Here is a 55,535-nt window from a genome sequence, read left to right on the forward strand (position 1 = left end):
CGAGCCCGTCGTCAGGGCCGCGGCCCGCCGCCCGGCCAAGCGCCGGCGCATGTGGCCGCTCCTGGCCTCCCTCGGAGGCATCGTCCTCGTGGGCGGCGGCCTAGGCTGGTACTTCGGGAGCCAGTGGCTCGACGACCAGTACTTCGTGGGGGTGCGGGGTGACGAGATCGTGGTCTACCGCGGGGTGAACACCACCCTCGGCCCCGTCGAGCTCTTCGACCCCGTCCGCGGCACCGAGGTGGCGGTCTCGACCCTCAGCGCGTTCCAGCAGGGCCAGGTGCGCGACGGCATCCCGGTCGCGAACGTCGACGCGGGCCTGAAGAAGGCGGCCGAGCTGAAGGCCTCCGCCGAGCAGCCCGGCGACACCGGGGACACCGGCGACACCGGCGACAAGGCCCCCGGCGACGGCGCGACCAGCACCGACCCGCCCGCCGCCACCCCCAGCCCGCCGGCGAAGGGCACCGCCACCCCGAAACCCACAAGGTCACAATAGAGACATGAGCACCCCTAGCGTCGAACCCGTCCCCCTGCCGGCCAAACGGCGGTTGGCGCAGCTGGCGATGCTCGCCTTCGCGGTCGTGATCACATTGGGCGCATACGCCAACGTGGGCCTGGCGATCGACGGGAAGATCCCCTCCGGCATGCTCACCTACGGCCTCAGCCTGGGCGGCTTCATGCTGGCCGCCTACCTGGTGCTGGCGAAGTTCGCGCCCTGGGCCGACCCGCTGATCCTGCCGCTGGTGACGCTGATCAACGGCCTCGGGCTGGTGATGATCTACCGGCTGGAGGAGGTCGACGCGTTCGGCGCCTCGGCCAACCAGCAGCTGCTGTACACCGCGATCGGGGTCGTGCTGTTCGCCGTGACGCTGGTCGTGCTCCGCGACCACCGGGCGCTGCAGCGGCTCACCTACACCGCCGGGGCCGTCGGCCTGGTCCTGCTGGTCTCACCGCTGCTGCCGCTCATCGGCGAGGACATCAACGGCGCCCGCATCTGGATCAAGGTGCCGGGCGGCCAGCTCCAGCCGGCCGAGTTCGCCAAGCTCGCGCTGCTCGTCTTCTTCGCCGGCTACCTGGTGGCCAAGCGCGACGTGCTGGCGCTGGCCGGGCGGCGGCTGCTCTTCATCGACCTGCCCCGCGCCCGCGACCTCGGCCCGATCCTCATCACCTGGGGGCTCAGCCTCGGCGTGCTGATCCTGCAGAAGGACCTCGGCTCCTCCCTGCTGATCTTCGGCACGTTCATCGCGATGCTCTACATCGCCACCCAGCGCACCTCCTGGGTGCTGATCGGCGTCCTGCTCTTCGTCGGCGGCGCGGTCCTCGCCGGGCTGATCTTCGACCACGTGCAGGCCCGGTGGGAGGTCTACCTCAACCCCGCGGACCCCGAGCTCTTCGTGAAGACCGGCGGCAGCGAGCAGCTCATGCAGGGGCTGTTCGCCATGAGCGAGGGCGGCGTCCTCGGCACCGGGTTCGGCCAGGGCCACCCCGAGCGGATCCCGCTGGCCATCTCCGACTTCATCTTCCCGGCCATCGGCGAGGAACTGGGCCTGACCGGGCTGATGGCCCTGCTGATGGTCTACGCGCTGCTGGTCGAGCGCGGCCTGCGGACCTCGATCGCGGCCCGCGACCCGTTCACCAAGCTGCTGGCGGGCGGCCTGTCGTTCCTGCTGGCCTGGCAGGTCTTCATCATCGTCGGCGGCGTCACCAACCTGATCCCGCTCACCGGCCTGGTCACGCCGTTCATGTCGCAGGGCGGCTCGGCGCTGCTGGCCAACTGGATCCTCATCGCGCTGCTGGTGCGGATGTCGGACGCGGCGCGCAGGCCGGCGCCCCAGGCCATCCAGGACGAAGGAATGACGCAGGTGTTCCAGCGATGAACAGTCCCCTCAAGCGCGTCGCCCTGGCCTGCATGCTGATGTTCGGCCTGCTCATGCTCAACGTGAACTACCTGCAGGGCGTACGGGCGGAGGAGCTGCGGTCGGACTCCCGCAACGTCCGCAACTTCTACGACCGCTACGAGGTCCAGCGCGGCCGGATCACCGCGGGCAGCAAGGTGCTCGCCGAGTCGGTCGAGACCGACGACAACACCTTCAAGTACTCCCGCCGCTACCCCGAGGGCAAGGTCTACGCGCCCGTCACCGGGTTCTTCGCGCCGGAGAGCGAGCGCGACATCGAGCGGGCCAAGAACGACCTGCTCGACGGCTCCAGCGCCGACCTGCTCATCCGGCGCAGCCTCGACCTGTTCAGCGGAACCCAGACCAAGGGCGCCAACGTCGACCTGACGATCAACCCGAAGGCGCAGGAGGCGGCCTACAAGGCGCTGAGCGCCAGCGGCAAGAAGGGCGCGCTGGTCGCGATCGACCCGAAGACCGGGGCGATCCTGGCCATGGTCTCCGTCCCCACCTACGACCCGAACCCGCTCTCCAAGGCGGACAAGGCGGGGGTGAACGCGGCCTACGCGAAGCTGGCCGAGGACGAGGACCAGCCGCTGCTGAACCGGGCGATCGAGCGGACCTACCCGCCGGGCTCGACCTTCAAGGTCGTCACCATGGCGGCCTACCTGGAGAACGACGACACCCTGGGCCCGCAGAGCCCGATCGACGCCCCGCCCCGGCTCGACCTGCCGAACACCACCGCCGACCTGCCCAACCACGGCAACTCCGCCTGCGGCAACGGGCGCGTGACGCTCTCCTACGCGCTGGAGAAGTCCTGCAACACGCCGTTCGGCAAGATCGGCATGGACCTCGGCTACGACGCGATGAAGGAGCAGGCGGCAAAGTTCGGCATCGGGGGGGAGCAGTTGGAGATCCCGATGCCGGTCTCGGCGAGCAGCATCGGCGAGCAGGAGGACCAGGCCGCGCTCGCCCAGGCCTCGATCGGCCAGCGCAACAACCAGATGACGCCGCTGCAGATGGCCATGGTCGCGGCGGGCGTGGCCAACGACGGCGTGGTCATGAAGCCGTACCTCGTCAACAAGGTGGCCGACGCCGAGGGCGGCGAGGTCGAGACCGCCGACCCCGAGGAGCTCTCCACCGCGATGAGCGAGGAGACCGCGGCCAAGCTCAGGGAGATGATGGTCAACGTCGTCAACCTCGGCACGGCGAGCGCGGCGCAGATCCCGGGCGTCACCGTCGCCGGCAAGACCGGCACCGCCGAGACCTCCGGCAACCGCGCCCCGCACGCCTGGTTCGTCTCCTTCGCCCCCGCCGGTCCCGACGAGGAGCCCAAGGTCGCCGTCGCGCTCATCGTCGAGTCGGGCAGCGCCGGCGACGACGCCTCCGGCGGCCAGACCGCGGCCCCCATCGCCAGGAGCGTGATGGAAGCGGTGCTCGGTAGATGACGTCGTTCCTCGGGGACCGCTACCGCCTGCTGGAGCGCATCGCGGCGGGCGGCATGGGCGAGGTCTGGCGGGCCAGGGACGAGCTGCTCGGCCGCGAGGTCGCCGTGAAGCTGCTCCGCCGACACCTCGCGGACGACCCCGCCTTCCGCGGGCGGTTCCGCACCGAGGCGCGGATCGCCGCCGGGCTGGCCGACCCCGGGATCGCCCAGGTCTTCGACTACGGCGAGGCCGACGACGTCGCCTACCTCGTCATGGAGCTGGTGCCCGGAGAGTCCCTGGCGGCCGTCCTGGCCCGCAACGGCGCGCTGAGCCCCGAGGTCGTCCTCGACGTGGTGCACCAGACCGCCAGGGGGCTGCACGCCGCGCACGCCTCCGGGATCATCCACCGCGACGTCAAGCCCGGCAACCTGCTGGTCACCGGGGCCGGCACGATCAAGATCACCGATTTCGGCATCGCCAGGGCGCTGGAGTCCGCGCACGTCACCCGGACCGGGACCATCCTCGGCACCGCCCAGTACGTCAGCCCCGAGCAGGCGTCCGGCACCGCGCTCACCCCCGCCACCGACCTCTACTCGCTGGGCGTCGTGGCCTACGAGTGCCTGGCCGGCCGGCCGCCGTTCACCGCCGACAACCAGGTGGCGATCGCGCTGATGCACCTCAACGACCCGCCGCCGCCGCTGCCCGCGAGCGTCCCGGGTCCGGTGCGCGACCTGGTCGCGGCGTGCCTGGCCAAGGACCCCGCGCGGCGTCCGGCGAGCGCCCGGGAGCTGTCGGACCGGGCCTACGTGCTGCGCGAGTCGCTCGCCACCGCGGAGGCCGCGGGCCTGGTCCTGCTCACCGATCCCACCGGGTACCGGGGCCTTCCCGCGGCGGGGGCCGCACACGGCGCGGAAGGGACCACGCAGGGGGGCGAAGGGGTCGTACGGGGTGCAGAGGACGCCGTACGCCGCGAAGGGGTCGTACGGGGTGCAGAGGACGCCGTACGCCGCGAAGGGGTCGTACGGGGTGCAGAGGACGCCGTACGCCGCGAAGGGGTCGTACGGGGCGCAGGGGACGCCGTACGCCACGAAGGGGTCGTACGGGGCACAGGGGATGCACGGGGGGGTGCAGGGGACCCCGTCCGCGGCGAAGGGGCCGCACACGGCGCGGCGGGCACCGTACGGAAGACGGCCGGCGCCACGCGGGCCGCGCCGCGCCGCACCGGGCTGCGGCGGGCGAGCGCGGTCACCGCGGCGGCCGCGGGCTGCGCCGCCGCCGTCGGGCTGGGCGCGCTGGCGTTCCAGGAACTGGCCGGCCCGCAGGACAGGCAGGAGTCGGTGGAGCCGTTCACCCCCGAACCGCGGGCCTCCACCCCGTCGGCCGCCACCCCCGAACGGAGCAGACCTGCGACGATCCGGCCGGCCGTCCCCCCGACCAAGTCGCCCCGACCTTCGCCGTCGCCGTCGGCTACGGTAAGTACGTCGGCCACGCCCACCGTGCGGCCGACGGCGTCACCGACCCCGAGCCCCACACCGACCACTCCGACCCCGACTCCCCCACCCCCGACGACGACACCGAACCCCACGCCGACCGTCACGGCCGAGCCCGACGAGACGGTCCCACCGAATGGGGAGACGTGATGCGGGAAGGGGCCGATGATGGACACCGGTGGCCTGAGAGCTCACCGGCACCCAAGATGAACGGTAAGGGACAGTGCAGGAAATGACTCAGCCTCGACGCCTAGGCGACCGCTACGAGCTTGACGGCGTCGTCGGGCGTGGCGGCATGGCCGAGGTCTATCGCGCCCGAGACATCCGGCTGGACCGGATCGTCGCGATCAAGACCCTCCGCGCGGATCTGGCCAGGGACCACACGTTCCAGGCGCGGTTCCGCCGCGAGGCGCAGTCCGCCGCGTCACTGAACCACCCGTCCATCGTGGCGGTCTACGACACCGGCGAGGACGCCTCCGAGGGCGCCCCCGTGCCGTACATCGTGATGGAGTACGTCGACGGCAGCACGCTCCGCGACATCCTTCGGGCCGACCGGCGGCTGCTGCCCGAGCGCGCGGCCGAGCTGGTCGACGGGATCCTGCGGGCGCTGGACTACAGCCACCGCGGCGGCATCGTGCACCGGGACATCAAGCCGGCGAACATCATGATCACCCGCAACGGCGACGTCAAGGTCATGGACTTCGGCATCGCCCGCGCGATGGCCGACTCCGCGGCGACCATGACGCAGACCGCCCAGGTGATCGGCACCGCGCAGTACCTCTCGCCGGAGCAGGCCCGGGGCGAGCGGGTCGACGCCCGCAGCGACATCTACTCCACCGGCTGCGTGCTGTACGAGCTGCTGACCGGGCAGCCGCCGTTCACCGGCGACTCGCCGGTGGCGATCGCCTACCAGCACGTCCGCGAGGACCCGATCCCGCCGTCGCAGATCGACCCGGAGATCCCCGCGTGGGCCGACGCCATCGTGCTCAAGGCGATGGCCAAGGACCCGGCGCACCGCTACCAGAGCGCCGGGGAGATGCGGGCCGACATCCAGCGGGCCCTGCAGGGCATGCCGATGGACGCCCAGACGATGGCGCTGGCCAACAACTACGGCGCGGCCACCCGGACCATGCAGCAGCCCGGTCCGGGCGGACCCGCCACCCAGCGCACCACCGCCGTCCCGGCCTACGAGTACGGCACCGAGGACGGCGGCGCCGGGCGGGGCGAGCGCGGGCGCCGGCGCGCCCAGGGCGGCAACACCGCGCTCAAGACCGCCGCGTGGATCGTGATCCCGCTCCTGGTGATCGGCGCCTTCATCGGCGTGGGCTACCAGTTCCTCAGCGCCCCGGGCACGCCCACGGGCGAGGGCCAGGTGACGATCCCCGCGCTGGCCTCGCAGACGGAGGAGGCGGCGGCCAAGCAGCTCGGCGACCTCGGGCTGAAGGTCAAGAAGACCGAGGTGTTCAGCGAGGAGCAGCCGAAGGGCGCGGTCATCGAGACCAAGCCGGCGGCCGGCGCCAAGGTGGACAAGGGCACCGAGGTGGAGGTCGTCGTCTCCAAGGGCGTGGAGCGGGTCACGGTGCCCGACGTGGTCGGCAAGACCGTGGAGGAGGCCACCGCCGCGCTCAAGGACAAGGGCTTCGAGGTGGACGTGCTGACCAAGGCGTCCTCCCGCCCGCAGGGCGTCGTCCTGGAGAGCGACCCGGCGGCGGGCAAGAAGGCCGCCAAGGGCGGGACCGTCCGCATCTACGTCCCCAAGGAGGCCGTCGAGGTCCCGAGCGTCGTCGACCTCAACGTGTCCGACGCGACCTCGGCCCTCAAGGAGGCGAACTTCAAGGTGAAGGTCGTCGAGCAGCCGAGCGACCGGCCCGAGGGCACCGTCCTCAGCCAGACCCCCGGCGCGGGGGCGAAGGTCCAGCCGGGCACCACGATCACGCTGGTCGTCTCCAGCGGGCAGCCGCCGGTGCCGACGGAGGAGCCGAGCCTGCCGACCGACGACCCGAGTCTCCCGACCGACCAGCCGACCGACGAGCAGCCGGACGTGCCGAGCGACGAGCCGACCGACGACCCGTTCTTCGACAGCCCCGACGGCGAGAACGGCTGACCGGCCGCAGGACAGGAGAAGAGCCCTTCCGCCACTCGGGGGCGATGGCGGAAGGGCTCACCGATTAGTCGCACGCGGCCCGCGCGGCGTTACACGAGCCGCCCGAGCCAGTTCCCGAGCAGCCGGTGCCCGTGCTCGGAGATCACCGATTCCGGGTGGAACTGCACGCCCTCGACCGGCGCCGTGCGGTGTCGGAGCCCCATGATCACGCCGTCGTCCGCGGTCGCGCTGACCTCCAGGACCTCCGGCACCGTACCGGCCAGTACGGCCAGCGAGTGGTAGCGCGTCATGGTGACCGGGGAGGGCAGCCCGGCGAAGACCCCGCGTCCGTCGTGGGAGATCGCGCTCGTCCGGCCGTGCATCAGCTCCGGGGCCCGTGTGACGGTGGCGCCGTGGGCGACCGCGATGGCCTGGTGGCCCAGGCAGACGCCGAGCAGCGGCAGGCCGCGGACCTCGCAGTGGCGGACCAGCGGGAGGCTCACCCCGGCGTCCTCGGGAGCGCCGGGGCCGGGGCTGATCAGGACTCCGTCGAATCCCGCCGTGTCCTCGACCGCCACGTGGTCGCGCGGGCGCACGTCGCAGACGGCGCCGAGCTCGCGGAGGTACTGGACGATGGTGTGCACGAAGCTGTCGTGGTTGTCCACGACGAGGACGCGGGTCATCGTGCCACGACCGGTCGGCCGGGGAGGATCTGCGCTTCGAACCGGGAGGACACGACATATCAGACTATGTCCACCCAGCGACCGGTCCGTCCGAGGCGGGAAAGCCTGCGCCCACGGGATCGCCATGTCCCATCTGCGCCGACTATCCTTGCTCACCAGCGACTACGCTAGCCGACAGAGCCTGCGCACGATCCGGATCGCGCAGGGGTGACGCAGGAGAGCCCAGTGCCCAAGCCCAAGACTCGCAAGAAGGCGGTCTACACCCCGCCGAAGACGACCCAGCAGGTCAAGATGAGCCCGCGCTGGCTGGCGCCGGTCATGGTGGCCTGCTGGATCATCGGCATCCTGTGGATCTCCATCTACTACGTGGCGCCCGACGCGCCGCTGCTCGGGACGCTCGCCAACTGGAACCTGCTCATCGGGTTCGGTTTCATCATCTTCGGTGTGATCCTCTCGACCCGCTGGCGTTAGGACTTTCCACAGGGCTGTCCACACCCTGGGGACGCGCCGGGGTGTGGATCTCAGCCGGTGAGGCCGTAGAAGGCGTCGAAGGCGTACGGCGGCAGCAGCGCGACCACGGCGACCAGGAGCAGCACGACCGCCGCGCAGCCGGCGAGCTGGACCGCGGTGCGGTTCCGGGCCGGGGCGTGGACGAGGACCGCGGCGACCACGACGCCGGTGACCAGGCCGCCGAGATGACCCTGCCAGCTGATCCCGGGGATCGTGAACGTGATCACCACGTTGATGCCGATCAGCCAGAGCACCCCGCGGACGTCGTAGCCGAGTTTGCGGGAGACCACGAAGAGCGCGCCGAACATGCCGTAGATCGCTCCCGACGCGCCCACCGCGGCGATGCCGAAGAGGTAGACCGCGACCGAGCCGCCGAGCGCGGAGAGCAGGTAGAGCGCCAGGAAGCGCAGCGAGCCGAGGCGGCGCTCCAGCTCGGGGCCGATGGCGTAGAGCGCCCACATGTTGAACAGGATGTGGGTGAGCGCGAAGCCTCCCCCGTCGAGCGGGGAGTGCAGGAAGGCGCCGGTGATCAGGCGCCACCACTCGCCTCTGTAGGCGACGTCCCCCGACGACATGGCCAGGGCGCTGAGAACCTGGTCGGAGACGTTCTCCGCGATGTAGGCCAGCACGTTGAGGACCAGCAGTCCCCAGGTGACGTAGGGCGTGGCGACCGCCCCTCCGCCGAACACCGCCTGCGCCTGCCGCACGCCCCTGTTGCCCTCGGCCACGCACTCGGGGCACTGGAAGCCGACCGCCGCGTCGCGCATGCAGTCGGGGCAGATGGGCCGCTCGCAGCGCTGGCAGCGCACGTAGGTCTCGCGATCCGGATGGCGGTGGCAGGTGGGAACGGCCTGGGCCCCGGACTCGCCGGGGGGCTGGGTGGTCATGACGCGTCGGCGACCCTTTCGACCGTGCTCGGATCCTCACCCAACCCTATGCAGATTTCCGGGCGCCCGTGCGCGGCGGCCGTCACCGCGGCCGCCGCACGGACGGTTCAGCCCTGGACGCGGTCGATCGTGACGCTCTCCAGCACGACCGGGTCGACGGGACGGTCGCCGGGGCCCGTGGGCGTCTTGGCGATGGCGTCGACGACGTCCTGGCCCTCGACGACCTCGCCGAAGATGGTGTGCCGGCCGTTCAGGTGCGGCGTGGGCACCACGGTGATGAAGAACTGCGAGCCGTTGGTGCCGCGGCCCATCTGGATGCCGGCGTTGGCCATGGCGAGCAGGTAGGGGCGGTTGAAGTAGAGGTCCGGGTGGATCTCGTCGTCGAACGTGTAGCCGGGACCGCCGATGCCCTGGCCCAGGGGGTCGCCGCCCTGGATCATGAAGCCGTCGATGACCCGGTGGAAGACGGTGCCGTCGTAGAGCCGGTCGGTGGTCTTCTGGCCGGTCTCGGGGTGCGTCCACTCGCGGGTGCCCTCGGCCAGCTCCACGAAGTTGCGCACGGTCTTGGGCGCGTGGTCCGGGAAGAGCTGCACCTTCACGGTGCCGCGGTTCGTGTTCAGGGTAGCGATCAACTTCTCAGCCACGGTCGGGCTGCCCCCTTCAGGTAATCACGCAGGGCCTGCCTCAGGCGCTGCATTCGTGCCGTTCTGCTAACTATGGCCGTCACCGGCCCGTCAACATCCTCCCACGGCCGGTCATGATTGAGCCGCTTTCGAGCGGGAAGGGGTCGCTGCGGGGCCCCAACGACAGGGGAGGAGTTGCCGTGCCTCTTGCAACACTGTTTGGAAAGCGCACCACCAGCATGGTTCCGGAGACCCGGATGCGACTGGCCAAGCACCAGGCCATGGTGGCCAGAGACCAGGCCATGCTGCAGATCGCCCGAGCCGCCGAACGGGTCGGCCCGATGGCCGCACAGGCCCGTGAGGCCGCCCTCAGCGCCGCGGACGAGAAGATCAGCGAGGCCCGCAGGTGGGCCGCGCCGCAGTTGGACGCCGCCGCGCACACCGTCGAGCAGCAGCTGGCACCCAGGCTGAGCTCGATGTTGTCCCAGGCGGCGACGAAGCTGGATCCCTCACCCCCGGCCTCGGTCAGGTCCCGCAACTGGCCGATGCTCCTGCTGCTCACCGGCCTCGCGGCCGGAGCGGCGGGTTTCGCGATGTACCGCAAGAGCTCCGACCAGTGGACCGCCACGATGAAGGACAGCGCGAGCGACGCGTCCCACTGGGTGAGCGACAAGGCGAAGACCGCGGCCGACAAGGTCTCCGGCGTGGCCGGAGGCGTGAAGTCGAAGGCCGAGGAGTTCAGCCACAAGGCGGAGCCCACGACCGGTGTGACCGGCCAGGGCACCGACGCCGAACGGAGCGAGGTCACCAGGAACATGACCTGACCCGTGATCGCCGCGTACGGCCCGCACCCCGGGGTGCGGGCCGTACGCGTGCCGGGGCCCGCCGGACGGCCGCACGCACGGGACCGCCGGACGGCCGCACGCACGGGACCGCCCGGCGGCCGGGGGCCGTCAGCGCCGCCGCTCGGCGACGCAGATCACGGCTCGCTTGCCGGGCAGCTTCCGCACGCGGGCGGCGTCCTCGGGGCCGGAGGAGTGGAAGGACCCGGATGAACCGTGGCGCGGGACCGGAACGGCCCGGCCCTTGACGACCTCGCACGGCCCCGCACCGGGAAACGCCTTCACGCAGCGCAGTTTCCCGCGGGACCTCTCGCCGGGCACCCGGACCTCGTCCCGCCCCTCCCGGTGGACGACATCGCCCCGCTCCGGCACCCGGGCCTCGGACAGGCCGCCGTCCGGGAGGGCGGGCACCGCGGGCACCGCGGACACCACGTCCTCGTCCCGCACCCGTCCGCGGCCCTCGGCGCGGAGTCGCTCCGCCTCCGCCTCGGTGAGCGCCCGGGTGACGAATCCCTTCCCGCCCTTGCAGGCGATGGTGACGGTGCCGTCCGGCGGGGTCGCCGGGACGGCGAACGAGGAGGTCCCGGAGGAATCGAAGGATTCGGCGGGGGGCGGGGTCACGGCGGCGTTGGCCGCGCCGGTCAGGGTGACCATCAGGGTTCCGGCGGTCACCGCGGCGGCGGCGAGAAAGCGGATGCGCATGTTCGGTTCTCCTCGTCGGGTAGAAGTCCGGTGGGTGCACCGGCCGATGCCCGGCCGGCGTCCGGTGGGGTGCCGGGCGGAGCCCGGCCGGACGTCCGGCCGGACCCCGGCCTCGGCGCCCGGCCCGGACGCCGAGGCCGGAGGTCCGGCCGGAACGTGCGGTCACACCGTCCCCCCCGGAACCTGAAGCCGCCCTGAACGCCGCCGAAGCCGGCTTCAGGTTCTTCCGCCCCGCCCCGCCTTCTTCAGCGGGGCTTTAGGTCGCGTACGGCACGCTGGCGCCATGCGCGTGCTGCTGGTGGAGGACGAGAAGCGCCTGGCCGGCCTGCTGAAGGGCGGGCTGGCCGGCGAGGGGTTCGCAGTGGACGTCGCCCACGACGGGCGGGAGGGGTTGTGGATGGCCGGGGAGAATCCCTACGACGTGATCGTGCTCGACGTCATGCTGCCCCGGATGAACGGCTACACCGTCTGCTCGCGGCTCCGCGACGCGGAGAACTGGACGCCGATCCTGATGCTCACCGCCAAGGACGGCGAGCACGACGAGGCCGAGGCGCTGGACACCGGCGCCGACGACTTCCTGTCCAAGCCGTTCTCCTACGTCGTCCTGCTGGCCCGGCTGCGCGCCCTGGTCCGCCGGGGCGGCCGGGCCCGGCCTGCCTCGATCCGGGTCGGCGACCTGGTCGTCGACCCGGCGGGGCTGCGCTGCCACCGGAGCGGGGTGGAGATCCCCCTCACCCCGAAGGAGTTCGCGGTCCTGCACGGCCTGGCCCGCAGGCAGGGCGAGGTGGTCTCCAAGGGCGAACTGCTCGCCCAGGCGTGGGACTTCGCCTACGACGGGGACCCGAACATCGTCGAGGTCTACGTCAGCGCGCTCCGCCGGAAGATCGACGCCCCGTTCGGCCGGTCGTCCCTGGTGACCGTGCGCGGCGCCGGATACCGGCTGGAGGCCTGAGATGCCGCACCTGTCGGTCCGGGTCCGGGCGACCCTCGCGGCCACCGCGATCGTGGCGGTCGCGCTGGCCGCCGCCTCCGCCCTGCTCGTCGGCGTGCTCAGCGAGAGCCTGATGGCGAGCGCCTCCGACGAGGCCGTCCGGCGCGCCGGAGTCGTCGCCGAATGGATCTCCGGTGAGGCGGGGGCCGCGGCGGAACCCGGCACGAGGGGCGACCCGGACGTGCAGATCCTCACGGAGACCGCGTCCTCCCGGGTCGCGGTTCCCCCGGCCGGGACCTCCCGGGTCGCGGTTCCCCCGGCCGGGACCTCCCGGGTCGCGGTTCCTCCAGCCGGGACCTCCCGGGTCGCGGTTCCTCCAGCCGGGGCGGAATTCTCCGTGCACGCCGTACCCGCCCCGCCCGCGGAGCGGTGGGCGCCGGAGGGCGCCTTCGTCGTGGCCACGACGCCGGTCGGCACCGACGGAGGAACACTGGTCGTGCGGGCCCGCGCCTCCCTGGAACCCGCCCAGGCGGCCCTGCAGATCCTCAGGGGCTTCCTGCTGCCCGGGATTCCCGCGCTGCTCCTGCTGGTCGCCGCCCTCACCTGGCTCGCGGTGGGCCGGGCGCTCGCGCCGGTCTCGGCGATCCGGGCGGAGATGGCCGACATCACCGCCAGCGACCTGCACCGGAGGGTCCCTGTACCGAGATCCCGCGACGAGATCGCCCGGCTGGCCGAGACCACCAATCGCACGCTCGACCGCCTGGAGCTGGCCGTCGGCCGCCACCGGCGCTTCGTCGCCGACGCCGCCCACGAACTGCGCAGCCCGTTGGCCGTTCTGCGGGCCCGCCTGGAACTCGCACCGCCCCAGCCGCCGGCCGCCGAGGCGCTGGCGGACGTGGAGCGGATCCAGGCGCTCATCTCCGACCTGCTGCTGCTGGCCCGCCTGGACGCCGAGGAGCCCGTCCACCGCGACGAGGTTGACCTGGGCCAGGTCGCCGCGGAGGAGGGGACCCGCGCCCGGACGCGGCCGGAGGTGCGGGTGATCCTGGAGGTCGCCGCCGACGTGCTGGTCCGCGGCTCGGCCGAGCAACTGCGCCGCCTGGTGGCCAACCTCGTGGACAACGCCGTGCGGCACGCCGAGTCGGCGGTCACCGTCCGCCTGGCGGCGGAGGGGGACGAGGCCGTGCTGGAGGTGCGCGACGACGGGCCGGGCATCCCCGCCGAGCACCACGAGGCCGTCTTCGATCGCTTCACCCGGCTGGACGAGGCCAGGGACCGGGACGCAGGAGGCGCGGGGCTCGGGCTGGCGATCGCCCGGGACGTCGCGGTACGGCACGGCGGCGGCCTGGCCGTCGCGTCCGGCCCGCCGGGAGCCTGCCTGCGCGCCCGCCTCCCCCTCGCGTCCCCGGCCGCAACCGCGCCGTCACCCGGCTGAGCGGCGCGTATCCGGCGCTACCGGCCGAGCGGCGCGCATCCGACGCTACCGGCTGAGCGGCGCGCGTCCGACGCTACCGGTGACGGAGCCGGACGGCGATCTCCACCATGGTGTCCTCGGGGAACGGCGCCCGGGCGGGGTCGCCGCCGGTCGTGAGGAGCTCGACGGCGGTGACGAGGTCGGCGTGCTGGCGCCGTACGAAGTCGCGGTCGACGACGGCGCCGTGGCCCGGGACGACCGCCCCGCCCGGCAGGTCCAGCAGGCGAGCGAGCGTGTCCGGCCACTCCCGCGGGAACGCGTCCCCGAACTGCGGCGGCGCGCCCTCCTCCACCAGGTCCCCGGCGAAGACCACCCCGGTGTCGGGGACCTCGGCCACGATGTCATTGTCGGTGTGGCCCCGGCCGAGGTACCGCAGGTGGACCGGCCGGCCGCCGAGGTCGAGGGTGACGGAGCCGGTGAACGTGCGGCCCGGCGGGACGATCTCGACCTCGGCGAGCTCCTCCGGGCCCTCGTGCAGCCACTCCCGCCGCTGCGCCTCGCCGGTGGCCTCGGCCGCCTCCGCGCAGCGGACGTGGCCCCAGATGTCGGCGGGCAGGAAGACGGCGTTGCCGAAGAAGTGGTCGAAGTGCGCGTGGGTGTTGACCACGGTCCAGGGCAGCGGAGTGATCTCCCGGACGGCGGCGGCCAGCTCCCGGCCCTGGCGGTGGGACATGCGCGTGTCGACGACCAGGCAGCCCTCGCCGCCGACGACGAGCCCGGCGTTCAGGTCGAACGACGCGTGCCGCCGGACGTAGACGCGGTCACCGATCTCCCGCCACTGCTCGGTCATGTCCCCGAGCCTGCCAGAACCGGGGACGGCCTCGGGACACCCGGCGCGGTCCCGGGCCGGGACCGGATCACCGGGCCGCGGCCAGGGTCAGGGCCACCGGGCCGGCCGCGATCTTCAGTCCCCGCTTCGGGCCGCCGGGCTCGGCGGGAGCGACCGTGACGGTCAGTCTGACCCTCGCCCTCGGAGCCAGTCCGGTGATCGTGCAGCGCACCGCCGTACCGCTGAACCGGCAGCCCTTGCCGGCTTTGACGATCTTCTGGCCGCCGAACGTGCGGCCCGCGAGCGTGAGCGCCCTGACCGGCGCGGCGCCGGTGTTGGTGACCGTCACCGTGTAGGCGTTCCCACGCGCCGCACCCGTCAGCCGGATCTTCGACGGTGCCCGGGTGAGCGCCCTGAGCTGGGACGGCGTGCCGTTGAAGGAGTTCTGGCCGCCGGGCAGGGAATCGCTCTTGTCCGCCGACTGCCAGAAGGCGTGGCGCTTCCAGCCCGCCGGGAGCTCCCCCGGCTCGCCGCCCCACCGGGCCAGCCAGAGCGGGTTGCGGCCGAAGGCGAGGGAGTCGCCGGTGCAGGTGCGCCACCAGCTCGTGGTGGTGTAGATGATCGCGTCCTTGCCGGTCCGCCGCCGGTAGCGCCGGGTGAAGTCGCCGACCCACGTGACCGCCTGCTCCGGGGTGAGCCCGTAGCAGGTGTCGAGGCCGTTCTTCTTGCCGTACGGATTGTCCTCCAGGTCCAGGACGCCCGGCAGCGTCCGGCCGTCGGGGGTCCAGCGGCCGCCGTTCTTCACGAAGAAGTCGGCCTGCTCCGCGCCGCCGGACTCGTGCGGCTGGGCGAAGTGGTAGGCCCCGCGCAGCAGGCCCGCTTCGGCGGCTCCGCCGTACTGCGCGGTGAACCGGGGGCTGACGTAGTCCACGCCCTCGGAGGCGTGCACGAACGCGAAGGCCGCGCCGTTGCCCGCGGCGGCCACCCAGTCGACGTCCCCCGTCCAGTTGCTGACGTCGGTCCCGACGACTCCCGGCGCCCACTGCGCTGCGGGGCCGGAGGAGCGCGCGGGAGCGGAGGCACCCGAAAGGGCGGACCCGGTCGTGAAGGCCGATCCGGCTGTGAAGGCCGATCCGGCTGTGAAGGCCGATCCGGAGGGCAGGGCGGATGCCTGACCGGTTTCCAGGGCCAGCACCCCTGCCGCGACGGCGGCGATCACGGCGGTCCGATGTTTCACGTGAATCCATCCCTTCACCGGCGAAGGAACGATCATGGCGGGTGCCGTCCGCCGTCCGCAAGCACGACGGAGGGTCCGGCCCCGCCCGACGACGGCCCTTCCACCGTCATCACCATGACCGGATCGGAGGCATGATGCTCATGGGGGACGCGATCCCGCGGAGTCGCGCGTCCGCGCCGGAGACCTGAACGGTTCCCGGGTCCGCCCCCGGGCGTCGCGGACCGGACAGGGCCGCGGCCCGCCGTCGCACCCGCCCGAGGAAGACCCGGCAGCGACCCGAGGAGGAGCCGAGCAGGTGTCCGACATCACCATGCGGCCGTACGGCGGCGCCGAGGACCTGCGCAGGATGCAGGAGCTCGTCCGGGCGGGCTGGGGGCCGGGCAGCCGGTGCCATGTGGGGGAGCTCGCCTGGGACCGGTTCCAGCACCTGGGCCGGGAGGCGGAGTGGCCCACGATGTTGTGGGAGCGCGAGGGCCGCACGATCGCCTGGGCCTGGGTCCGCCTCCCCGGCGGCCTGCAGTTCGCGGCGCCCGACGACCTCGCCGACGAGGTGCTCGACTGGTTCCACGAGGTCACCGCGGGCGACCGGCTGGCCACCACGATCCTCGACACCGAGACGGGCCTGGCGGAGGTCCTGACGCGCCGCGGCTACCGCCGGGCCCGGGACGCGCCCTTCCTCCTGCGCATGTCACACGACCTGGAAGGACTTCCCGAGGTGGAGACGCCGCCCGGGTTCACCGTGCGCTCCCTGCGCGGGGACGAGGAGGTCCCCGGCCGGGTGGCCGCGCACCGATCGGCCTTCCACCCGTCCCGGGTCACCGAGGAGAGCTACCGCCGGGTCATGCGGGCCTGGCCGTACCGGCGCGAGCTGGACTGCGTCGTGGAGGCGCCGGACGGACGGCTGGTCTCCTACTGCCTGGCCTGGCTGGACCCGGACAACCGCGTCGGGCAGTTCGAGCCGGTCGGCACCTCCCGGGAGCTCCAGCGGCTCGGACTGGCCCGGGCCGCGTGCCTGTACGCGATGCACCGCCTGCGGGCCGAGGGGGCCGAGGAGGCGATGGTCTACGCCCGGGGGGACGAGGCGTACCCCGCCCCGGCGCGGCTGTACGGCTCGCTGGGATTCCGCGCCGGGGCCCGGACCGAGACCTATACGCGCTCCCGCTGACCGCCGTCCCCGGACGTCTCCCGACGTCCCCGGGCACCGGGCACCGGACACCGGGCACCGGGCACCGGGTACCGCCGGCGCTCCCCGGGACGCGGGGCGGTCGTCCCCGGGACGCGGGGCGGCCGTCAGGTCACGGCGGCGACGACCGCGAGCAGCAGCAGGGAGCCGCCGATCTCGACGAAGCCGAGCTGCTTGGCGGTGGCGGTGCGCCGGGGCAGGACGACGGCCCTGACCAGGTACCAGGTGAACGGGACGGCGTAGAGCGGGGCGACCCAGACCGCCGCCCCGAGCGCGGCCAGGTGGAACACGGCCGAGGCCGTCAGGAGCGCCCGGTTGCCGCGTTCGCGGATGCAGGTCTTGACGAAGAACACGGTCCCGGCGAAGTACAGCAGCATGATCAGGAAGGTCCCGGCGGTCCGTTGGAGCGGCACCCCGTTGACCGCGGCGACCACCGGGACGATGAGCGTCCCGGCGAGCGCCGAGACGAGCCCGTTGGCCAGGGCCCGGTCGTTGCGGTGCGCGGCGAAGAAGGCGTTGGCCGCCAGCACCAGCGCGAAGACCGGCGCGAACGCGAGCAACCGGGGGCGGGCCGCGAGCACCGTCATCCCGGCGGCCAGCGTCACCGCGCCGTACACGGCGAGCTGGGGGCGGATCCGGCCGGGACGGCGGGTCTTGACCGCGAGCAGCGCGAAGTACGACAGCACGTAGCCGGCCGTCCACGCGACGAGCAGCGGTAGGACGGGCCAGGAGAAGCCGGTGGTGATCAGCCCGGCCAGGTAGGGGACGAGCAGCATCGCCCAGGCGCCGTGCTGGGGAGGCACCCAATGCCTCCGGCGGCGGGCGGCGGGCGCCGGGCGACCCGCGCCGGTCCTGCCCGGCCCGCCGGGTCCGCCGGGTCCGCCGGGTCCGCCGGGCCCGCCGGGTCCGCCGGGTCCGCCGGGTGCACCGGGTCCGCCGGGTCCGCCGGGCGCGCCGGGTCCGCCGGGTGCGTCACCGGTGAGCGGCCGGACGGCGATCATCGCCGCGCTCCTCCCCGATCTCGGCGGTGATCCTGTCGAGGAGGCCGCCGAGCACCTCTTCGGCCTGCTCCAGGTCGAAGTCCTCGCCGAGCCGCTTGCGCACCCCGTCGTCGCTGAGCAGGTGGTGGACCGCAGGGGTGACCCCGTGCCGGGCCAGGCAACTGCGCGCGCACTGCAGGACGCAGCCGTCGACGGCGATGACCGGACGTCCGCTGACGGCCTTGCGGACCAGGCTCGGCACGTCACCGCCGACCCCGGCGATGCAGGACATCTCCGCGACGCCGCGGCGGTCGAGCTGGATCGCCAGCCAGTTGGTCATCTGGGCCGCGCTGGAGCAGCCGGAGCAGGAGTAGACGAGGGGGAGGTCACGACGGCGGGCCAATGGAGGAACCCCTTCCCGGAGGAGCGGCGCCCTCGGCGGCGGGGTCACCGGAGCAGGCCCGGTGACGGCGCGGCCTCGGATCCGAACCAATAGAAACAATAGATCTTCGTTTCTATTCGAGGGAAACTGTAGCATCGGGCCATGGCCACCGAGCGGCTGACCGACCCCGCCTCTCCGACCCCCGCCCAGCGCGGTCGTCGCGCAGCCGTCCTGCAGGTCCTGCGCGCTTCGGACGAGCCGCTGGGCGCCGCCGAGGTCGCCGAACGCGTCGGAGCGCACCTCAACACCGCCCGCTTCCACCTCGACGCGCTCGTCGCGGACGGACGGGCGGCCCGGGACACGGTGCCGCGCACCGAACGCGGCCGGCCGAAGGTCGTCTACACCTCCGTCGACGGCGCCCGGAGCGGTGACTCCCGCAGCTTCCGGCTGCTCGCCGAGATCCTCACCGGCATCGTGGCCGCGTCCGTCCCGGACCCGGCCGCCGCCGCGCTGGAGGCCGGCCGCGCCTGGGGCGTCCGGCTGACCGACTCGCCCGCGCCCGGCGAGCGGATCGACGCCGACGAGGCGCAGCGCCGGATCATCGCCGGCCTCGACCGGATGGGCTTCGTCCCCGACGCCGACGAGGAGGGGGACACCCGCCAGCTCCGCCTGCACCACTGCCCGTTCCGCGAGGCGGCCCAGGAGCGGAGCGAGATCGTCTGCACGATCCACCTCGGGCTCATGCGGGGGGCCGTCGCCCGGCTGGACGCCCCGCTCGTGGTGGAGGATCTCACCCCGTTCGTCCGGCCGCACCTGTGCGTCGCCACCCTGCACCGCACCCGCGGATGAGGACCGCCCACCGCACCTGTGCGTCGCCACCCTGCACCGCACCCGCGGATGAGGACCGCCCGCCGCGCTCGCGTCGCCCTGGGCTACGGTGAGCAGCCGTGGACGTCTACGGTTCGATCGCCTCATTCGCCGTCGTCGTGGGAGTGCTCACCCTCACCCCCGGCCTGGACACGGCGCTGATCCTGCGCACCTCACTGCTGGCCGGCCGGAGGCCCGCCTGGGCCGTGGTCCTCGGCATCCAGGCCGGGACGCTCACGTGGGGCCTCCTCACCGCCGCCGGTCTGTCCGCCCTCCTCTCCGCCTCCCGGCTCGCCTACGAGGTGCTGCGCTGGGCGGGCGTCGCCTACCTGGTGTGGATGGGCTGCCGGATGCTCTGGCAGAGCCGCAGGGGCGGCGGGGACGGGACCGCGGCGCCCGAACCGTCCGGCGGCGACGGGACATGGGCGGCGTTCCGCCGCGGTCTGCTGACCAACCTGCTCAACCCGAAGATGGGCGTCTTCTACGTCGCGATGCTCCCCCAGTTCATCCCCGACGACGCGCCGCACGTCGCGATGGGCGTCCTGCTGGCGGGCGTGCACGTCTGCGAGGGACTGCTCTGGAGCGCGCTGCTCATCGGATTCACCGGTCTGGTGCGCGGCTGGCTGGGCAGGCCGTCGGTCAAGCGCGGCCTGGACCGGCTGACGGGCCTCGTCGTGATCGGGTTCGGGCTGCGGCTGGCGACGCAGCCCTCCTCCTGAGCCCCGGGCGCGCCGGCCTCCCCCGAAGACGCGGTGGTCAGAACAGGGTCAGCGGTTCGACCGGCATGGGCGCGGGCAGCGGTTCCACCCCGGGCAGCAGGGCCCGCACCTCGTCGTGGAAGCGGCGGGCGAGCGTCGGTGCGTCGGCGTTGTCGGGAGTGTGCACGAACACGGTCGGCGAACGGCCCTCGCGCAGCCACCCGGCGACCGTGGCGACCCACTCCTGCCAGCCCTCGACCGTACGGGCCGTGTCGTCCCGGCCGAGGTAGCGGACGATCGGGCGGTCGGTGAGGGCGGACGCCCGGCGCGGCACCCGCGGTTTCTTCAGCCACGCGTCCCGCTCGGCGTCACTGGTCGGAGGACTCCGGAAGAAGGCCGCGGTGTCGAACGGGATCCACTCGGCCCCGGCCCCGGCCCCGGCTCCGGAGAGGACCTCTTCGAGGAGCCGCGCGGACCGCTCGTCGTCGAAGAACGCGCGGTGGCGGACCTCGACGGCGTACCTGTACGCGCGGGGGAGCCCGCGGAGGAAACCCGCCAAGGCGCCGAGGTCGGCCGGGCCGAACGACCCCGGCAACTGGATCCAGAGGGCGTGCGCCCGCGGCCCGAGCGGTTCGATCGCCTCCAGGAAGGCCCGGAGCTCCCCGTCGGCGCCGGTGAGGCGGCGCTCGTGCGTGATCGGCTTGGGCAGTTTGAGCACGAAGCGGAAATCGGGGCCGACCTGCCGCGCCCACGACTCCACCGTGCTCCGCGCCGGCGTCGCGTAGAACGTGGTGTTGCCCTCCACCGCGTTGCACCAGGTCGCGTAGGCCCTCAGGCGCTCCTCCGGGGGGAGCGGGTGGGGCAGCAGCCGCCCCTGCCACGCCTTGTGCGTCCACATCGCGCATCCCACATGAAGCCGCATGGCTCCGACGCTATCCAAGGCCGGCGCCGGCGAGCAGCCGTTCGCAGGCGTCGAGCAGCCGCTGCCGCTGCGGCCGCGCCCGCTCGGCGAAGCCCCGCTGCTCGGCGGCGTACTCGGCCCGCCCCTCGGGCGTCTCGATCCGGATCGCCGGGTAGCCGAGCGTGCTCAGGTCGTACGGGCCGGCCCGCATGTCCACCTCGCGGATGTCGCGGGCCAGCGCGAAGCAGTCGGCGACCAGTTCGCCGCTCACCAGCGGCGACAGCTTGTACGCCCACTTGTACAGGTCCATGTTGGCGTGCAGGCAGCCCGGCTGCTCCAGCTCCCGCTGCCGCTCGCGCGTCGGCTGCAGCGCGTTCAGCGGGCGCGCCTCGGGGGTGAAGAAGCGGAACGCGTCGAAATGGCCGCACCGCACGCCCCGCTGCTCCACGACCTCCGCGATCTCCTCGTCGCCGAGCCGGAGCGGCCAGGAGCCGTGCCGTACCTCGGCGGCCTTGTAGACCATCGCCCACTCGTGCAGGCCGAAGCAGCCGAGATAGGCCGGCCGCGACGCGGTGGCGGCCAGCAGCCGCGCGATCCACTCGACGGAGGCCCCGCGCCGCTCCATCAGCGCCGCGGTGTCGAGCACGGCCCCCTCGGGGGTGTCGAGATAGAAGCGGCCGAAGTCGCGCGCCCCCTTCAGCACCACCCCGGCGCCCGGATGCCACCGCCGCAGCCAGGCCGGCCGGTGGTCGTAGTAGACGAACAGGAAGTCCTCGACGGGATGGCTCTCCCCCCGGGCCTTGCGCGCGAGGTACGGCGCCGTCCACTCCTCGACCCGCCGCCGGTGCTCCTCCGCCCGGGCCCGCCACACCTCCGGCTCCAAAACCTCCACCGCCGAATGGTACGCGCGGACCGGTGGCGCCCGGTCATCGGCCGGGCGGCGTCATCAGCGACGCCCGGCCGTCGGTCGGCCGTCGATCGGCCGTCGGTCGGCCGTCGATCGGGCGGCGTCAACGGAACGGCTACGGTTGCGGGTGTGAACACCTCTGCGTCGCCTGAGCGGATCTCCTTCGCCGAAGCCGACGCGCGCCTGGACGGCTCCCTGTCCGTCTGCTTCCAGGGCGACTACGACACGGTCCTGTTCTTCGACGGCGACGTGGTGCTCAGCGGGGACTTTCCGCGGTCCCTCGCCGAACCCGGCGGTCAGGGGACCGACATCGTCGCGATCACCGGAGACCTCACGGTGAGCGGTCGCATCGCCCTGTACGACACCATCCCCGGCCTCTATGTGGAGGGCACCACCCGGGCGGAGACGCTGGAGGGCGGTGACGCCGAGATCTACATCCAAGACGGCGTCTTCACGCATCTGGTCTACGGGTACTACAACCACGGCATCCTGGAAGCAGGACGGGTCGAGACGCCCTGGGTGATCAACTCTGATCACGATCTGCGGATCACCGCCCCGGGCGCCCGGCGGGTGGACAACCACGGGTCGTCCTCCGATGCGGAGTTCACCAGGGACGACATCCCCGAGCGGTTCGTTCCGGAGGTGGTCGACCCCGACCGCGGCTCGATCCTCGTCGAGAGGTTCCTCGACCGGCTCCGCGCCGGACTGCCCGTCCGCTCCTGGTCGTGAGCCCTCCGGCCCTGACGCGGGTGGTCCCGCCCGTCATCCGTCCCCTCCCCGCCGCCGCGTACGGGGCGGTCCTCCGATCGGCATGATCCCCCCTTCCCAGGACTTCCGGGACATTCGGATCGGGCGCTGCATCCCGGCGGATGTGGACTTCCACCCCGATGGCGGCTGCTTCGCCATCGCGGGGGAGGACGGGACGGTGCGCTTGTGGGACACCGCCACCGGTCACGCCGTCGGCCAGGTTCCGGCCGACTCGGCCGAACAGGCCTGGGCGGTGGCCTTTCACCCCCGGGGCCATCTGATCGCCACCGGCTGGTCGGACGGCACCATCCGGATGTTCCGCGCCGACACCCTCCGGCCCGCCGGTGAACCGCCGACCGGCCACGCCGGAGGCGTCACCGCGCTGGCCTTCCACCCCGGCGGCCATCTGCTGGCCGGCGCGGGCCAGGACGGGACGGTACGGCTGTGGCGCACCGGTACCCTCCAGCCCGCCGGTGAACCGCTGGACGGCGCCGGCGGTCCCGTCTACGCGGTGGCCTTCTCCCCCGACGGACGGCTGCTGGCCGGCGCCGCGGGCCGTACCGTGCGGCTGTGGGACGGCGGGACCGGACGGTTCGCCGGCGATCTGCCGGGCGACCACAGCGGGTCCGTCCACGCGGTGGCCTTCCACCCCGGCGGGCGCCTGCTGGCCGCCGCCGGCTACGACCGGAACCAGGTGAGGCTGTGGGACGTCATGACCGGCTGTCCCGTCGGCGAGCCGGTGCGCGGTCATCGCGGGGACCACGTCTGGGCGGTGGCCTTCCACCCCGGCGGCCGGTTCTTCGCGACCACCGGTGACGACCTCACCGTGCGGCTGTGGGACACCGCGACCGTGCAGCCCGCGGGGGAACCGCTGAACGTCCGCACCGGGCATGTCTCCTCGCTGGCCTTCCACCCCCGGGGGCACCTGCTGGCCGCCCCCGAGGCGGGAGGCACGGTACGGCTGTGGCGTACGCCCTCCCGCACCGCGCTGCGCGGCGCGGATCCTTGACGAAGGGCGCCGGTGCTCGTCCCGCTCGGCGCCGAGACCGCAGGCGCCCCGCAGAGGAGCACCCGGACGGCCTTCCCGGAAGCCGTGAGGTCGCCGGTTCCGGCCGTCTCCCGGCGGGGAGGCGGCCGGGCACAGGCTGCGCGGGCCGCAATGCCACGGAGCGGGCCGGGAACCGAATTCCCTCTGCTCAGAGCGGATCCGCCCCGAGCAGATCACGTCGACGCCGGCGCCGATCGCCTCACATGATGAACGCATGAGCGGAGAATCGAATCTTCCCTTGTTCGACGCGCGGGTGAGGCGCGAACTCTACGACCAGCGCGTCCTCGTTCTCGACGGCCCTCTCGACGATGACAACGGCACGCTGCTGGCCACTCAGCTGATAGCACTCGCCACGCAGGACGCGTCCACGGACATCGCACTGTGGATTCACTCGCCGGGCGGGTCGGTTCCCTCGATGCTCGCGATTCGCGACATCATTCGACTGATTCCCTGCGACGTGTCGACCCTCGTGCTGGGCATCGCCTACAGCGCCGGCCAATTCCTGCTGTCGTCGGGCACCCGGGGCAAGCGCCGCGCCCTGCCGCACTCACGCGTCCTGATGCACCAGGGCTCGGCGGGGATCGGTGGCACCGCGGTCGACATCGAACTGCAGGCCGGCGACCTCCGGCACACTCGTGACACGGTGCTCGGCCTCATCGCCGCGGACACGGGGCAGCCCGTCGAGCGCATATTCGAGGACTCCCTGCACGATCGCTGGTACACGGCGCGAGAGGCACTGGACTACGGCTTCATCGACACGATCGTGCAGAACTTCGACGAGATCGCACCACGCAATCGCCCACGGCTCGGATTCGACGTCACCGAAGGGGTCGGCCAGTGACCACGTATACGATTCCGAACGTCATCACCCAGAATTCGCGCGGCGAGCGGATCATGGACGTCTACTCGCATCTTCTCACCGAGCGGATCATCTATCTGGGCACCGCGATCGACGCGGGCGTCGCGAACGCGCTCATCGCACAGCTGATCTTTCTGGAGTCCGACAACCCCGAAGCCGAAATACAGTTCTACATCAACTGCGAAGGCGGGGACCCGAGCGCGATGCTCGCGATATACGACACCATGCGCCATATCCGCCCGCGGATTTCGACGACCTGCGTCGGGCAGGCCGTCGCGGTGGGCGCCGTCCTTCTCGCCGCGGGCGCCGAGGGAAGACGCGCCGCCCTCCCGCACGCCCGGGTGATCCTGCACCAACCCGCTGCTCAGGGACGCGGAACGATCCCCGACCTCATCTTGCAGGCCGACGAGGTCGTCCGGGTCCGCGCGGACATCGAGCGCATACTGTCACGGCACACCGGCCAGACGATCGAGACCCTGCGCGCCGACACCGACCACGATCGCGTGTTCACCGCGACCGCGGCCGTGGAGTACGGACTCATCGATCAGATCGTCGAGGAGCGTTCGTAGGCCCGCGAACGACCCCGGCACGCCACGTTACGCGGCCAGGGCGTACGCCGCCGAGCAGGTGGCGCCCTTCGACGTGCCGCTCTGAGCGGACCGCAGGCTCTCGGCGACGGCGAGGGTCAGATCGATCAGGGTCACGTCCAGCGCGCCGGCGACCGCGGCGATCATTTCGCTCGACGGCTCCTTGACGCCCCGCTCCATCTCGGAGAGGTACTGCGGCGAGACTCCGGCGCGACGTGCCGTCTCGCTCAGCTTCTCACCCCGCTCGTGACGGAGGCCTCTGAGACACTCACCGAGCGCGTGCCGCCACAGCGGCTCGCGAACCGGAGACGGCTTGGAGTCGGTCCGATCGAACACTGGGTGCAGCGGCGGAACAGAAGCGGCCATGCCCCACCTTAGATAGACGGCGCGCTCGATTCCGGCCCGATCCGCGCAGAGCGGAATCGTCCCCGCCTCTTCCCCCGCCCCCTGACGAAGCGGGCAGACTGCCGGCCGGGCCCGTTCTCGCGATGGCCTGCAGGCGGTACGGGATCCCGTACGATCACTCGATCGGACGGGATCCCGCGTTTTCACCGCCCGATGCAGCCGTTCGGTGAGAGGGCGTCGAGCGTCACCCGGCCACGCCCCCGGCCACGCCCCCGGCTCGCCGGAGAACCGCGCGGCGTCCCTGCCCTCGAGGCGGCCCGGCGGCAGGCGCCGCCCGCACAGGACGAGGAGCAGATCCTGGGCGAGGCCGCGGACCGGCGTCCCCTCCCCGTGGCTCCAGTCGAGGTCGGTCGCCCGCAACGCGACTCCCGACAGGTCGGCTCCGAAGAAGGCGATGTTCTTCGGCCGCATTCCGGCCAGGACCATGGCGACCCGTTCGACCGGGACCCGGCGGTCCAGCCCCAGGCCCACCGTGATGTCCAGTCCGTGGATGACGTCGTGCGAGAGCGCCCCGTGAACACCTCCGCCGGGAGGCGTCCACGGGTGCGCGGCGTTGTCCCGCAGTGACGTGAGCAGTCTTCCGGGCGGCAGTTCGGCGGCGTCGCGGCGCGCGCACCGGTCGGCCATGCGGTTGATGTCCCCGCGCGCCTTCACCAGTTCCGCCAGCGTCCGCCAGAGCGGGGTCCGGAAGGGCATCGTCGTGTGGGCGACGACCTCGCGCACGCTCCAGCCCTCGCACAACGTGGGCGCGTCCCACTGCTCGGGCCGCAGGGCGGCGAGCAGGTCTGCCTGCTCACCGCGTTCCGCCGCCACGGCAGCCCGGAGGTGGTCTTCATTCATTTCCGTCCCCTTTCCGGCGCGCGAGCCTGGTGCGCGCTCCGAAGGGGATACGGAGACGGTACCGGAAAGTCATCGGCCGCCGCCCGGCGTGTCGGTGACGGTGCCTATGGTCGAGGGGTGATGGAGACGTCGACCGGTGGGGATTCGCGGCTGGAGCCGTTCCGGACCGAGCTGACCGGCTACTGCTACCGGATGCTGGGTTCCGGCTTCGAGGCGGAGGACGCGGTGCAGGAGACGCTGCTGCGCGCCTGGCGGTCGCTCGACCGCTACGACGAGCGGCGGGCGGCGCTGCGGACCTGGCTCTACCGCATCGCCACCAACGTCTGCCTCGACATGCTGCGCAGCGCGCAGCGCCGGGCTCCGGCCATGGACCTCAGCCAGGCGGCGGACGCCGGAGCGGGCATCGGTGCGCCGCTGCCGGAGCGGGTCTGGATCCAGCCGGTTCCGGACGGCCTCGTGCTGCCGGCGGACGGCGATCCGGAAGAGACGGCCGTGCGGCGCGAGACCGTCCGCCTGGCGTTCGTCGCCGCGCTGCAGCACCTGCCGCCCCGGCAGAGGGCGGTACTGATCCTGCGCGACGTGCTCTGCTGGAAGGCCGAGGAGGTCGCACGCCTCCTGGAGACCACCACCGCGTCGGTGACCAGCGCGCTGCAGCGGGCCAGGACGACGATCGGCGCGGTCGGCGTCGCACCCGGCGAGCCGTACCGGCCGTCCGATCCCGCACAGCGCGAGCTGCTCACCCGCTACTGCTCCGCGTTCGAGCGGCACGACATCACCGCGCTGGTGGCCCTGCTCCGCGAGGACGCCACGATGTCGATGCCGCCCTTCGCCTGGTGGCTCCGCGGCCGTGACCGGATCAGGCAGGCGCTGCTGGCCCCGGAGGCGTCCTGCGAAGGCGCGCGCCTCGTCCCGGTCGAGGCGAACGGCTCACCGGCGTTCTGGCAGCTGCGGCCCGGCCCCGACGGTTCCCACACGCCGTTCGGACTGGTCCTGCTGGACGTGGCCGGAGGGCTGATCAGCGGCGTCACCACGTACCTCGACACCGATCGACTGATCCGGCTCTTCGGTTCTCCGGCCGTCTCCTCCCGACAGCCGGAGACGCTTCCACCGCACCGATGAGTTCTGGGCTTCCCCTCGTAAGGTGGAGACCCAACCTTTCTTGCTTGGGCCTCCACCTTACGAGGGGAAGCCCAACGTTGCCTTTCCCGGAGATCGTGACGACGGCGCTCCGTGCCCGTCGACGGGCACACGACACAGCCCGGGAGGCGGCGGGGGACTCGTGGCAGGAGACGGGCCTCGTCTTCACCACCGCGAGCGGGCGGCCCGTGGAGCCGTCGAACCTCCGGCGCAGCTTCGCCAGGGCGTGCGACCGGGCGGGCGTGCGGAAGGTCAACGTCCACGCGACCCGGAAGACCTGCGCGTCACTCCTCGTCGCCCTCGACGTCCACCCGCGCGTGGCCATGCAGATCCTCCGGCACAGTCAGATCTCGGTGACCATGAACATCTACAGCGAGGTCTCATCGGAGGAGACGCGCAAGGCCCTCAGGAGACTCGGTGATCAATTCGCTTGATGATTGACTGCGCAAAAGGCCATCCCAGTCGGGATGGCCTTTACTTACGCCGGATCCTACGGAAGGACAGCACCCGCAATCTTCTCGGCGATGACCATCACAGAGTCCCGACTGGTCTCGAAACCAGCGAGATCCGGCAAGATGCCGCTGTAGTCTGCGACATCGGCGAACGTGACGCCATGGAGGACAGGGATAAGGGTTGGCTTGTGAAGCAGTGCCCCTAGCTCACGTTCCGTCCAGAAGCGTCCGGCGAGATACGCGGGCGTAAGCAGAGCTATCCCTGCCTTGGCGCACCGCAGTCCTCGATCCATCTGAAGAGACTGGCTCTTTCCAGGCTGAATAGCGATCTCGTCGAACCACACAGCAACACCAAGATCTTCGAGATGTCCCCGCAGCTCGCCTGCCACCTCATATCCGTCGATCCTTGCGTAACTCAGGAAGACGTCGTGCTCTCGTGCGTTCTGCGCCGAGATCGCTTCCTGCACTCTGTCAGCTAGGTGCCGCTCTTCGAGCGTGTAGCGAACAGTGGGCCGTGATTCCGCCGCTCGCAATCGAGGCTCTTCGAACTTAGCCGGGGTCTGAACACTCACCGGGCCGTTCGGGGCTGAGATCGCCTCTTGAGGGAGCCCGCGGCTCTCCTTGATCATTCCTGTTGTCTAGGCAAGAACGACAACAGAAGAGCCGCGAGCATGGTCAACGATACGACCCGGCTGCTGGGCCTGGAGGGCCTGGCCGTCGTCGACGTCATCACAGCAGGTCAGGACGGGAACGAGTGCGGACAGGGGCCGATCGTGCATCTGGTCACCGCCGACGAGACCGCCCGGGCCTGCCCCGAGTGCGGGACGCCGGCGGCCCGGGTCAAGGAGTGGGTGACCACCCGCCCACGTGATCTGCCGGTCGCGGGCCGCCGCTGTGACCTGCGCTGGCGTAAACGCCGCTGGTACTGCGACGAGTCGGCCTGCCCGCGAGGGACGTTCACCGAGCACGTCGCCCAGGTCCCGGCCCGGGCCCGGCTGACGGCGCGATTACGCCAGGCCACCGGGGCGGCGGTCGCCGACGGAGGGAGGACGATCGTGCAGTCGGCTCGCGACCATGGCGTGTCCTGGCCGGTGGCCTGGGCGGCGTTCACCGCGCACGCCGCCCGCGTCCTGCCCGATCAGCCTGCCCCCGTCACGGTGCTGGGGATCGACGAGATCCGCCGTGGCCGGCCCCGCTGGAGCTGGGAGGAGACCACCGGCACCTGGCAGACCGTCGTGGACCGCTGGCATGTCGGCTTCGTCGACATCTCCGGCGGGCAAGGGCTGCTGGGCCAGGTCGAAGGCCGTACCAGCGCCGCCGTCACCGGCTGGCTCGGCGAGCGTAGCCAGGCCTGGCGCGATGGCGTGGCCTTCGTCGCGATCGACATGTGCACCATCTTCAAGTCCGCGGTCCGGGCGGTGTTACCGCAGGCCAGGCTGGTGATCGATCACTTTCATATCGTGCAGCTGGCCAACGCCGCGGTCACCGAGGTCCGCCGCCGCGTCACCGTTCAGGTGCGGGGCCGGCGCGGGCGCAAGGGCAACCGGGAATGGGAGCTGCGCAACCGGCTGACCCGCTCGGCCGCCCGGATGCACGGCTCGCAGCTTGATCCGATGGTCGATGACCTGATGGCGCTGCCGAAGCGGATCGGTGTGCCGATCCTGGCCGCGTGGAACGCCAAGGAAGACCTGCTCGACCTGCTCGCGCTGGCCCGCACGCACCCCGATCGCGCGGTCATCGCCGAGCGGCTGTTTCGCTTCTACGACCGATGCGCGGCCTCCGGCCTGTCCGAGCTCCACCGCTTGGCGAGCACGGTCGAGACCTGGTGGCCCGAGATCCTCGCGTTCATCCAGACCGGCGTCACCAACGCCGGCTCCGAGGGCACCAACCGAGTGATCAAGACGGTCGCCCGAGACGCCTACGGTTTCCGCAATCCCGAAAACCAGCGTCTACGCACCCGCTGCGCCACTACCCGACGAGGTCGCGGATGCCTCAACCCCGCTTAACTTCGAAGAGCCGCAATCGAGCAGTGAGCTGATTGAAGGTTTGTTGGTTTTTGCGGTTAACCTCATCCACCTGCCGGTTGTGGGCAGCAATCACCCTGCGATTGTTCTGCTCCACCTTCCGGTTGTATTGATCGACTTCACGCTTCATCTTCGTTTGAGCGCGCTTGACCTGGCGATTGTGCTCCTGCTGGGCTTTCCGTAGGGCTGCCCTCAGTGCGGCTGCACTGACTTCCTTTGCCATCTGTCCCCTCCTGTCGCTTTCATCCCCCTTGCAACAGTGGCGGTACAAAGATAGAGGGAGGTACCGACAAAAAGCTCTGCGGTGGTGAGCCCGATGCTGACGGATCTCACCGGGAGAAGCGAGGGGAGTTGTGGCCGTTGCTGTACTTTGCAGCTGTACAAGATCGAAAAGGCCGCTTCCCGATCATGGGATGCGGCCTTCGACATGCGGTGGAGCCTAGGAGATTCGAACTCCTGACATCCTGCTTGCAAAGACGCATGCCGATCTTGCTCGACCTGCGAAGACGCAGCTCACGGCACTGATCGCGTTCCCCGTGACTCCCCGCTGTTCCCCCTGGTTTCCCGCCCCATCGGGCACGCGACGGGCACGCCCCTGAGACCCATGCGCGGACGCGCACACCCCGCCCGCCTGATCGTCCCGTCTGCCGTCGACCCGCCCGAAGGGGAAGCGGGCCGGGGGCACGGGGCCAAGGTGGAGCGCCCCACCGGACGAATGACCTTGGCCCCGTGCCCCCGGTCTGCTCGGCTTGTCCCGGGTCGATGGCAGACGGGATGATCAGGCCCCTACCTCAGCCACCTACGGACCGCAGGCAGAAGCTCACAATCATCCCGGAGCCGGAGCGCCCCCGCCGGAGGCTCTCAGCCTTGTTGTGGACCCCGCCCTGTTGTGCCCGACCAAGTGTGGTCGCACAAGGTTCACGGTCTGCCTGGCTGGCGCAGCAAGATGGCTTTAGCCAGGTCGGTGGGTGTTCCGGTGCTGGTGTCTACCGTCATGTCGTACGGGACGCCATGGCTGTGGACCGTCTGAAGATGCCCGCGTGCCAGACCGGGTGGGTTGCGGCGCCCTATTTCTCGTTGCTCGGAGATTTCCAGAGGGCACATCACGCCTACGAGTAGGACATCGAGACCTGCCAGGGCTTTCATCCATATTGGCAGCAGGTCTGGGGTCAGCAGCATTTCGTCGATGACGACGTTGTCGCCGCCATGTGCGAAGGATGCCGCGGCAGTGCAGGCCGAATGGAGCATGCGGCGGCCGACCGGGCCGTAGCGGATGACCACTTGAGGGTGACCGTCCTCGTCCTGGGTGGTGTGGTCGTACCAGAAGCCGGATCGGCTGAGCGGGCCGTCGCGTCCTCCGCCCCAGTTCGGGGGGACGAGGCTGAACAGGGTGTCGATTCCCCAGCGGACGAAGGGGGTGTCGCTCTCGTCTTGGATGGCCTGGGCCAGAGTGGTTTTGCCGGCGCTCGATGTCCCGTTGAGGAAGATGACGCGGCCTCCGGGTCCAACGTGTGACATGCCAGCCACTGTATTGCGGCTGATCTACTAGGGTGCGGTGTGCTTGCGCGGCCCGAGTGGTGGGCGCGCGCGAGAACGGCCCCCAGGCCGCACGCGCAGCGTGCGGCCCGCAAGCTCGGGCCGCGCGGCGGCGCGGAGCGCCGCCCTTGATCCATACAAGAACAATTCGGCAACGCCGCTGCGTTTGGCGGTGGGCCCTCGCTCAAGCTTCCGGGCCTGGCAGCAGTGAATGAGGGCGGTCTACCAGTTCATGGTCCAGACGGACGCCACTCTCCGCCTCGATCACGGCTAGACACACTGCGGTGATGTCCACCTCCGCCTCTGCCTCCTCGCTGTCGTAGCCCTTCAGGAAGAGTTCGGTATAGGCACTCAGCGGGCCGAGATGATCCGTCCAGTGGGTGAAGGGGATCCAGCCCGGCTCGGGATGCTCAAGAAACCCCTCGGCGTTTCCGTAGCGGGCGTACATGACGGTGTTGCCCTCGATGTCGAACGATAGACGCCAGTGCCGGAACCCGTCACCGGCGAGTCGATCGGTCACCTCCGAGGGCTCTTCTCCCATGTCGATCCAGGCCAGAGTGAACCGCCCCGGGTTTGATGGAGACATCGAACACCCGGAAGGATGCCGATCATGGCTGCTCCCCGTAAGTACCCCGACGAGTTGCGCGAACGCGCGACCCGGCTGGCCGTCGAGGCCCGCAAGAACCCCGCGGCACGCGACGGCGCGATCCGGCGCATCGCCGATCAGCTCGATGTCCACCCCGAGGCCCTGCGGACCTGGGTCAAGCGGGCCGAGACCGACGAGGGCCTACGGCCCGGGACCACCAGCCAGGACGCGGCCCGGATCGCCGAACTGGAGCGCGAGGTGAAGGAGCTGAGGCGGGCAAACGCGATCTTGAAGTCCGCGTCGGCTTTCTTCGCGGCGGAGCTGGACCGTCCACTGCGATGAAGGTCGCCTACATCGAGCAGCACAAGGAGAGGTTCGGCGTCCAGCCGATCTGCGAGGCGTTGAAGGACACCGACGCCGAGATCGCGCCGAGCACCTACTACGCCGCCGCCTCGCGCCCGCCCTCGGCCCGTGCCCTGCGCGATGAGGAGCTGACCGAGGAGATCACCATGATCCACGCGGGCAACTACGGCGTCTACGGGGCCAGGAAGATCCACGCGGCGCTCTTGAGAAGCGGCCGCGTGGTGGCCCGCTGCACCGTGGAACGCCTCATGCGCGCCGCCGGCCTGCGCGGGGTGATCCGGGCCAAAGGCCCGCGCACCACCCGCCCCGCCCCCGAAACCGACCGGCCCGCCGACCTGGTCGAGCGGCGGTTCACCGCGACCGCGCCGAACCAGCTGTGGGTGGCCGACATCACCTACATCCGCACCTTCTCCGGCTGGGTCTACGCCGCCTTCGTCATCGACGTCTTCTCCCGCACGGTCGTCGGCTGGCAGGTCGCCACCTCCCTCTACACCGATCTGGCCCTGGACGCCCTGGAGATGGCCCTATGGAAGCGCCGGCACACCGGCGGCGACCTGTCCGGTCTGGTCCACCACTCCGACCGCGGGGTGCAATACCGAGCCGTCCGCTACACCGACCGCCTCGCCGAGGCCGACGCGGTCGCCTCCGTCGGCTCCCGGGGCGACTCCTACGACAACGCCCTGGCCGAGGCGTTCAACAGCCTGTTCAAGGCCGAACTGATCCGCAACAAGGGCCCATGGACCGGCATCAACGACGTCGAGATCGCCGTCGCCGAGTACATCGACTGGTTCAACCAGCGCCGCCTCCACGGCGAGCTCGGCCACGTTCCACCCGCCGAGTTCGAAGCTCTCCACGCGACAACCACTGCACCACAAGCACCCCTGAAAACCAGCTAACCCACTCTCCACGAAACCCGGGGCTTGACAGACAGCAGTTCCGGGCTGGCCTGGGACAGGTCTGATTGGAGGAGTCCGGCGGCGTCGTTGGTCAGTTGGGAGGCGGCGTCGTAGCGGCCGTTGGAGAGCAGGGCGTGGGTGACCGAGCGCAGGAGTGAGGCGACCACGATCTGATCGCCGGAGTTCTGGGCGTAGGTCAGACCGCGTTCGGCGGCGATCCACGCGAGGTCGGTCTCCCCGACCTTGACGAGGATGGTGGCGGCTGCGTGGTAGGTCTGGCCCAGCAGGCTGAGCGCCTGAGTGTGCTGGTCGCCCTGGTAGGCGCCGGCGGCGTGGTGGGCTTCGGCGAGCAGGGCCGGCAGGCGGCGGACCACGAGGCCGTACCGGGATGCCTGGTAGGCGTGCCAGACGTCGGCGATCTCGCTGCGCAGCTCGGTGAGGCTGGGCGGTTCGTGGGCCTGGGCGAGGGCGGCGAGTGGAGTGAGCTGGCGGTAATCGGTGATCGCCGCCCGCAGCGCCGGGACGGTGCGGTCTCCGCTGTCGGGGCTCCAGTCGAGTAGGGACGGCTCGGCAAGGAGGTCGCCGAGAGCGACGTCCAGGGCGACCGCCAGAGATTTGATGACCGACAGGCGGTCGAGATCGATCCGGTCGTTTTCGACTTTGCTGAGCCAGTCGACCGTGCGGCCGACAAGGCCGGCCAGGACTTCCTGTGACATTCCGCGTCGTCGGCGATACCACGCCACGCGTTCCCCGATGGTCAGGTGATCCGTCATGCCTCGCATACCGGTCAGCCTCGCATGGATAACCCGGGGACCCCGGAATTCTTTTCCGGGGCGGAGCGGCCACTGCTTCCTAGTGTCTCGGCATACCGAGAAAACGTCCATGACGACGGAGGAAAAGGAGTGGACACGACGGGCACACGCGAGACCGGCCAGGAGGGCTGCTGCTCGGCCTGCCGGGGCAAGGGGTGGCGATATGCGCAGGTGAGCGCGGCCTACGGCGCGCAGGCCATCGACGGCCGACGCGCGAGGAGAACGCGGAGCGATTGCTTCGACTGCGCCGGAACCGGACGGCAGGGAACATGACAGACAAACTTGTTTGGTGGCGACCGGCTGAACCTACGACTGGCGATCCTTCATATGCCGCCGCGCGCCTCGCCGAGGAACTGCGCAATCTGGGAATGCCCGCCGATATTCACTGCGGTGTCGGAGTCGCATTGGTTTCGGTCTGGATCGACCTGGTCGTCTGGACGAACGGGGTCTCGTATCACTGGTGGTCGGGGAACACCTCGGCACGCGGGCGCCGGCTTTATGCCTTCAGCCCGGTGAGTGATCCGCTGACGGCCGCTCGCCGGGTCGCCGTCCGGTATGCGGAGCTGCGTGGTGCTCATCCATCGTCGAAGCTGGTCGAAGAGGTCCAATGCGTGCTCCCGGATGATCGTCGGCCGGTCGACCTGCGCAGGCAGCGTCTCGCCGCGCCTGCGCAGCCGAGGTGATCGGCGTGACCGTCAACGAGCTGAACGCCGTCTACGGCAGGCGGTGGAGGATCTCGGCGGCTTTGGGAGGCGGGTGGTACGCGGTGCGCCGAGATGACCTGTCCCAGGAGAGCATGCGCCGCGGGCTGTCCTACGTGCGGTGCGGCCGGACCCTGGAGGAGTTGGCCGGCCGTCTGGCGGCCGAGAAGCGCATCGAAGAGCAGTGGCGGACGGTCAGCGTGCCGGGCGAGGTGCTTGACCTGGCTGCCGACGATCCGCCGGAGCAGGCGCGGCAGCGAGGTTGACCGCTGCGGGCGTGCGTCCGACGCCCCGGTGTGTCCTTCGCCTCCGCGTCCCTGGCCCGGTAAGCCTGCCCTCCCACACCTAGGCTTGCCGGGCCTTCCACGTTCAGGCGAAGGGTGGAAGATCCGGACCCTGATGCTACGCTCAACCTGATAGAACATGTTAAAGCTGGTAAGGCGGTTGTAATGGCAGCTCCACGCGGGGACGGCCTCAAGTACGAGCGGGTGCTGAACGCTCTGCGGTCACGCATCGCGGACGGGACCTATCCGCCGGGGATGATGCTGCCCTCCCAGAGCCAGCTTGTCGCCGAGTTCGACGTGTCGCGGCCGACGGTGATCGAGGCACTGCGGCTACTCCGCCAAGAAGGCCTGATCGAGTCCCAGACCGGGCGCGGTTCGTTCGTGCGCGGGAAGGTGCCCGCGCTGAATCTGGAGCGCGCATACCCGGGTCAGCGTCTTCTCGATCTGGCCGAATCGGAGTCCTCGGCCGAACTGCTGCAAGCCGGCATCATCGTCGCCCCTGTCCGGGTCACCACCCTGCTTGAGCTACCCGCCGGGTCCAAGGCTTTCCTGCGGCAGTACGTCCTCAGCGACGAGGACGGTCCCATAGAGCTGGTGTCGGCGTGGTTCCCCATCGACCTGGTCACCGGGACCAAACTGACTTCCCCTGAACCGATGAACGAGGGAATCCGGCGCCATCTGTACGGCCGCAAGCGGCTGCGGCTGGACTACGCCATGGAGCGCACCCTCGCGCGTTCGGCCACGGCGGAGGAGGCGCACGCCCTGAAGATGCCGGCCGGTGCGCCCGTGCTGAATCTCGTGGTGACCGGCCACGATGCCGACGGCAAGGCGCTCCAGCTCGTCGACGCGGTCCTTCCCGGGGATCGTCACGAGCTGCGTGACGCCTACCCCCTGACCTGACATCGCCTGACCGATCTCCTCTGGAATCCAACTTGACATGACAGGTTGGGCGACCTACCTTTATGGAGCAACCTGATAGGTCAGGTTGAGAAGCAAACATCTTCTGTAAAGCTAGGAGTACATGTCATGGCCCTGCAAGGACCCATCCCCGTCAGCTTCGACCAGGTCTTCCCGCATGGCTGCTACCTCGTCGGCGAGGTCGAGCAGGTCAAGGACTTCGACGCCTCGACCAGCAGCCGGACCGTCTACGCCAAGGACAAGACCACCGGCGAACTCGTCTGGCAGATCGCCGTCATGGACGCCGACCCGGCCGTCAAGATCAGCCAGAAGACGGTGGCGGTCAAGATCCTCGCCCCGGTCCAGCCGGTTCCCCCGCCCCCGGTGCCCGGCCTGCCGATCACCCCGGTCGAGTTCGACGGCATGACCGTCACCCCGTACGTCAACCAGTCCACCGGCCGCCTGGCCTACTCCATCCGCGCCACGTCCATGCGGGCTCCCCGCACCGCCGCCCCGGCCAAGCACGCCCCGGCCAGCAAGGACACCGCGGCCTGACAACGAAAGCGGGGCCGCTGGAACTGGCATTCCGGCGGCCCCTGGTCTCCCCAGATGCGATTCAAGAGAGGGCTGAAGTCTAATGTTCAAAAAGATGCCCGGCGACGAGGCACAGCACCTCGTCTCCACCACACCCGATACCGCCGTGGTGTTCCGCCCCGCCGTGGTCCGCACCCCGGCGTTCGTCACGCTCGTCATCTTCGCCTGGCGGGTGCTCGCCGGTCTGGTCCGGCTGCTCTGGCGGCACCCGGTCGCCTCGGCCGTCATCGCCGTCCCGGCTGCGGTGGCGTGGCTGTACGGCTGGCGGCTGGGCCTGGTCCTGATCGCGGTGGCCGTGACCGTGCTCGCGTTGTGGTGCTCGGTGCACCGGCCCTCGTTCCTGCGGCTGGTCGGCTGGCGGCTGCTGGCCTTCTGGCGCTTCGTGTGGATCTACCGGCGGCACTGGCAGGCGGTGATGGTCGTGTCCGGGCTGGGGCGGCACCTGCGCGGCCGGGACTACCTTCCCCACCTGGTCAAGGTCACCTGTACTTCGTGGGCCGACGTGGTCACGGTGAAGATGCTGCACGGCCAAGCGGTCAAGGACTGGGCCGACCGCATCGACCACCTGGCGCACGGCTTCGGCGCGCGCTCCTGCCGGGTCTCGATCGCGCGGGCGGGCCGCCTGGTGCTCGTCTTCCCCCGGCATGATCCCCTGGTCACACCGCTTCCGGCCATGCCGATCCCGGAAGAGGTATCGGTGGGGCCGGTGCGAGTCGGCACCCGCGAGGACGGCTCCCCGTGGCTGCTGAACGTCCACGGCACCCATGTCCTGATCGCCGGAGCCACCGGGGCGGGCAAGGGCTCGGTCCTGTGGTCGACCATCCGCGGCCTGCTCCCCGCCGTCCGTGCGGGCCTGGTGCAGATCTGGGCGCTGGATCCCAAGCGCATGGAGCTGTCCTTCGGCCGATCCCTGTTCGGAGACCGCTACGCGGCGACCCCGGAGCAGTGCGCCGACCTGCTGGACGCGGCCGTGGCGGTGATGCAGGAGCGGGCCGACCGGTTCGCCGGCCTCCAGCGCTCCCACACCCCGACCCCGGAGGACCCGTTCGTCCTGGTGGTCGTCGACGAGGTGGCGTTCCTGACCGCCTACCAATCCGACCGGGCCTTGAAGCAGCGCATCTCCGCCGCCCTGGCCACCCTCACCACGCAGGGTCGTGCGGTCGGGGTCGGGGTGATGGCGGCGCTCCAGGACCCGCGCAAAGACGTGCTCACGATCCGCAACCTGTTCCCCGACAAGATCGCGCTCCGGTTGGACGAGTCCGAGCAGGTGGACATGGTGCTCGGCGACGGCGCCCGGGACCGGGGCGCGTTGGCCGATCACATCTCCCCGATCCCGGAGCAGGGCGCGGGCGTCGGCTACGTCCGCCTGGAAGCCTCCCCGGATCCGATCCGGGTGCGCGCGGCCTACGTCTCCGACGCCGACATCCGCGCGATGGCCGAGGCGGTGGCGGCGTGAGGGTCTGCTTCTACGGCACCGACGAGGAGATCACCCGCCTCTGCGAGCGGCCGATCCTGGCGCTGCTCGGTCCGCACCGCACGCAGCGGGTGGTGGCCTTCGAGCTGTCCGACCCCTCTATCAGCTCCGACCCCTACGGGGCCGTCTACCGGCTGGCAGCCGACCTGGCCGAGATCCACCGCGAGGAGGTGAACGAATGACCACCCCGACGACCGACCGTTCCATCTCCCGGGCGCAGCGGCAGCGGATGCCGGTCGCGCTGGACGTGGCGGTGGAGATCGCCAAGCACAACGGCGTGTGCATCCGCCCGATCGTGCTGCGGCGGCTCGATGTCCGTACCGGGCAGAGCGAGGACGTCAACGTCCCGTGCGGGGCCACTCGGGAGACCGTGTGCCCGCCGTGCGCCAAGCGCAACCGCTACCTGCGCATGGCGCAGTGCCGGGAGGGCTGGCACCTGGACGCCGAACCGGCCAGCACCCCGGACGAGGCGGATGAGCAGCAGCGGTGGCTGATCGAGTTCCGCGCCGATGTGCAGGCCAAGCGAGACCAAGCTGAGCGCGGCGGCACGCCTGAGGAGGTCGCCGACTGGGATGAGGCGATCGCCGAGATCGATGAGGAGATCCGCGCGGCCGGGATGCGCGGCAGCCTGTCCGGCCGGGCGGCCTCCCGGCGTTCCCGGTCGACCCGGCGGCGGCAGGACGCCCCGGACCTGCCCAAGCGGGCCATGAGCTCCACCACGCTCGGGCGGACCTTCACCGGAGCCGATGGGAAGGTCTACCGGCCGTCGATGTTCATCACGCTCACTCTGCCGTCCTACGGACGGATCCGGGCCGGGCAGGGCGTGCCGGTCGACCCGGCCACCTACGACTACCGGCGGGCGGCTCGGGATGCGCTGCACTTCTCCAAGCTGGTCGACCGGTTCGTGCAGAACCTGCGCCGGGTGGCGGGCTATGACGTGCAGTACTTCGCGAGCGTGGAGCCTCAGAAGCGGCTCGCTCCGCATCTGCACATGGCGGTGCGGGGCACCCTGCCCCGGGCGGAGATCAAGGCCATTGCGGCGGCGACCTATCACCAGGTGTGGTGGCCGGCGACCGATGAGATCCGCTTCGAGGGCGATCACCTGCCGGTGTGGGCTCCGCGGGCCGATCTCCCCGAGGGGGGCACCTACCCGGACGGGCAGGACGGCGACTACATCGACCCGGCAACCGGTGAGGTCCTGCCGACCTGGGATGAGTCGCTCGATCAGCTCGATCAGGACGACGAGGTCGAACCCCTGCACGTGCTGCGCTTCGGTGACCAGGTCGACGTTCAAGGCGTCTTGGCCGGCACCCCGGACGCCGACCAGTGCATCCGCTACCTGTCGAAGTACCTGACCAAGTCCCTCGGCGAGAGCCTCGATGCCGACGACCTGGCTCGGCGGGACCACGCGGCCCGGCTGGTCGAAGCCCTGCGCTACGAACCGTGCTCGCCGACGTGCCCGAACTGGCTGCGGTACGGCGTGCAGCCCAAGGGCGCCAAGCCGGGCATGGCTCCGGGCCGGTGCCGGAGCAAGGCGCACAAACCCGAACACCTCGGCTACGCAGGCCGCCGCGTGCTCGTCTCCCGCAAGTGGTCGAACAAGACCCTGGCCGAGCACAAGCGCGACCGGCGCACCTGGGTCCTGGAAGCCCTCGGCCTGGCCGACGACCCCGCCAAGAGCGACCCGCACCGCTACCTCTGGAAGCCCGTCCCGGCCGGAGACGGAGACGTCCCCTCCCTGGCCCTGCGGCTGCTGCGCATGGTCGCCGAACGCCAGCGCTGGCGCGCAACCCTCCTCGCCCTGCAAGAGAAAGCAACCGGACAAGGCCCTTCGGTGATGAGAGAGGCGGCATGACGAGAACGGAGCCCACCTCTCCGCTTCCCGAGTTGGCCGTTGACATGGCCCGGGGCCGGCTGCTGACCGTCGAGGAAGCCGCCGAACGGCTGAACACCACGGTCCGCTTCCCGCGTCGCCTGATCGAGGAACGCCGGATCGCCTTCGTCCACATCGGGCGCAACGTCCGTATCCCCGAAGCGGCGCTTGAGGCATTCGTCGCGGCGGGGTTTGTCGAGCCGATCACCACCACGCGACGCAGGAGGGCTGCGTAATGGCCAAGACCGCACTTGCCGCGCCCGATGAAGAGCCCCGGCGTCCGCGCAAGAGGAAGCCCGCCAAGAGGCGCTTCGGTCGCGTTCGGCGACTGCCCTCGGGCCGGTGGCAGGCTCGGTACTCCGGTCCTGACGGGGTGGACCGCCCGGCCCCGGAGACCTTCGCGACGAAGAAGGACGCCGAGGTCTGGCTGACCAGGAAAGAGACGGAGATCCTCGACGGCGAGTGGATCGACCCGGACGCCGGGAAGATCACAGTCGGCGAGTACGGCCGCGCCTGGATCGAGGAGCGGCCGAACCTCCGTCCCCGGACGGTCGAACTGTACGGCTACCTCCTCCGCGCCCACCTCGTCCCCACCTTCGGAGAGAAGGCGCTGAACGAGATCAAGGACCCGCAGGTACGGCGGTGGCGGAAGAAGCTGCTCGACGCGAAGGTCAGTGAGGTGACCGTCGCCAAGGCGTACCGGCTGTTGAAGGCGATTCTGTCCACAGCTGTGGATGACCAGCTCATCAAGCGGAACCCGTGCCGAATCAAGGGCGCCGGTCAGGAGAAGTCACCGGAACGCCCGGTGCTCACGATCGCCGAGGTCTACAAGCTCGCCGACGCGATCGAACCGCGTTACCGGGCGCTGGTGCTCCTGGCGACCTTCGGCAGTCTGCGGTGGGGCGAGCTGGCCGGCCTCCAGCGCCGAGACCTCGACCTGGACGCCGGAACCGTGCGGGTGGAACGCCAGTTGATGCAGATCACCGGCAAGGGCCTCGTCTTCACCGAACCCAAGTCCGCGGCAGGCAGGCGGACGGTGGTGATCCCCGAACTGATCATCGAGGACCTGCGGGAGCACGTGAAGGACTTCACCCAGGACGGGGACAAGGGTCTGATCTTCGCCGGTCCGGATGACGGACCGCTCCGCAACACCAACTTCAACCGCCGTGTCTGGACTCAGGCGCTCCAGGACACGGGCCTTCCGAAGATCCACTTTCATGACCTCCGGCACACCGGCAACACCCTCGCCGCGAGCGCCGGGGCGTCGATCCGGGAGCTGATGGAGCGCATGGGCCACTCCAGCACGCGCGCCGCGATGATCTACCAGCACTCGACCCACGAGCGGCAACGGGAGGTCGCCCGCAAGCTCGACGGCCTCGCCCGTGGGGCACTTGGGAAGCCATCGGGCACGCAACGGGCACGGGAGCCGGACGAGGCCGAATGAAGATCAAAGCCCAGGTGAGGCGACCATGCCTGACCTGGGCTTTTTCATGTCGTGGAGGTGGTGGAGCCTAGGAGATTCGAACTCCTGACATCCTGCTTGCAAAGCAGGCGCTCTGCCAACTGAGCTAAGGCCCCTCTGCGGGTGACGTGACCTGCGGAAGCGCCGCGAACGGCGAGTCCGTGCTCATCGCACACCGCCAGGACAGCATATAACGCTCCTACTGGCCTGGGCGCCGATCCACGGCATGATCATGATCTCTCTCAGCGGCACCGGCAGAGGGAGCGCTCCCCCGGTAGCACCGGTTCAGGTGAGACCGAGTGCCTGGTCCCAGGCAGGTCCTGCGGGACGCGGCCGGCCGTTCGCACAACCGGACCGCGCCCCGGGCGTGCAACGTCCGCCCGCATCGACGGTCCAGGACCGCGCACGAACCGGTGGCGTACCAGATGCCGCCGCGCCGCCGGATCGTCCAGCCGGGCCAGGCACGCCGGAGGTGTCCGATGACCGCCGCCTGCTCCTCGTCGAAGGTCATGGGAACGATGCCTCCCGTCGCGTCACGCGGCCGTCTCCACAGGTGTGGGCGTCCGCCGCCGGGCTGAGCCGGGTGAGTACGGCGACCGGGAGGCCGTGTGGTGTACGGCGAGCTCACCGGGCCTCGACCGGACCGCCGCCCCGGGTGGCGGCCCGCCGGGAACCAGGTGGCCGATGCCGGTCGTCGAACGCGGCAGCCGTTCACGGGCGGCCACGGCGCGGGCCCGCCGCAGCACGAGCGGTTCCCGGGCGAGCGACAGCCGGAGGGTGCGCGTCTCCCGGGCCTCCACCGGCCGGTCCGCCGTACGGCGCATCTCTGCAGGCACGATCGGCCAGGACGATCCGAGGGCGGGAAGGGCCTTGCCCGGCACGGGCTCGACCGTTCGGGGCGCAGGTACAGCCGGTGTCCGCTCGGCCGGCTGACCGGTGGTGACGTACCGCCGCTCGATGAACGGCCCTGCGGGAACGGACTCCCGTCCGGTGGGCCGCGGGGCGAGGGCGGGCAGGCACTCGGCCGGGCGGACCCAGTCCCGTGCGGGCATCCTCAGCTCGTCCAGCCGGGCGGCCCGGATCAGCTCCCAGCGGGCGGCCACCTGCTCGGCGGAGGGTACCCGGTAGGCGTGCGCCTCGGCGTGCAGGCACCCGTGGTCGTACGGCGGGTGCCCGCAGACGGCGCAGCCCATCGGCAGCGGTGCCGTTCAGCGGAGAAGCACGGGCCGCAGACGGGCTCGTTGCAAGCCGCGAGAGGGCGGGTTGACGGTCTAAAGTTGTCCACGGGTCGGACCTCCTACGTCCGATCGAGGGCCCGGTACGGCGTTCGCGCGCCTGCCGGGCCCGTCCGCTGTCAGGCGTATCAAGCAGAAACGTTACCTCAACATACCTAGTCATTCACATGGGTACTCATGGGTATCCATTGGAGACCATGGTATTCGCAGGGCTGGCGAAGTTTTCTAGCCTTGCCGAGTGATCGAATTTCGCCCGGACGAGCTCAAGTGGCAGGCCATCCTCAACGAGATACGGCGGCGCATCCGTGAAGGTCAGTACCAGCCGGGTCATCCCATCCCGGGGGAACCGCGTCTCGCCGAGGAGTTCGGAGTAGCTCGCGGCACGGCACGACGGGTGATCAATGAACTGCTGGAGTCGGGCGAGGTCTACAGCATCCACGGCAAGGGGACCTTCGTCGCCGTCCTCAAGGACGATGAGAGGCAGGCGGGGAAGCAATAGGCCGGTTCCCGCCGAACCGCCACACGGCAGATGCGGCGAACAGGTCAGCCCCTGAGTCGGCCACGGATACGTTTCCGCCCGCCGTACGGCTCTCCCCGCTGGAGACCGGTCTGGCGGGCGATGACCCTCGGAGCCGGCAGCGCCGTCAGCGCACGGAGGCGGGGGTGCGGTGCTCAGCCAGGGCGTCGTCGAGGACGAGGCCGGGGAAGTCGGCGACGGAGTCCAGGACATGGGTGGCGCCGCCCTTGACGAGCCGGTCCCTGCTGTGGCTCCCGGTCAGGACACCGGCGACCACCGAAGCGCCCGCCCGGCGTCCGCAGAGCATGTCGCTCTCCGAGTCGCCCACGACCGCGACCTCGCGGACGTCCTCGACGCCGAGGCGCAGCAGCGCGGTGAGCACCATGTCGGGCCTCGGACGGCCCCGGCCGCCGACGTCCTCCGGGCTCAGCGCCAGGTCGATCCGGTCGGACCAGGTCAGCGCGGCCAGCACATGGTCGAGGGTCGACCGGCTGAAGCCGGTGATCAGGCAGACCTTGACCCCGGATCCCTGGAGCTTCTCCAGCGCCTCGACGGTTCCCGGGACCGGGGCGAGCCCGGAACGGTCGACCGCGCCCTGATAGGAGCGCTCGAAGGTCAGGTTGGCCGCCTGTGCCTGGGCCTCGTTGTCAGGGAAGATGCCCCGGAACACATCGATCTTGGGGCAACCCCGGGACCGGTGCACATGCACCATGGCACGCGCGTACGCACCGGTCCCGGGCACGATGCCCTGCGTGGCGATCGCCTCGGCGAACGCCCGTTCGACCATGGCGACATCACCGATCGTGGTGCCTGCCAGATCCAGACAGGCAAGCTTGATGGGTGCCATTCCCCCAACCTTGCTCAGGACCGTGGACACACCTCGATCGGCAGCCGCTTCGGTCAGTTCTCGCTGCCGGTCGCCTCGGTCCACAGATCGAGCTCGGCGCGGTCAGCCTGCACCTTACGCCAGACCAGCAGCCCCCCAAGGGCGACGAGCGCCAGAACGAGCAGCTTCTTCACGGTGTGACCCCACTTCTCGACGGTCTCACCTGCCGGGGTGAGACGACGCCCGGTTCCAAACGGTTCCTTGCAGCCTAGCAAGGAACCGAAGCCGGGCCAGGAAGGCTGTTGATCCCAGAGCGGCGAATCTGCGCGCACTACGTGATTTTCATCACGATTCCCTACGGTGAGCGTCGGGACGATCACGATCCGCCACGAGCCGCATCCCTGTTTCCGCTCCTCGTCCGTCCTCGTCCGTCCTCGTTCTCCGGCCGTTTCCCACCGGTGTCTCCCCGTCCGGGCACGGGTGCCGGTCGGCGGATCCGGAGACCGGCTGACCGGGCCCCGGATCCGCCCGGCGGTCACACGTCCGCGACGAGTTCGGCGTAGGTGGGGTGCCGGTCGATCCAGTTCTTCACGAACGAGCAGCGGGGCCGTACCCGCGCGCCCTCGGCGCGCGCCGCGTCCAGGGCCGCACGGGCGAGCGCGCCGCCCACACCCCGGCCCTCGAACGCGGGATCCACTTCGGTGTGGGTGTAGACGATCACGTCGTCCCTGCGGGTGAACTCCAGCCGCCCCGCGTGCTCACCGTCCACCTTGGCCTCGAAGAGGTCCTTCTCCGGCACGAACGCGATGCTGACGGTCATCACAGTCTCCTCGGTCTCTCCTGATGTCAGGGCCAGCCGGTTCCGTCCGGCTTTCATTCCCCGGCCGAACGGACCCGGGCCGACCCTCCCCCTGCCACCGCACTCCCCGTTCATGTACGGCGCGTCCATGTACGGCGCCCATGTACGGCGCCCATGTACGGGGAGTGCGGTGGCACGCCCTGCCGCCGCCCCGGCCCCGATCACGGCCACGGCCGCCGCCGCCCCGGCCCCGGCCACGGCCACGGCCACGGCCACGGCCACGGCCACGGCCACGGCCCGGAAGCGTCGTTCCGCCCTCCGGTGTTCCTCCGGGCGGTCGTACGGTGGCCCCATGGGCATGGTTGAGACAGTGGGGCTCGTACTGCACCCACGACGCGACTCGAAGACGGCCATCGACACGATCATCGAATGGGCCCGTACCCGGAACGTCGCGGTCCTCGGGTCGCCCGAGGAGGTGGGACGCATCGACTGCAGCGCGATCGCGGTCGACGGCGCCGCCCTGATCGACCGCGCCGACCTGCTCGTCAGCCTGGGCGGCGACGGGACGATGCTGCGCACCATGCGACTCATCGCCGGACGACCGACCCCCGTGCTCGGCGTGAACCTCGGGCGGCTCGGCTTCCTGGCCGAGATCGACGTGGACGAGCTGCCGGCCGCGCTGTCGGCGATCGACGGCAACCAGTACACCGTCGAGTCCCGCATGGCGGTGCGGACGACCCTGCCGGAGGGGGCGACGGTGACCGCGTTCAACGACATCGCCCTGGTGCGCACCCCCGGCCACGGGCTGTCCGAGGTGGCGGTCTCCGTGCAGGGACACCCTTTCGTCCGGTACGCCTCCGACGCCGTCATCGTGGCGACCTCCACGGGGTCGACGGCCTACAGCTTCTCCGCCGGCGGCCCCATCGTCTCCCCGACCGTCGAGGGCTTCCTCGTCGTGCCCGCCGCGGCCCACTCGACGTTCAACAGGGCCATCGTGCTCTCCGCCGACGAGGAGGTCACCCTCGACGTCCTTCCCACGAGCGGGCGGCTGGCCGTGGAGGTGGACGGCGCGGTCGTCGGGCACCTGCCGCCGGGGCACCGGCTCACCGTCACCGCGCTGCGCGCCGCCGCCCGCGTCGTCCGGCTGGGGACGACGACCTTCTACGAGCGCGCCCGCCGCAAGCTCCGCGTCGGCGGCAGCGCCGAAGTCGACTGGGAACCGCCCTGATCCGCGCCCTTCCGAGCCTCGGACCCCTTCCGCCCTCGATGCCGTCCCGGCGTCGCCGGACACCAACGAAAATCTACATCGGCCGACGTGACATCCGCTGTCAGCGTGATTAGCGTTTGTTGTGACACAGGGGAAACACCGCCTATGCGGCAGATGTCGATGGCCCTTGTGAGATGGCCGTCGGCCGTGCGGGATCCGCCGCCGACGTGCCGGGCGGCAGCCGAGCCGCCTGCGAGAACGAAGTGATGCCGGCTGTAAGGGAAAGGAGAGTCTGACGCCATCGGAAGCGCCCGCGGACCGACTTCCGCCCTGCGGGCGCCGGCGGTTCCGAACGAACGGGAGGTGGTTTCCGGTCACGCCTGAGCGATTCCCGCATCCCGCCCCTTTCGATGAGGTGGCCGTGCGGATGAGGAAACCGACACGACAGTCGGAAGAATGGTGTTGAACTCCTGGGTCCCGGCGCTGCCAGAGGCACCGGGGCCCTGTCATGTCCCTGCCGGTGCCCTACCGACGCCCTGCCGGCGCCGCCGTGGGCCCGGTCCGTAGAGCCGCCGTGGGCCCCGGTCCGTAGAAGGGCCGGTCCGTAGGAGGGCCGTCATCGCTCGGCGGGCAGGCAGAGGGTGAAGACCGTGCCCGTGTCCTCTCTCGGAGAGGCGACGATGGTGCCGCCGTGCGCCTCGACGATCGCCCGGGTGATCGCCAGTCCCAGGCCGGTCCCCTTGATCCCCGACTCCACCGCGGTCGACGCCCGGAAGAACCGGCCGAACAACCGCGGGTACTGCTCGGCCGGGATGCCGATGCCGGTGTCCGCGACCGTGACCACGGCCGTGCCGCCTGCGCCGCCCCCATCCCCGTCTCCGTACCCGTCGCCGTACCCGTTCCCGTCGCCCGGACGCGCGGTGACGGTGACCTCGCCTCCGTCCGGCGTGTACTTGACCGCGTTGGACAGCAGGTTGTCCAGCACCTGGCGCAGCCGTACCGGATCGGCCCGCACCCGCAATCCGCCGGTCGCCTCCACCGTCACCGCCAGCCGCTTGGCGTCCGCCGCCGGCCGGTGATCGTCGACCGCCTGGCGCACCAGTCCGTCCAGCGCCACCGGCCGCGGATCGAGCACGATCTGCCCGGCGTCCAGGCGCGCCAGGTCCCGCAGATCGTCGACCAGCCGCTGCAGGTGCCCGCTCTTGCGGTCGATCACGTCCGCGAAGGCACGCTGCTCGTCGTTCAATTCCGGATCGTCCCGCAGCAGTACGGCGAGATCGCGGATGGCGCCGATCGGCGAGCGCAGCTCGTGGCCGACCAGTGCCACCAGCTCGTCCTTCATCCGGTCCAGCTCCCGCAGGCGGCGCACCTGCTCCTGCCGGCGGGCCAGCAGGAGCTCGCGCTGCTCGGCCAGGCGATGGCGCTCGGTCACGTCACTGGTGATCCCGTCGACCAGCAGCCGATGGTCTTCGCGGCGCGGCCGGGCCCGGACCCACACCCAGCGGGTCACCCCGTCCAGCCCGATGATGCGGCACTCCAGCTCGGCGGGCCTCGCACGGGTGATGGCGGCGTGGAAGGCGGCGAAGGACTCCTGGTCGTCGGAGTGGACCAGCTCGGCCATGACCTCGGCGGCGTCGGCGTCGGCGGGCAGCCGGCCGCCGAACACGGCGCTGCTGTCGGAGTGCAGCCGGACCGGGCGGATCACACCGCCGTCGGTGACCTCGACCGTCCACACGTAGTCGTCGATCTGGGAGATGATGTGATCCAGGTGGCGGCGATCGGCGTCCAGGGCCAGCGCCAGTTCCTCGGCGCGGCGGCGTTCCAGATAGCGGCCCATGTGGGCGCAGATGCCGTCCAGCATGGCCGTCAGGTCCTCGTCGGCCTCCTGGACGGTGTCGGTGAAGAAGGTCAGCACTCCCCGCACCCGCCGGCCGCTGCGCACCGGCAGGCCCATCGCGGCGCGCAGCCCGACGCGCAGCGCCGCCGCCTTCCGGGTGAAGCCGCGCGTGTCGAGGGCCAGGTCGGGGATCCACATCCGGCGGGCGCTCGCCCACACCGTTCCGGCCAGGCCCTCTCCGCGGGGGAACACATCGGGTTCGCCGCGGGTCAGCGCGTCCAGGTCCCGTCCGGGACGGGACCACAGGCCCAGCCGCCGGATCACGGTCTCGTCGGGGTCCACCTGCCAGTACTCGCCACAGGTCCAGCCCAGGGTGTCGGTGACCGCGGCGGTGACGCCGGCGGCGGCCTGCCCGCTGGAGGCGGCCTCGGCCAGTACCTGGGCCACCGTCTCCTGCGCGGTGCGCAGCAGCCCGGCCCGGTAGCGCTCGGTGATGTCGTGGACGGCGGTCACCGCGCCCAGCCTGCGCCCGTCAGCGGTCTCGATCGGCCGGGCGTTGACCAGGTAGCGGCGCAGACCCGTTCCGGCTCCGGCTCCGGCCCGGCGGGCCATCACCTCGAAACCGTCGATCCGCTCCCCTCGCAACGCCCGTGCCAGCGGCATCTCCTCCGGCCGCAGCGGGGTCCGCCCGTCAGGCTCGTACAGCTCGTAGAGGGCGTTCCAGTCGCCCTTCCGCATCTCCTCCGGGGAGGGCGGCTCGGCGCCCGATCGCGAAGCCGGTTCGATCTCGCGCAACATCCGGTTGACCAGCACCACCTCGCCGTCGCCGTCGCAGGCGACCACCCCGACGTCCAGGCTGTCCATCAGCCCCGCCATGAACCGGCGCTCCTGCTCCAGCCGGCGCCGGGCCGCCACCCGGTGGCCGATGTCGTACAGGAACGCGTGGAGGACCGGCTCACCCCGCTCGGTGCGGGCGTGCAGCACCATCTCCACCGGCAGCTCCCGCCCGGTCCTGTCGAGCGCGGTCAGCTCGACCCGGTGCTCCGCCGGGTACGACGGAGCCGCCCGCCGTACCCGGTCCAGTTCCTCGCGCAGCCACGGCCGGGTCCGCCGCGGGACGATCAGCTCGTCCGCCGGCCGTCCCACGGCCTCGCTCGCCGGTCGGCCGAACAGCCGCTCGGCGGCGGGGTTCCACGCCGTCACGGTTCCGGCGGCGTCGACGGACACGAACGCGTCCTGCGCCCGTTCCAGGACCGCGCTCATCCGTGCCGCCGACAGCCGCGCCCGCCCTTCGTCCAGCCGCACCGCGAGCTGCGCCTCCACCGAGGAGGCCACCTCCTCCGCCAGGCGCAGCCCGCGCGGGTCCCAGCGCCGGGGCCGTACGTCCAGCGCGCACAGCGTGCCCAGGACCGTACCGTCGGGAGCGCGCAGCGGGAAGGACGCACAGGCCCGCGGCTCCGGCCCGTCGACGGCGGGCGAGCCGCCCAGCCGGGCGTCGGCCCGGACGTCGGTCACGGTCAGTGGTGCGTCCGCGGCCAGGATCCACCGGAACAGCGGGTACGGGGCGAGGTCGCGGCCCGTCCAGCGGTCGGCCGGGCCCGTCGCGCCGAGGCACGTCCACCGGTCGCCGTCGGCCAGCGCCACCAGGGCGGCGGGCGCGTCGAGCAGCCGGGCCGCCAGTACGGCCGGCCTGCTCAGCGCGGGCGCGCCGGGTGCGTCGAACAGACCGGCGACCCGCAGCGCCTGCGACCACCGCGACTCCCGAACCGCATCAACCGTCCTGGTCACGCCATATCCCCCGGACTCACTCTTACCCGGTGGATCCGGGCCGTCACCATGCCGGGCACCCGAAGGAGGGCGGCACCCCGTCGGACGCACGAAGGAGGGCGGCACCCCGCCGTATGCCACGGCGAGCGGTCCGGCCGGCGCATCCGCCACCGTCCGGGCGGGGGCACGGACGGAGGCACGGACGGAGGCACGGACGGAGGCACGGACGGAGGCACGGACGGAGGCACCAGGCGAAGGCACCGGAGAGGCACCGGATGGAGGCACCGGGCGGCGCGGGTCAGCGGGACGGGGCCGCTCCGGCGTCGACGGCGGCGGCGGTGCCGGCGTCGGCGTCGGCGTCGGCGGCACCGGTGCCGGTGCCGGTGCCGGTGCCGGTGCCGGCGGCGGCGGCGGCGGCGGGATCAGCGGCGGGATCCGCGGTCGCGTCGGCGGTCGCGTCGGCGGCGGGCTCCGGGGCGCGCAGCCCGCGCACGCCGGGGGAGAGCAGCGCCGCGGTGGCGGACAGCGTGACGATCGCGGCGCAGCCGAGCAGCGCGGGCTCCGGACCGATCAGGGCGGCGACCGGTCCGGCCACCAGCAGACCGATCGGACCGAACATCAGCGACCCCAGGGCGTCGTAGGAGCTGACCCGCGACAGGGACTCGGCCGGGATCTCCCGCTGCATGGTGGTGCTCCACAGCACGCCGAAGACGTCGAAGCAGACGCCCATGACGACCGCCCCGGCGACGATCGTCCACAGCGGGGCGCCCAGCCCGAGCAGGAGGTACGGCAGGCCCGTGGGCGCGGTCAGCAGCGTCGCCACCAGGATGGGACGGCGGGGCCGCAGCCGCATCGCGATGAAGACGCCACCGATCATGCCGACCGCCTCGCCCGCCAGGATCATCGACCAGGCGAACGGACCGCCGAGGCGTTCGTCGGCCACCAGCGGCCCGAGCACGCCGTGCGCGGCCTGCACGGCCATGACCAGCACGGAGAACTGGGCGACGACCACCCAGAGCCACTGCCGGGAGACGAACTCCCGCCAGCCGTCGCGCAGGTCGGCGATGACCGAGTGCCCCTCGCCCGCCGTACGCTCCACCGGGGTCAGGCGCAGCGCCGCGATCAGGACCGCCGCCGTCGCGAACATGGCGGCGCTGACCGCCAGCGCCCAGCCGCCGCCGATCAGGACCACCGTGGCGCCGCTCAGCACGAGACCGGCGACGCGCGAGCTGTTGGCACCCAGCCCGAGCAGCGCGTTGGCGGTCTGCAACCGGTCGGCCGGGACGACGTCGGGGATGATCCCGGTCAGGGCCGGGAAGAGGACCGCCATGGCGACGCCGCTGCACGCCGACGCCGCCACCAGCGCGGGAAGCGGGGTCCAGCCGGTGAGCAGCATCACGGCGAGACAGGCGAACGCCGCCGCGTTGAGCGCCTCACCGGCCATCATCACCCGGTGTCGGGGAAGACGGTCCGCGATCACACCGCCGACGAGCATGAACGCCACCATCGGCAGCGCCTCGGCGGCGAGGACCACCGACAGCGTCGTGGCCGTCGCACCGGGCAGGGCCAGGACGCCGAAGGCGAGGGCGACGGGGGCGAACGAACTGCCCAGGACGGAGATGGTCCGCGCGGCGAGCAGCAGGCTGAAACGCCGGTCGCGAAGCATGTCGATGTCGCGACGGTAGGTGGTCACTGACTGCTCCTCACAGAATCCCGAAGAGGAACCATCCTGTCGTCTTCCTCGCGTGATGTCGCATCGATAAATCCGCGCCACCAGGACGGCGGACCGTGCCGCGGGCAGACGGCGGACCGGGACCGCGATGGGATACCGGACCGGGACCGCGACCGGGAGGAAAATCTCAATCCCGGACGGATGCCTCAGACTGCCGGGTGGAAGCGGTGTGAGAGAGAGCATTCACACCCCGTGTTCGCACATTCACCTGATGTGATCGACCGATTACTGATAGACACATCCGTGGCGGGTGAGGTTATCGAAGGGGGAAGCCGCGCTCGCGTCGGGGGAGGGCGCCTTTGGTCACCGGGGCACGATGACCAGAGGCGCCCACACCCCCGGAGGAAGCCCCGGGGGAGCGCCTTCCGCCTTCCTGCGCGGCGGGACGTCCTCCTTCGCCCCCGCCCCGCAAACGGCCGCCGGTTCACCTCTCACGGATTCACCGACTCACCCGGTTCGCCGTTTCACGGGGTCATCGACTCACCCGGTCCACCGTTTCACGGCGTCACCGGGCAGGTCTCAGCCGGCCAGGGCCGGCGGGTCGAGCGGGTCGGAGCCGAGGCGCACCGCGCGGACGGCCAGCAGCCGGCCGATCTCCTCCCCGGACAGCGGCGGCGCGAAGTGGAAACCCTGAGCCAGTCGGTACCCCAGCTGGTACAGCCTCCTGGCCTGCGCCTCGGTCTCCACGCCCTCGGCCACGGCCTGCAGTCGCAGCGCATGGGCGATCTGCACCAGCGAGGTGGCGATCACCGAGCTCTCGACGGTGCCCGTCACCCCGTCGACGAACAGTTTGTCCACCTTGAGCACGTCGACGGGGCAGGTGCGCAGCAACCCGAGCGAGGAGTGTCCGGTACCGAAGTCGTCGAGGGCGAACCCGACCCCGAGCGCGTGCAGGGCTCGCACCGTCTCCAGCGCGGGCCCGCCGTCGAACACGGCCGTCTCGGTGATCTCCAGCAGGAGGTCCTGCGGCCGGAGCCCGGTCTCCCGCAGCACATCCGTGACGGCCTGCACGAACGACGGTTCCCGGAGCTGCCGGGGCGAGACGTTCACCCCCATCCGCAGAGGGGCGGCGGCGCCGTACCGCCTCCGCCACCCGGCCATCTGGCGGCACGCCTCCCGGAGCACCCAGGCGCCGATCTGGACGATCATCCCGTTGCGCTCCGCGACCGGGACGAACTCCGCCGGGGAGACCAGTCCGCGCTCCGGGTGGCGCCAGCGCACCAGCGCCTCCACGCTGGAGATCTCTCCTTCGGGCAGGATCACCACGGGCTGGTACAGCAGGAACAGCCCGCCGGAGGCCAGGGCGTGCTGCAGTTCGGCGCCCAGCCGGGCATGCTCGACGGTCCGGGCGTCCATCTCCTCGGTGTACCGGACGTGACGGCTCTTTCCCTGCTCCTTGGCCGCGTACATGGCCACGTCGGCCCGGCGCAGCAGCTCGCTGGCGTCCATGCCCGGCCCGCCCGCGACCAGGCCGATGCTGGCCTGCACCAGCAGGTCGTGGTCCGCGGCCCGGGCGGGGGTGCCGAGCGCCACGATGACACGTTCGGCGATGCGGTCGGCCTCCTCCGCCGAGACGTCCAGCAGCAGGACGGCGAACTCGTCCCCGCCCAGCCGCGCAACCGTGTCATGGGGTCCGACGCATTCGCGGAGCCGGTCGGCGACGACCACCAGGAGGGCGTCGCCGACCGCGTGCCCCAGCCGATCGTTGATCGTCTTGAAGTCGTCGAGGTCGACCAGGGCGAGCGCGACCCCCCGGGTCCCGGCGCCCGCACCGGTCCCGGCGTCGTTCCCCGGCCCGGCCCCGGCCTTGATCCCGGCCCCGGCCTTGATCCCGGTCTCGGTACCGGCCCCGGTCTTGATCCCGGCCCCGGTACCGGTACTTGTCTCGGTACCGGTGCGGGCGAGCACGAGGGCGCTCGCCGCCCGCTCGGTGAACAGCGCCCGGTTGGCGAGCCCGGTCAGCGCGTCGTGGGTGGCCTGGTGCGCCAGCTGGTCCTGTACGCGCCTGGTCTCGGTGATGTCGCGGGCGTTGCTCACGATGCCGCGGATCCCGGGATCGTCGATCCGGTTCGTGCCGACGATCTCCAGCCATCGCCAGTCCCCGTCCGCGTGCCGCATGCGGACCTGGCAGGTGGCGGTGGCGCCGGGATCCCGCTTGAGCCTCCGGCCCATCTCCCTCAGGAGTCGTACGTCGTCCGGGTGGGTGCAGTGGGCCACGGGCCGGCCGAGCCAGTGGTCGGGCGGCACGCCGAGGATGCGCCCGACGCTCGAACTGAGGTAGGCGAGGGTCCCGTCGTCGGCGGTGACGGCGATGATGTCGGAGGAGTTCTGCACGAGTGAACGCGACCGCTGATCGTGCCTGCGCAGTTCCAGCATGCTGGCGTCGAGCCGGGCGAGCAGGTCGGCGTTGTCGTAGAAGGCCAGGATCTGGCGTCCCACCACCAACCAGGTGATGACGGTCGCACCCGCGGCGATCATCTGGGTCTCCAGGCCCGCCGTACGCGTCGACACCAGCAGCAGCCCGCCGGTCGCCGCGATCGCGGCGTACGGCAGCAGGCTGAAGGGCCTGCGCCGCTCCGGAGCGCGACGGACGGCCTCCTTCCCCGCCTCCCGCTGCCGGTCGGCCGCGAGCGCCAGGAGGAGGCAGGCGATCGGGATCGTGACGTGGGCGACGTTGAGGTCCGGCCTGGACTGGATCAACGGCATGAGCGCCCCGCCGGTCGCCCCCACGAGGACCGCCGTCCCCAGGATGGACAGCGCCTTCCGGTTCAGCGAGCCGACACCGGCCAGCGCCAGCTTGACGGCGGTGAGCACCGCGACGAAACCCACCACGATGGTGACCAGTCCCGGCAGGGACGAGCCGGTGGCGGCGGCCAGTTCCGGTGAACCGTGCACCGCGAAGGTCCAGGCGAACAGACCGGCGGCCAGCATGATGACGCCCGTGTCCAGCCACAGGGTGAGCCGCTCCCTGCGCGAGCGCCGTACGGCGGGCAGCCGCAGCAGCCCCCAGAGAGCGGCCAGCACGCCCCCGAAGTACCACGCCATGGTCATCGGACCGGGCTGCTGCGTCGGCGCGCCGGGCCCGGCGACCGCGTCGTACGCGTTGCAGGCCCCGCCGACCCCGATGAGGAGCACCGCCGTGCCGAACCACCGCCAGAACAGCCGCGCCTGCGGGTTCAAGGAGGGGGAGGCCGCCGTGCGTCCGCACGCGACCACGCCGAGAACCGCGCTGAGGACCACCGGAACCCAGGCCACGACGGGTGCGTCCAGGTGCCGCACGAAATCGAGGAGGAACCACCCCACGCCGAAGACGGCGAGCAGGCCCAGGGCGGCCGTCAACGACGAGGACCGCGCCCGGGCCAGGGCGCCGACCGGCGGGATTCCAGCCGGAGCACCGGACGGAGCACCGGACGGAGCACGGGTCGGGGCACCGGACGGAGAACGGGTCGGGAGCCGTGTCAGGAGACGAGCTGAAAGCGCACCGCACGGCATGGCGCGCTCACGTCGGCATGCCCGCATACCCCGATCCCCCTACGACGACTCCGGATCTCCTTGCGGGAGCCCATCGGCGCAGGAGGGCCGGACCTGAGGGTTTTCCCACGTGCGGACCGCCCGGTCCCGGTCAGGGGACGCGCCGCGAACCGTGACGGCTCACGGAATCCGCCCCGTCCCGGATTCGGAAAGCCGGGAAGCCGGGAAGCCGGGAATCTCGAAAAAATCATTTGGCATTCCGTACGGGGAAATCTAGTCTTCGAACACAGGGATCGACCGAGAGACGGAAAGGACGGCCGTGAACACATACGATGCCATCGCGCGGCAGTGGCGCGCCCCTCGCGTGCGAGCCGCCCTCGGCGGCCGACTGCCGTCCCCCGGGACCACCGTGTAGACCTTCACCTGCACGGATGCCGCCCCGGGAGACATCACCCGACGGGCGGTTCCTTCATGTGGGGGACGCATCCGTACGGGAGAGATACCGGCGGGGAGGACCGGAACGGCGCGTTCCTGGCCGCCCCGGGACGAAAAACCACCCGATGCACATCGCGCGTCCCGCGCAGGCGCGTTTCCCCGGCCGAATGAACAACGGCCGGCGACGCGCTCCCGACAATTCCACAGAGGAATGCAATTCTTCGTCGAAACCGTCGTCTCCACCGTTTCCGCCGCCGACGCGGCGGCCGACCGCGGGGCCACGGCAGGGTCCGCAGGCCGCGCTCCCCGCGGCGCGGGCCACGACGAACGGTTCCCGGGCCGATGGTGAAGCGGGATCACGCCTGCCTTGCACGCAGGAGTCCAGGGTTCGACTCCCTGCCGGTCCACGGGTGCCCTGAAAGGAGAGGGCACCGGGTCGAGTGCTCGGCGGCGGGATTGGCGACCCCCGCCCGGTTCACGACCCACCCGCGTCCGGCCCGGTTCACGCCGCCCGGATCGGACGCGCGGCTCGCCCGCCCGGCGCGAGCCCGCGTGATGCCGGATCGTCCAATCGGCAGGACACCCGACTCTGGATCGGGGAACGGAGGTTCGACCCCTCCTCCGGCAGCCACGCACCCGTGGGTGAGGTGTCAGCGGAAGCACACGG

At 71.3% G+C, this 55,535-nt stretch carries 54 protein-coding genes, 4 tRNA genes and 1 other annotated feature (2 of these 59 running past the window's edge); of the genes, 34 read left to right on the top strand and 24 right to left on the bottom strand.

What is annotated here, in order from left to right:
* The 5 genes from HS045_RS08650 to pknB all read left to right on the top strand — a co-directional run.
* Positions 1 to 493, top strand: partial view of a Stp1/IreP family PP2C-type Ser/Thr phosphatase gene (locus HS045_RS08650; RefSeq protein ID WP_196450586.1) — the end only. Its footprint begins 881 nt before the window's first position; 493 of the gene's 1,374 nt are visible here — the last part of the coding sequence; its start codon lies beyond the left edge, outside the window; the stop codon is at positions 491 to 493.
* A 4-nt stretch (positions 494 to 497) separates the two neighbouring features.
* Positions 498 to 1,874, top strand: coding sequence for an FtsW/RodA/SpoVE family cell cycle protein (locus tag HS045_RS08655; RefSeq protein WP_196450587.1), 1,377 nt, complete (start codon positions 498 to 500; stop codon positions 1,872 to 1,874).
* On the top strand, positions 1,871 to 3,337 hold the full coding sequence (locus HS045_RS08660) for a penicillin-binding protein 2 (protein ID WP_196450588.1): 1,467 nt from the start codon (positions 1,871 to 1,873) through the stop codon (positions 3,335 to 3,337). The genes HS045_RS08655 and HS045_RS08660 overlap by 4 nt, the downstream gene beginning before the upstream one ends.
* Positions 3,334 to 4,956 carry a serine/threonine-protein kinase gene (locus HS045_RS08665; RefSeq protein WP_196450589.1) on the top strand — a complete coding sequence of 541 codons (1,623 nt, stop codon included), beginning with the start codon at positions 3,334 to 3,336 and terminating at the stop codon, positions 4,954 to 4,956. Before HS045_RS08660 ends, HS045_RS08665 begins: the two co-directional genes overlap by 4 nt.
* A gap of 82 nt (positions 4,957 to 5,038) precedes the next feature.
* Complete coding sequence (gene pknB / locus HS045_RS08670; RefSeq protein ID WP_196450590.1) at positions 5,039 to 6,910, top strand: Stk1 family PASTA domain-containing Ser/Thr kinase; 1,872 nt, start codon at positions 5,039 to 5,041, stop codon at positions 6,908 to 6,910.
* 89 nt (positions 6,911 to 6,999) lie between these two features.
* Here the strand turns inward: pknB and HS045_RS08675 are convergent, their stop codons facing one another.
* Positions 7,000 to 7,572, bottom strand: a complete 573-nt coding sequence (locus tag HS045_RS08675) for an aminodeoxychorismate/anthranilate synthase component II (protein ID WP_196450591.1) — start codon at positions 7,570 to 7,572, stop codon at positions 7,000 to 7,002.
* Between the two features lie 225 nt (positions 7,573 to 7,797).
* Between HS045_RS08675 and HS045_RS08680 the strand changes: the two genes are divergently transcribed.
* Positions 7,798 to 8,043: a cell division protein CrgA gene (locus HS045_RS08680; protein ID WP_196450592.1), complete on the top strand. Its 246-nt coding sequence runs from the start codon at positions 7,798 to 7,800 to the stop codon at positions 8,041 to 8,043.
* A 50-nt stretch (positions 8,044 to 8,093) separates the two neighbouring features.
* Here HS045_RS08680 and HS045_RS08685 read toward each other — a convergent pair whose 3' ends face one another.
* Together HS045_RS08685 and HS045_RS08690 are read right to left on the bottom strand one after the other, a co-directional pair.
* A complete protein-coding gene (locus tag HS045_RS08685) occupies positions 8,094 to 8,969 on the bottom strand; it encodes a rhomboid family intramembrane serine protease (protein ID WP_196450593.1) in 876 nt (291 codons plus the stop codon).
* A gap of 107 nt (positions 8,970 to 9,076) precedes the next feature.
* The gene (locus HS045_RS08690; RefSeq protein WP_196450594.1) at positions 9,077 to 9,613 is read right to left on the bottom strand and encodes a peptidylprolyl isomerase; all 537 of its coding nucleotides are present in this window, start codon (positions 9,611 to 9,613) and stop codon (positions 9,077 to 9,079) included.
* A gap of 236 nt (positions 9,614 to 9,849) precedes the next feature.
* On the opposite strand from HS045_RS08690, the gene HS045_RS08695 reads away from it, so the two are divergent.
* Positions 9,850 to 10,416: a hypothetical protein gene (locus tag HS045_RS08695; protein ID WP_196450595.1), complete on the top strand. Its 567-nt coding sequence runs from the start codon at positions 9,850 to 9,852 to the stop codon at positions 10,414 to 10,416.
* A gap of 129 nt (positions 10,417 to 10,545) precedes the next feature.
* Here the strand turns inward: HS045_RS08695 and HS045_RS08700 are convergent, their stop codons facing one another.
* Complete coding sequence (locus HS045_RS08700; RefSeq protein ID WP_196450596.1) at positions 10,546 to 11,136, bottom strand: hypothetical protein; 591 nt, start codon at positions 11,134 to 11,136, stop codon at positions 10,546 to 10,548.
* A 283-nt stretch (positions 11,137 to 11,419) separates the two neighbouring features.
* Here HS045_RS08700 and HS045_RS08705 point away from each other — a divergent pair, with 283 nt between their 5' ends.
* Together HS045_RS08705 and HS045_RS08710 are read left to right on the top strand one after the other, a co-directional pair.
* On the top strand, positions 11,420 to 12,088 hold the full coding sequence (locus tag HS045_RS08705; RefSeq protein ID WP_196450597.1) for a response regulator transcription factor: 669 nt from the start codon (positions 11,420 to 11,422) through the stop codon (positions 12,086 to 12,088).
* Position 12,089: 1 nt separating this feature from the next.
* The gene (locus tag HS045_RS08710; RefSeq protein WP_196450598.1) at positions 12,090 to 13,502 is read left to right on the top strand and encodes a cell wall metabolism sensor histidine kinase WalK; all 1,413 of its coding nucleotides are present in this window, start codon (positions 12,090 to 12,092) and stop codon (positions 13,500 to 13,502) included.
* A 73-nt stretch (positions 13,503 to 13,575) separates the two neighbouring features.
* Here the strand turns inward: HS045_RS08710 and HS045_RS08715 are convergent, their stop codons facing one another.
* On the bottom strand, positions 13,576 to 14,331 hold the full coding sequence (locus HS045_RS08715; protein WP_196450599.1) for an MBL fold metallo-hydrolase: 756 nt from the start codon (positions 14,329 to 14,331) through the stop codon (positions 13,576 to 13,578).
* 67 nt (positions 14,332 to 14,398) lie between these two features.
* The gene (locus HS045_RS08720) at positions 14,399 to 15,547 is read right to left on the bottom strand and encodes a GH25 family lysozyme (protein WP_196450600.1); all 1,149 of its coding nucleotides are present in this window, start codon (positions 15,545 to 15,547) and stop codon (positions 14,399 to 14,401) included.
* A 295-nt stretch (positions 15,548 to 15,842) separates the two neighbouring features.
* Between HS045_RS08720 and HS045_RS36080 the strand changes: the two genes are divergently transcribed.
* Positions 15,843 to 16,712, top strand: coding sequence for a GNAT family N-acetyltransferase (locus HS045_RS36080; protein ID WP_196450601.1), 870 nt, complete (start codon positions 15,843 to 15,845; stop codon positions 16,710 to 16,712).
* Positions 16,713 to 16,837: 125 nt separating this feature from the next.
* Here the strand turns inward: HS045_RS36080 and HS045_RS08730 are convergent, their stop codons facing one another.
* Both HS045_RS08730 and HS045_RS08740 read right to left on the bottom strand, forming a co-directional pair.
* Positions 16,838 to 17,533 (bottom strand): YwiC-like family protein, encoded by a 696-nt coding sequence (locus HS045_RS08730; RefSeq protein WP_196450602.1) that lies wholly within the window; start codon positions 17,531 to 17,533, stop codon positions 16,838 to 16,840.
* A gap of 169 nt (positions 17,534 to 17,702) precedes the next feature.
* Positions 17,703 to 18,113 (bottom strand): putative zinc-binding protein, encoded by a 411-nt coding sequence (locus tag HS045_RS08740; RefSeq protein ID WP_196450603.1) that lies wholly within the window; start codon positions 18,111 to 18,113, stop codon positions 17,703 to 17,705.
* A gap of 141 nt (positions 18,114 to 18,254) precedes the next feature.
* On the opposite strand from HS045_RS08740, the gene HS045_RS08745 reads away from it, so the two are divergent.
* The gene (locus HS045_RS08745; protein ID WP_196450604.1) at positions 18,255 to 18,941 is read left to right on the top strand and encodes a metalloregulator ArsR/SmtB family transcription factor; all 687 of its coding nucleotides are present in this window, start codon (positions 18,255 to 18,257) and stop codon (positions 18,939 to 18,941) included.
* Positions 18,942 to 19,039: 98 nt separating this feature from the next.
* The gene (locus HS045_RS08750; RefSeq protein WP_196450605.1) at positions 19,040 to 19,678 is read left to right on the top strand and encodes a LysE family translocator; all 639 of its coding nucleotides are present in this window, start codon (positions 19,040 to 19,042) and stop codon (positions 19,676 to 19,678) included.
* A gap of 37 nt (positions 19,679 to 19,715) precedes the next feature.
* On the opposite strand, the gene HS045_RS08755 is transcribed toward HS045_RS08750, so the two are convergent.
* Positions 19,716 to 20,579 carry a DUF72 domain-containing protein gene (locus HS045_RS08755; RefSeq protein ID WP_230883487.1) on the bottom strand — a complete coding sequence of 288 codons (864 nt, stop codon included), beginning with the start codon at positions 20,577 to 20,579 and terminating at the stop codon, positions 19,716 to 19,718.
* Between the two features lie 10 nt (positions 20,580 to 20,589).
* A complete protein-coding gene (locus tag HS045_RS08760) occupies positions 20,590 to 21,450 on the bottom strand; it encodes a 3-methyladenine DNA glycosylase (RefSeq protein WP_196450606.1) in 861 nt (286 codons plus the stop codon).
* A 144-nt stretch (positions 21,451 to 21,594) separates the two neighbouring features.
* Between HS045_RS08760 and HS045_RS08765 the strand changes: the two genes are divergently transcribed.
* The 4 genes from HS045_RS08765 to HS045_RS08780 all read left to right on the top strand — a co-directional run bounded on the left by HS045_RS08765 (position 21,595) and on the right by HS045_RS08780 (position 24,688).
* Positions 21,595 to 22,194, top strand: coding sequence for a hypothetical protein (locus HS045_RS08765; RefSeq protein WP_196450607.1), 600 nt, complete (start codon positions 21,595 to 21,597; stop codon positions 22,192 to 22,194).
* An 82-nt stretch (positions 22,195 to 22,276) separates the two neighbouring features.
* A complete protein-coding gene (locus HS045_RS08770) occupies positions 22,277 to 23,221 on the top strand; it encodes a WD40 repeat domain-containing protein (RefSeq protein WP_196450608.1) in 945 nt (314 codons plus the stop codon).
* Positions 23,222 to 23,474: 253 nt separating this feature from the next.
* A complete protein-coding gene (locus tag HS045_RS08775) occupies positions 23,475 to 24,101 on the top strand; it encodes a ClpP family protease (RefSeq protein WP_196450609.1) in 627 nt (208 codons plus the stop codon).
* Positions 24,098 to 24,688, top strand: coding sequence for an ATP-dependent Clp protease proteolytic subunit (locus HS045_RS08780; RefSeq protein ID WP_196450610.1), 591 nt, complete (start codon positions 24,098 to 24,100; stop codon positions 24,686 to 24,688). Before HS045_RS08775 ends, HS045_RS08780 begins: the two co-directional genes overlap by 4 nt.
* A gap of 27 nt (positions 24,689 to 24,715) precedes the next feature.
* On the opposite strand, the gene HS045_RS34290 is transcribed toward HS045_RS08780, so the two are convergent.
* Complete coding sequence (locus HS045_RS34290) at positions 24,716 to 25,951, bottom strand: maleylpyruvate isomerase family mycothiol-dependent enzyme (protein ID WP_230883488.1); 1,236 nt, start codon at positions 25,949 to 25,951, stop codon at positions 24,716 to 24,718.
* A gap of 120 nt (positions 25,952 to 26,071) precedes the next feature.
* Between HS045_RS34290 and HS045_RS08795 the strand changes: the two genes are divergently transcribed.
* On the top strand, positions 26,072 to 27,070 hold the full coding sequence (locus HS045_RS08795) for a sigma-70 family RNA polymerase sigma factor (protein ID WP_196451119.1): 999 nt from the start codon (positions 26,072 to 26,074) through the stop codon (positions 27,068 to 27,070).
* Between the two features lie 95 nt (positions 27,071 to 27,165).
* Positions 27,166 to 27,522, top strand: coding sequence for a tyrosine-type recombinase/integrase (locus tag HS045_RS08800; RefSeq protein WP_307827429.1), 357 nt, complete (start codon positions 27,166 to 27,168; stop codon positions 27,520 to 27,522).
* A 56-nt stretch (positions 27,523 to 27,578) separates the two neighbouring features.
* Here the strand turns inward: HS045_RS08800 and HS045_RS08805 are convergent, their stop codons facing one another.
* A complete protein-coding gene (locus tag HS045_RS08805) occupies positions 27,579 to 28,169 on the bottom strand; it encodes a toll/interleukin-1 receptor domain-containing protein (protein ID WP_196450611.1) in 591 nt (196 codons plus the stop codon).
* A 42-nt stretch (positions 28,170 to 28,211) separates the two neighbouring features.
* Between HS045_RS08805 and HS045_RS08810 the strand changes: the two genes are divergently transcribed.
* Positions 28,212 to 29,546, top strand: a complete 1,335-nt coding sequence (locus tag HS045_RS08810) for an ISL3 family transposase (protein WP_196450612.1) — start codon at positions 28,212 to 28,214, stop codon at positions 29,544 to 29,546.
* On the opposite strand, the gene HS045_RS08815 is transcribed toward HS045_RS08810, so the two are convergent.
* The 3 genes from HS045_RS08815 to HS045_RS08825 form a co-directional block, all read right to left on the bottom strand.
* A complete protein-coding gene (locus HS045_RS08815) occupies positions 29,533 to 29,787 on the bottom strand; it encodes a hypothetical protein (protein WP_196450613.1) in 255 nt (84 codons plus the stop codon). The genes HS045_RS08810 and HS045_RS08815 overlap by 14 nt on opposite strands.
* 695 nt (positions 29,788 to 30,482) lie before the next feature.
* Positions 30,483 to 31,082 carry a chloramphenicol phosphotransferase CPT family protein gene (locus HS045_RS08820; protein WP_196450614.1) on the bottom strand — a complete coding sequence of 200 codons (600 nt, stop codon included), beginning with the start codon at positions 31,080 to 31,082 and terminating at the stop codon, positions 30,483 to 30,485.
* Between the two features lie 202 nt (positions 31,083 to 31,284).
* Entirely contained in the window at positions 31,285 to 31,620 is a 336-nt protein-coding gene (locus HS045_RS08825) for a hypothetical protein (RefSeq protein ID WP_196450615.1), read from the bottom strand.
* A 90-nt stretch (positions 31,621 to 31,710) separates the two neighbouring features.
* Here HS045_RS08825 and HS045_RS08830 point away from each other — a divergent pair.
* Positions 31,711 to 32,945 (top strand): IS3 family transposase gene (locus tag HS045_RS08830; protein WP_230883490.1). Its coding sequence is split into 2 segments (ribosomal slippage): positions 31,711 to 31,990 and positions 31,990 to 32,945, totalling 1,236 coding nucleotides; the frame shifts between segments, so codons are not numbered across the junction.
* Positions 31,989 to 32,117: a sequence feature (AL1L pseudoknot), on the top strand. It overlaps the preceding gene by 129 nt.
* Here the strand turns inward: HS045_RS08830 and HS045_RS08835 are convergent.
* Positions 32,942 to 33,829: a helix-turn-helix transcriptional regulator gene (locus HS045_RS08835; protein ID WP_307827430.1), complete on the bottom strand. Its 888-nt coding sequence runs from the start codon at positions 33,827 to 33,829 to the stop codon at positions 32,942 to 32,944. The two genes, HS045_RS08830 and HS045_RS08835, sit on opposite strands and share 4 nt — an antisense overlap.
* Positions 33,830 to 34,026: 197 nt before the next feature.
* Here HS045_RS08835 and HS045_RS08840 point away from each other — a divergent pair, with 197 nt between their 5' ends.
* The 9 genes from HS045_RS08840 to HS045_RS08880 all read left to right on the top strand — a co-directional run bounded on the left by HS045_RS08840 (position 34,027) and on the right by HS045_RS08880 (position 41,024).
* Positions 34,027 to 34,440: a hypothetical protein gene (locus HS045_RS08840; RefSeq protein ID WP_196450617.1), complete on the top strand. Its 414-nt coding sequence runs from the start codon at positions 34,027 to 34,029 to the stop codon at positions 34,438 to 34,440.
* Between the two features lie 5 nt (positions 34,441 to 34,445).
* Positions 34,446 to 34,724: a hypothetical protein gene (locus HS045_RS08845; RefSeq protein ID WP_196450618.1), complete on the top strand. Its 279-nt coding sequence runs from the start codon at positions 34,446 to 34,448 to the stop codon at positions 34,722 to 34,724.
* Between the two features lie 183 nt (positions 34,725 to 34,907).
* Positions 34,908 to 35,642 carry a GntR family transcriptional regulator gene (locus tag HS045_RS08850; protein WP_196450619.1) on the top strand — a complete coding sequence of 245 codons (735 nt, stop codon included), beginning with the start codon at positions 34,908 to 34,910 and terminating at the stop codon, positions 35,640 to 35,642.
* 126 nt (positions 35,643 to 35,768) lie between these two features.
* On the top strand, positions 35,769 to 36,194 hold the full coding sequence (locus tag HS045_RS08855; RefSeq protein ID WP_196450620.1) for a plasmid replication, integration and excision activator: 426 nt from the start codon (positions 35,769 to 35,771) through the stop codon (positions 36,192 to 36,194).
* A gap of 82 nt (positions 36,195 to 36,276) precedes the next feature.
* Positions 36,277 to 37,689: an FtsK/SpoIIIE domain-containing protein gene (locus tag HS045_RS08860; protein WP_196450621.1), complete on the top strand. Its 1,413-nt coding sequence runs from the start codon at positions 36,277 to 36,279 to the stop codon at positions 37,687 to 37,689.
* Positions 37,686 to 37,889, top strand: coding sequence for a hypothetical protein (locus tag HS045_RS08865; protein WP_196450622.1), 204 nt, complete (start codon positions 37,686 to 37,688; stop codon positions 37,887 to 37,889). The genes HS045_RS08860 and HS045_RS08865 overlap by 4 nt, the downstream gene beginning before the upstream one ends.
* Positions 37,886 to 39,562, top strand: coding sequence for a replication initiator (locus HS045_RS08870; RefSeq protein ID WP_196450623.1), 1,677 nt, complete (start codon positions 37,886 to 37,888; stop codon positions 39,560 to 39,562). The genes HS045_RS08865 and HS045_RS08870 overlap by 4 nt, the downstream gene beginning before the upstream one ends.
* Positions 39,563 to 39,594: 32 nt before the next feature.
* On the top strand, positions 39,595 to 39,816 hold the full coding sequence (locus HS045_RS08875) for an excisionase family DNA-binding protein (protein ID WP_230883492.1): 222 nt from the start codon (positions 39,595 to 39,597) through the stop codon (positions 39,814 to 39,816).
* A gap of 137 nt (positions 39,817 to 39,953) precedes the next feature.
* Entirely contained in the window at positions 39,954 to 41,024 is a 1,071-nt protein-coding gene (locus HS045_RS08880) for a site-specific integrase (protein WP_196450624.1), read from the top strand.
* 58 nt (positions 41,025 to 41,082) lie between these two features.
* Here the strand turns inward: HS045_RS08880 and HS045_RS08885 are convergent.
* Positions 41,083 to 41,158 (bottom strand) — tRNA-Ala (locus HS045_RS08885).
* Positions 41,159 to 41,575: 417 nt separating this feature from the next.
* On the bottom strand, positions 41,576 to 42,235 hold the full coding sequence (locus tag HS045_RS08890; protein ID WP_196450625.1) for a hypothetical protein: 660 nt from the start codon (positions 42,233 to 42,235) through the stop codon (positions 41,576 to 41,578).
* Between the two features lie 280 nt (positions 42,236 to 42,515).
* Here HS045_RS08890 and HS045_RS34295 point away from each other — a divergent pair, with 280 nt between their 5' ends.
* Positions 42,516 to 42,776: a GntR family transcriptional regulator gene (locus HS045_RS34295; RefSeq protein WP_196450626.1), complete on the top strand. Its 261-nt coding sequence runs from the start codon at positions 42,516 to 42,518 to the stop codon at positions 42,774 to 42,776.
* A gap of 145 nt (positions 42,777 to 42,921) precedes the next feature.
* On the opposite strand, the gene HS045_RS08900 is transcribed toward HS045_RS34295, so the two are convergent.
* The 3 genes from HS045_RS08900 to HS045_RS08905 form a co-directional block, all read right to left on the bottom strand.
* Positions 42,922 to 43,641, bottom strand: a complete 720-nt coding sequence (locus tag HS045_RS08900) for an HAD-IA family hydrolase (protein ID WP_196450627.1) — start codon at positions 43,639 to 43,641, stop codon at positions 42,922 to 42,924.
* 53 nt (positions 43,642 to 43,694) lie between these two features.
* Positions 43,695 to 43,814, bottom strand: a complete 120-nt coding sequence (locus HS045_RS34300) for a DLW-39 family protein (RefSeq protein ID WP_211264163.1) — start codon at positions 43,812 to 43,814, stop codon at positions 43,695 to 43,697.
* A 341-nt stretch (positions 43,815 to 44,155) separates the two neighbouring features.
* Complete coding sequence (locus HS045_RS08905) at positions 44,156 to 44,440, bottom strand: GNAT family N-acetyltransferase (RefSeq protein WP_196450628.1); 285 nt, start codon at positions 44,438 to 44,440, stop codon at positions 44,156 to 44,158.
* A gap of 331 nt (positions 44,441 to 44,771) precedes the next feature.
* Here HS045_RS08905 and HS045_RS08910 point away from each other — a divergent pair, with 331 nt between their 5' ends.
* Positions 44,772 to 45,647, top strand: coding sequence for an NAD(+)/NADH kinase (locus HS045_RS08910; RefSeq protein ID WP_230883494.1), 876 nt, complete (start codon positions 44,772 to 44,774; stop codon positions 45,645 to 45,647).
* 595 nt (positions 45,648 to 46,242) lie between these two features.
* Here HS045_RS08910 and HS045_RS08915 read toward each other — a convergent pair.
* The 3 genes from HS045_RS08915 to HS045_RS08925 form a co-directional block, all read right to left on the bottom strand.
* Positions 46,243 to 49,251 (bottom strand): ATP-binding protein, encoded by a 3,009-nt coding sequence (locus HS045_RS08915; RefSeq protein WP_196450629.1) that lies wholly within the window; start codon positions 49,249 to 49,251, stop codon positions 46,243 to 46,245.
* Positions 49,252 to 49,528: 277 nt separating this feature from the next.
* On the bottom strand, positions 49,529 to 50,923 hold the full coding sequence (locus tag HS045_RS08920; protein WP_196450630.1) for an MFS transporter: 1,395 nt from the start codon (positions 50,921 to 50,923) through the stop codon (positions 49,529 to 49,531).
* A gap of 558 nt (positions 50,924 to 51,481) precedes the next feature.
* Positions 51,482 to 54,301 (bottom strand): bifunctional diguanylate cyclase/phosphodiesterase, encoded by a 2,820-nt coding sequence (locus tag HS045_RS08925; protein WP_196450631.1) that lies wholly within the window; start codon positions 54,299 to 54,301, stop codon positions 51,482 to 51,484.
* A gap of 903 nt (positions 54,302 to 55,204) precedes the next feature.
* On the opposite strand from HS045_RS08925, the gene HS045_RS08930 reads away from it, so the two are divergent.
* The 3 genes from HS045_RS08930 to HS045_RS08940 all read left to right on the top strand — a co-directional run.
* Positions 55,205 to 55,275 (top strand) — tRNA-Ala (locus HS045_RS08930).
* Between the two features lie 149 nt (positions 55,276 to 55,424).
* A tRNA-Gln gene (locus HS045_RS08935) sits at positions 55,425 to 55,499 on the top strand.
* A 7-nt stretch (positions 55,500 to 55,506) separates the two neighbouring features.
* Positions 55,507 to 55,535 (top strand) — tRNA-Gly (locus HS045_RS08940) (it continues 43 nt past the right edge of the window).

The organism is Planomonospora sp. ID82291 (assembly GCF_015711645.1).
Taxonomy (GTDB): domain Bacteria; phylum Actinomycetota; class Actinomycetes; order Streptosporangiales; family Streptosporangiaceae; genus Planomonospora.

Excerpts from the sequence above, each read along its gene's own strand:
- HS045_RS08705 (WP_196450597.1), top strand. The coding sequence starts at position 11,420 with ATGCGCGTGCTGCTGGTGGAGGACGAGAAGCGCCTGGCCGGCCTGCTG.
- HS045_RS08655 (WP_196450587.1), top strand. The coding sequence starts at position 498 with ATGAGCACCCCTAGCGTCGAACCCGTCCCCCTGCCGGCCAAACGGCGG.
- HS045_RS08685 (WP_196450593.1), bottom strand. The coding sequence starts at position 8,969 with ATGACCACCCAGCCCCCCGGCGAGTCCGGGGCCCAGGCCGTTCCCACC.
- HS045_RS08850 (WP_196450619.1), top strand. The coding sequence starts at position 34,908 with ATGGCAGCTCCACGCGGGGACGGCCTCAAGTACGAGCGGGTGCTGAAC.
- HS045_RS08835 (WP_307827430.1), bottom strand. The coding sequence starts at position 33,829 with ATGGACGTTTTCTCGGTATGCCGAGACACTAGGAAGCAGTGGCCGCTC.
- HS045_RS08905 (WP_196450628.1), bottom strand. The coding sequence starts at position 44,440 with ATGACCGTCAGCATCGCGTTCGTGCCGGAGAAGGACCTCTTCGAGGCC.
- HS045_RS08710 (WP_196450598.1), top strand. The coding sequence starts at position 12,090 with ATGCCGCACCTGTCGGTCCGGGTCCGGGCGACCCTCGCGGCCACCGCG.
- HS045_RS08665 (WP_196450589.1), top strand. The coding sequence starts at position 3,334 with ATGACGTCGTTCCTCGGGGACCGCTACCGCCTGCTGGAGCGCATCGCG.
- HS045_RS08715 (WP_196450599.1), bottom strand. The coding sequence starts at position 14,331 with ATGACCGAGCAGTGGCGGGAGATCGGTGACCGCGTCTACGTCCGGCGG.
- HS045_RS08805 (WP_196450611.1), bottom strand. The coding sequence starts at position 28,169 with ATGATCAAGGAGAGCCGCGGGCTCCCTCAAGAGGCGATCTCAGCCCCG.
- HS045_RS08855 (WP_196450620.1), top strand. The coding sequence starts at position 35,769 with ATGGCCCTGCAAGGACCCATCCCCGTCAGCTTCGACCAGGTCTTCCCG.
- HS045_RS08840 (WP_196450617.1), top strand. The coding sequence starts at position 34,027 with ATGACAGACAAACTTGTTTGGTGGCGACCGGCTGAACCTACGACTGGC.
- HS045_RS08820 (WP_196450614.1), bottom strand. The coding sequence starts at position 31,082 with ATGTCACACGTTGGACCCGGAGGCCGCGTCATCTTCCTCAACGGGACA.
- HS045_RS08695 (WP_196450595.1), top strand. The coding sequence starts at position 9,850 with ATGCGACTGGCCAAGCACCAGGCCATGGTGGCCAGAGACCAGGCCATG.
- HS045_RS08810 (WP_196450612.1), top strand. The coding sequence starts at position 28,212 with ATGGTCAACGATACGACCCGGCTGCTGGGCCTGGAGGGCCTGGCCGTC.
- HS045_RS08815 (WP_196450613.1), bottom strand. The coding sequence starts at position 29,787 with ATGGCAAAGGAAGTCAGTGCAGCCGCACTGAGGGCAGCCCTACGGAAA.
- HS045_RS08795 (WP_196451119.1), top strand. The coding sequence starts at position 26,072 with ATGGAGACGTCGACCGGTGGGGATTCGCGGCTGGAGCCGTTCCGGACC.
- HS045_RS08755 (WP_230883487.1), bottom strand. The coding sequence starts at position 20,579 with ATGCGGCTTCATGTGGGATGCGCGATGTGGACGCACAAGGCGTGGCAG.
- HS045_RS08900 (WP_196450627.1), bottom strand. The coding sequence starts at position 43,641 with ATGGCACCCATCAAGCTTGCCTGTCTGGATCTGGCAGGCACCACGATC.
- HS045_RS34290 (WP_230883488.1), bottom strand. The coding sequence starts at position 25,951 with ATGAATGAAGACCACCTCCGGGCTGCCGTGGCGGCGGAACGCGGTGAG.
- HS045_RS08890 (WP_196450625.1), bottom strand. The coding sequence starts at position 42,235 with ATGGGCTGCGCCGTCTGCGGGCACCCGCCGTACGACCACGGGTGCCTG.
- HS045_RS08700 (WP_196450596.1), bottom strand. The coding sequence starts at position 11,136 with ATGCGCATCCGCTTTCTCGCCGCCGCCGCGGTGACCGCCGGAACCCTG.
- HS045_RS08860 (WP_196450621.1), top strand. The coding sequence starts at position 36,277 with ATGTTCAAAAAGATGCCCGGCGACGAGGCACAGCACCTCGTCTCCACC.
- pknB (WP_196450590.1), top strand. The coding sequence starts at position 5,039 with ATGACTCAGCCTCGACGCCTAGGCGACCGCTACGAGCTTGACGGCGTC.
- HS045_RS08770 (WP_196450608.1), top strand. The coding sequence starts at position 22,277 with ATGATCCCCCCTTCCCAGGACTTCCGGGACATTCGGATCGGGCGCTGC.
- HS045_RS08870 (WP_196450623.1), top strand. The coding sequence starts at position 37,886 with ATGACCACCCCGACGACCGACCGTTCCATCTCCCGGGCGCAGCGGCAG.
- HS045_RS08910 (WP_230883494.1), top strand. The coding sequence starts at position 44,772 with ATGGGCATGGTTGAGACAGTGGGGCTCGTACTGCACCCACGACGCGAC.
- HS045_RS08660 (WP_196450588.1), top strand. The coding sequence starts at position 1,871 with ATGAACAGTCCCCTCAAGCGCGTCGCCCTGGCCTGCATGCTGATGTTC.
- HS045_RS08675 (WP_196450591.1), bottom strand. The coding sequence starts at position 7,572 with ATGACCCGCGTCCTCGTCGTGGACAACCACGACAGCTTCGTGCACACC.
- HS045_RS08745 (WP_196450604.1), top strand. The coding sequence starts at position 18,255 with ATGGCCACCGAGCGGCTGACCGACCCCGCCTCTCCGACCCCCGCCCAG.
- HS045_RS08775 (WP_196450609.1), top strand. The coding sequence starts at position 23,475 with ATGAGCGGAGAATCGAATCTTCCCTTGTTCGACGCGCGGGTGAGGCGC.